Genomic DNA, 57,671 nt, shown 5'->3' with positions numbered 1-57,671 from the left:
TTTCAACGAGCTTGTCAAAATCAATTTTATATTTTGAAAAGCTCAGATACTGGTCCGCATTAACGCCTTCTATCGAAATATTTATCCGATCGATTCCCGCATTGATTATTTCGAGATTCAGTTTCGGATTGAGAAGCGAGGCATTGGTCGTCGTGTCGACCCTCTCGGCGCATTTTTTCTCTTTTGCATATTTCATCATATCGACAAACCGCGGATTCAACAAGGGCTCGCCGTCTTTATATAACCTCAGAACTTTTATGGGTTTTTCAAATTCGCAGATATCATCAACAATCTTTTTATAAAGCTCAAAATCCATTATCTTGAGCTTCCTGTTGGTTTTTTTCACAAGATCCCTGTCGCTATTAGGACAGAACCTGCACTGGAAATTACATAGATCACTGGGGTCTACAAAAATAGTGAATGGCGTTTCAATCGGTATAACAGTCTCGAGCCTCGTTCTATTTTCTAATTCAATTCGCGGTCTGATTTTTGCTTTCATATTTTTGGATTTGCTTAATATATTTTATTATTTAATTTTATTCCGCTTTCGATAATTCTTCGAAATAAGACTTTAGCCCTTCTTTCCAAGATGGCAATTCTATCCCTATCGCCTTGGCTTTCACATTTTTCAAAGCGGAAACTTTTGGCCTCATCATTGCACCGCTCGCACCTCCCCTATCCACTGGAATGACTTTTGTCTTTATACCTGCTATCCTGAAAATCTCCTTTGTAAATTCATGCCAGCTGCAAGACCCTTCATTCGCAAGGTGATATATTCCCGGCTCAGCCTTTCTGCTCAATAGCTCTAATGTTGTTTTGCTCAGATCTCCGGCATAGGTCGGACTGACTATCTGTTCCGAGCTTACTTCGATCGAATCCTTTCCCTGGGCCTCCTTCAAGATATTCAAAACAAAATTACCTCCCTTTTCCGGACTTCCGGTTTTTCCGCCATATAGACCGCACGTTCTGATCACAAAACTTCCTTCGGGATACGATCTCAGACAAGCATATTCGCCCGCCAGCTTGGACATGCCATATGTCTGCAGCGGGTGAGGGCTATCCGTTTCATTATAGGGAACTCCCTTTTTGCCGTCAAAAACATAATCCGTACTATAGGTTATAAATGCAATTTTATACTTCTTGCAAATTTTGGCAATTTCTCCCACTGCAAAGAAATTAATGGCCATTGCATCAAATGGTAGTTCTTCGCATTTCGGCACGACATGAAAAGCTGAGGTGTTTATCACCACATTGGGTTTGATCTCTTCTATTTTTTTTTCAACCTGACTCGCTTCGGTCACATCCAATTCACTCTTATCAAAAGGAAATATATCCAAATCAAAAGCATGAGCGTTTTTGACGATTGCGCCTGCCAATTGTCCGTTCTTGCCGATTAATAACACTTTTGTCATTATTTCTTCATTAATGGCCAATTTTTGTCCCTGTCCGAAAGAGTTGAATCTGCTATAGGCCAAGCTATTTTAAATAATGGATCATCCCATCGCACGCCATCGGCATGATCGGGTGCATAAAATTCCGACATGAAATATTCGATGATCGAATCGTCCTGCAGTGCTTGAAAACCGTGGGCCAATCCCTTCGGGATGAAAATCATTTTATTATTTGTCTCATTAAGCTCTTGGGCAAACCATTGCCCGAATGTCAGCGAGTCCGATCTCAGGTCCACGGCAATATCATAAACTGATCCTTTAATGCATCGAACGATCTTATCCTCAGCTTTTGGATACTTTTGGAAATGCATCCCCCTGATAGTGCCACGCTTTCTAGTAAACGACTGGCTAGCCTGAACAACTTTGAAATCAACTCCGATTTTCACGAACTCTTCTTCACAAAATATTCTGGAAAAATACCCTCTCTCGTCACACTTAAGCTCCAGATCAATAACATATAATCCGCTAATTTTTGTTTTTTGAAATATCATATAACTCTAATCTCAGGGATCGGGATAATAAATTTTCCACCTTCATCGTGATATTTTTTTAATTGCACCTGAATTTCATCCGCTATGTTCCAGCATAAAACCAATAGATAGTCGGGTTTTTTTTCAAATACTTTCTCCGGAGGATAAACCAACAGATGCGTTCCCGGAGTATATAGATTCTGCTTTGATTTTGCCTTGTCAACAATGAATTCGAGATAATTATTATTTATTCCGAAATAATTCAAAAGAATATTCCCCTTTGCCGGAGCGCTGTATGCGGCAATTGTTTTTCCTTCTGTCTTTATCTTTTTAAGCAATGCGATGAGATCCTCCTTCAGCTTTGAAGTACTAGCACTCATTTTATTATATGTTTCCAGCTTGTCATAACCGTCGTGCATTTCCAGCTTGACGAAATTTTTGACATTTTCGCTTATTTGAAAAACACCCGGATGAGAGACATATATCATGAATGATCCTCCCTGCATGGGTGTCATTTCCACATCATACACCTCGAGATCTGCCGCTTTAAAAAGATTCTGAAGCGCAATTATGGAATAATAGAAAACGTGTTCATGATATATGATGTCAAATTTGTTTTCCATCAACCCTTTCAGATATGGGGATTCAAAAATAGCAGTGCCATTTGGTTTTAATGCCACCTTAACACCCTTTACAAAATCTACTATTCCCGGAACATGCGCAAGAACATTTGCTCCAAAGATCAAATCCGCCTGAATTTTTCTGTCTTTTTTCAATTTTTTGGCAAATTCTTGACTGAAGAATTCCGGTATAGTTTCAATTCCCTTTTTGTTTGCCACCTCAGCAATGTTCTTTGCCGGATCAACGCCCAAAACTTTCACTCCTTTTTCTTTGAAACACTGAAGCTGTGAACCGTCGTTGCTTGCAATTTCCAAAACAAGACTTTTGGAACTCAAACCAAGTTTCTCGATCAGATGCCCTGCCACATTTCTGCAATGCTCCAAAAATAAATCTGACGTTGCGGAAAAATAAATATAATCCACATAAAGATCCTCCGGTGGTACATTCTTCATAAGTTGCACCAGATAACACTTGGGACAGAATCCGACACTCAGATTGTATTTCTTTTCACCGGCTATGTCTTCTTTTTTTAAAAAAGAGTTAACGAGCGGCATTTCGCCAAGCGAAAAAAATTCGCTGATTTCAGAACTGCAAACTCTGCATTTCATATATATTAAATATTATTTATTTAACGAAAATCGCAACTTATCACGCTTGACTTATTTCAATGCGATATTCTACCTGGCCAGAAACCAATATGTCTGTCTCTCATAGCCCATTATCTTTCAAGAAATAATTAAATTCCATGGAATTTACTGACTCTTCCCATGACCTTCTTCCACCAAGAATTATTTTTATACCAATCCAGGGTGATCTTCAGGCCTGTTTGCAGATCCACTTGCGGCTCCCATCCCAGCATTTTATTCGCTTTTTCAAAAGAAAGATACTGGCGGTCAATTTCCCCAGGAGTGGCCTTTCCCAAAATTATCGGCTTTGCCTTATCGTGTCCGGTAATTTTGATCACGAGTCGAGCCAGCTCCTCTATTGATATTGGCTTATTTGTACCCAAATTAAAAACCTCTCCATTGGTAATTTTCCGATTTTCTCCGGCTGATAAGATCGCCCTGACCACATCTCCCACATACAAGAAATCTCTTATATTCTTCCCGCTTCCCCTGATGACCAGCGGCTTATCATTGATCACGGCATTAACGAAATCCGGGATTACTCTCAGCATGTTCGCATCCCTTCCTCCATAGGCATTCGACCATCTCAAGATCGTAGCATTTATACCATAAGTAGTATAATACGCATAAACCAGTCTGTCTGCAGCGACCTTGGAGGCATCATAGGGTGATTTGGCCGATAGAGAGTGATCTTCTTTTATTGGCAGATGTATGGGCTCTCCATAAACCTTGTCAGTACTGACAAAGATCAAAAAGGGCTTATTGGCTGACTTTCTCATTCCCTCCAGCAGGTTGAACGTTCCCCAGAGATTGATCGACAAAGTTTCTTCGGGATTTTTAATCGAATATAAAACTTGCGTTGTGGCAGCCAGATGGCATATTATTTCACACTTGTTCACGGCTTTCGATATCAGGTTTTTATTCCGAATATCTCCATAAATAATATGTATCTTTTTCTTCAGATGTTTTATTGCATCTTCTTTGAAAGGATCGCTCTTGTTCACCAATATCGTAACATCTGAACCGTTTTCGACCAGCGATTCGGTCAGCCATGAACCGATGAAGCCGGTTGCTCCCGTAACCAAAACTTTTTTATTTTTCCAGAATTTATTCATAGCTACTTATAATTAGTGGCATAAAAAACACAGAATAGCACAGATATCCACAAGCGCATGGAACAACTTCTTGCTTCAATGGTTCTTATTCATTTTCCCACACCGCCCAGGGCCTGCCGTTTTCCCACAATCTATTGAGCAAAAGATTTTCCCTGTAAGTGTCCATACACTGCCAAAAGCCATCGTGGCGATATATCGCAAGTTCACGATCGGATGCCAAATGACGAAGCGCTTCCCCCTCAAGATTACAATTATCTTCATCCCTCAAATAATCGAAAAATTTCTTATTAAGCACAAAATATCCCCCACTAATAAACCCCGTCCCGTCACTTGAGATCAGCTGGGGCTTCTCACTGAACTTGACGACCAAATTATCTTCGGTCATCAATTCACCGTATCGCGATGGAGCAAGCGCTCCGGTCACGGTTCCCAATTTTCCGTGCGATCTATGGAATTTCAGAAGTTTTGCCATATCGACATTAGCCACGCCATCCCCATAGGTCAGCAAAAACATATCACAATCGACATAATTTTCTATCCGCTTGACTCTGGTTCCCGTCTCGGCCGTCTTCCCCGTATCAACCATAGTAATTTTCCAATCTTCAATTTCATCTTGATCATACATCTCAATTTTATTATTTTTCAATTCAATTGAAAAATCATTATGCATCGTCCTGTAGTTCAAAAAATAATCCTTGATCATTTCTCCTTTGTAGCCTAGGCACAAGATGAATTTCCTGAAACCATAATGAGAATAGATCTTCATAATATGCCACAAAACGGGACGTCCGCCGATCTCCACGAGAGGCTTGGGTTTGAATTCCGTTTCCTCCCGGAGCCTTGTCCCCTGTCCTCCGCAAAGTATGACAACGGGAATGTCCTTATTGCTGATCTCTTTATCCTTTTTTATTTTTTTTGCCATAAAATAAAATAATATTTATATAACAACTATTTATCTTGGAGCAAATCGACTGAAACTTTTACAATCACCTTCCTGACCGCATTCTCTCCCGCCAGATCGCATCCGGGCCGATGGATCTCGCCCGGGAAAAAAACGACATACATTCCCTTATGAATCAAAAGATTCATTTCGTTATTCACGGTATCATATAACGCAACATCTTTTTCCGCGCTGTATTCGTCTGTTGGCCGGCTTTTTTGGTCTTCAAAACCGAAACCCATGGCTTCTTTGCCTGAAACAATGAATTGCACATCTATATATTTTCTGTGCATTTCCGCCTTTTTACCGCTTTTTGGCTTAGTGCGATATTCATCCAGAATAACGAACATTTTCTCGCCATCAATAAGATGCTTTCCCTTTTCCATCTTTGAAAGATCCGCTCTTTTCAAATAGTCAACCGCCTTCTTGATGGCTTCGGGAATATATCTCGCGTCTGCTTTGATTTTACCAATATCTCCTATATACATGTACTATATTTACGATAAAATTCCCCCGAAAATCCACACCAATAAGTTCTTTGGCATTATAAGACATACCCGCCCCCTGTCAACGAAATAATTTTACCACATCAGAACGCATTAGACAAAGGCCTATCTTCCCTTCGAGAGTTTTCTGATCTTATCCAACGTTACTGTTTCATCTTCAGCAATATCCTTCGCTGCCGTTGAACCGATTAGTTTAAAGATTTGATTCTGTTTCAGCTTAACCTCTTCTTCCGTTCTCTTATACCACAGATCTTCCAGTTTTATTTTTTTTCCACCGGGGATATTCCTCCGCGCCACAATAGCTTTTTTCATCGGACCTATTTTCCCATATTTCAATTCGGCCTCGGACATTTTCAGGCTTCCGTCTCCGGATATTTTTTTGAACAGGTCGAGATATCCGCTGATTTTCCTGAACTGATCTTTGCCGATCGCCGATTGGAAATCTATTCTTTCCTTTCCAAATTCCGGAGTATAATGCTTCTCAAAGATCCTAACTCCCGCCATATAGGGCGCAGTTGAGATCAGTTCATTGTTCTCATTGTTGAAAGCCGTATGATCGGCATAACCTACCGGAACTTTATATTTCTTTTCAACTGTGGCTATTTTCCTGATATTTATTTCTTCATAGTTTGTAGGATAGTTCTGAAATCCATACATCAAAAGAAGCTTCTTCCTGCCGTTCTTGCGGAAAAAATCAACGGCATACTTGATCTCGTCCATCGTCGATCCGCCGATTCCCAATATTATTATGCCATTGTATCCGATGAGCTTTTTCATCATGAAATAGTCGTTCAAAGACGACATATGCAATTCTATCCCTGCAACTTTTACCCTTTTCTTCAAAATGAGGTCAATGCTTTCCACATCATCGCAAAGAGCGATCACTTCAAGCCCCTTTTTAGCTGCAAGATCGATAATTTCCAGCCATTCTTCGGCGGTGAACATCCATTTTTTGATCTTTTCCGCCAATGGATGTTTTTTCTGGAGATAGCTTTCCGCATTGAGAAGAAGGTGAAATTTTACCGCATCAAGTTTCAGTTCGGCTATCTCGTCAGTCATCCTGCAGAGATACTGAAAATCGCCCTCATGATTATAGGCGGTTTCGCCTATTACATAATAATCTCTGCTCTTGGCATCAAGAACATTTTCCAGCTTTGAATTGCTTTTATTTTTTCTTACCATAATAATATATTAATTGAGCATTATGCTGTTTCTACCAGATAGTCAATCCCCCATCAATGACAAGATTGTGGCCCGTTACATATGTTGATGCGTCTGATGCAAGATAAACAAGCCCGCCAACCATCTCATCAGCCATCGCCTTCCTGCCAAGAGGTGTTTTTTTTGCATATCTTTCAAGGAATATCTTTGAATCGTTATTATAAATGCCTCCCGGACTGATGCAATTTACCCTTATGCCATAACTGGCAAGATATGTTGCCAGATACCTCGTCAGATTTATCACCCCTCCTTTTACCACTGAATATTCCACGGGATTGGTCCATTCCGTGCCGTCATAAATGCCAAAATCCGGCCCGACCATTCCATAGATCGACCCGATATTGACGACGCTCCCGGATTTCCGCTTCTTCATGTGTTCAACGGCCAGCTGCGTCATCAAGAACACTCCGCTTAAATTCATATCAATGTTCTCGCTCCAGGACTCCAGCTTTACCTCTTCAAATTTCTTTCCGTAATCCTTGTTCCTGGGATAAGCGCAATTCACCAGGATATCGATCTTTCCGAATTTATCAACGATCTTTTGTATACCCTCTCTCACCGATCCTTCATCCGTGATATCCGTTTCCAGCGGCATCGCTTTATCCGGATAGTCTTTGTTCATTGTATTTGCCAGCTTCCCGATATTTTCTTTTGAAATGTCCGAGATCACGACATTCGCATTGTATGCGGCAAGCCCTTTGCAAAATTCGCTCCCCAAAAGACCGGCCCCTCCGGTCACAACAGCCACCTTGCCGCCAAGATCAAACATTTTTTTATAATCGATCATATGTCTTATTCTTAAACAGATAAATTTACGTTCTTTTTAATCTTCATTTGGGCGGATTTTTTCACCCGTTCATTATAAAGTTCCTCGCAATGTTCATTGATCTTGATTATTTCCTTGTTAACCATGAGCAAATTCATTATCTCCTTGAGAGGAAACACCCTGCCTTTCTCATAAAGCCTTTTGAAGACTTCTTTAAAAAATTCAAAATCTTCCGGATAATCCAAGGTCATCCTGATCTCCGGATGTTTCAGATCCGGATCATCTACTTTCAGATATTGAACATTGAAGATCCCGGTTTTTGTAAAATAATCTCCCCAGATCTCAGTATCGCTTTCATCTTTGATCGCACAAACTTTTCTGAGCGCCTCGACTTTAATACCATAAGAATACGCTCCATGCGGCAATTCCTTGCACATAATGAAATCCGCGTTGGTTTTCCGGTAAAGCTCAATGGTCTTATCGATGTATTCGGGATCCGTGAAAGGGCAATCTCCCGTCAGACTTACAATATGATCAACATTATATTGTTCCGCCGCATTGAGATATCTGTCGAGAACATCGTCTTCGCTTCCTCTGAAAGATTTGATACCGCATTTCTCGGCAACATCCGCCAGAACTTCATCATTCGGGTTGGTCGAGGTGCATAGAACGATGAGATCCGCCAGTTTTGATAATTTCAACCGATCGATCAAATGCTCGATCACCGTTTTTCCTTCAATCTCCAACAAGGCCTTCCTGGGGAGCCGCGTGGACTTCATCCTGACTGTGATAAAAATTGCTGTTGTCATATCGTTATATTTTTTTCAGATTATTTTTTCCGATCTTCTTGGCCGCAAGAGCTACTTCAAGCGCCCTCTTGCCGTCATAAATGGTCACCGCAGGTTTTGCTTTGAAGCCGATACAGCTCAGAAAATGTCTTATTTCCGACATATACATTTCATTCCTGTCATAGTTCTTGAGAATATGCTTTTGGGGTATTTTACTGCCGATCTTTGAGATCTCCAGAGTATCTGTCGCGTAATTCCACTTTATATTCCCGAGTTCCCCGACGATCTCGCATTCGCGGGCCAGGAATCTGTTCAGATAGTCCATATGGATCTGGACCGAAATCCCCGTTTTGAATTTCAAGAATATTTCGGCATAGTCTTCTGTTTCGATCTCAAGATCGCTCAGCTTGCAGACATTCGCATTTATTCCCACCGGATCCCCAAAAAGCCACAGCGCATAATCGATCTCGTGAATAAGATCAAGCACCACTCCGCCGCCCAAGTCCCTTTTCCCGCTATAAGATCTCGAATAGTTCCGTCCGGGGCGCCATTGAGGCAAAAAACTCCCCACCGAAAGCCTCGCAAAATAGATCTTGCCCAGCGTCTTTTTTCCCAGAATTTCTTTTATCTTGATAAGATGCCTGTGGAATCTGAGATTGCAGCCCACGAGTACCGCAAGCTTTTTTTTCTCGATGATCTTTATAAGATTTGCGACGCCCTTGAGATCATGAGAGATCGGCTTTTCGATCAAAAGACCGCATCCTCTTTTCGCGGCTTCGGTCGCATATTTTATATGAAGACTGGTCGGATTTGAGATCACGACGCCGTCCGGTTTTTCATCCAGAGCCTTTGCAAAATCCGAAAAAACCTTCACTCCATGCTCCTTTTCAAATTCCAGAACATTATCGCAAGAGGTGCGAAATACCGAAACTTCGCAACCCTTGATCCTTTTGAAATTTTTCAGGTGTCTCATGCCTATCGAACCGCAGCCCGTAATGAGTATTTTCATAATAATGTCTTAATATCGTAATTATATTCTAAACCTTCCCGGCTAATTATTCAAGTAGATGGCCTCCGATATTTATCACATACCGAGAAAAATTATGGTAGGGATGCCATTTGAAATAATCCCCGAAATAGCGTATGCTGAAAGTATTCTTGACTTAATGATATAAAACAGATTAAGATTTTTGTTGTTGCTGTCATTAATCAGTCTTAGCTCCGTCGCATCGATAATATGAATAAACTGGAAACAATTCAAAATATCTGCAGGGAGATCCGGGAAACCCCGAAAAAATCTTTGATCTATCGCTTTTATTATCAGATGGCGAAGATCTCAGGTCTGTTTTATATTAAATTCAAGATAAGAAATACATTAAATGTCAGACTGAAGGATACCCTCAACATCCAAACGGAAAGTCTTCTGCACTATTTCCGCGGAAGAAACAACTCGAATTTCTTCATTGATCCGAACCGGAAAGACATTCTCCGGAAATTATGGCTTGATAATTTCTCCGGCGAAAAGGAAGACCTTATTCGTCTTGCTGACAACATATGCATGCACAAGATAAGTTCTTTTGACCTGAAAGATTTCAATTGGGGCGATCCGATCAATTGGCACTTGGCGCCGAAAACCGCCAGGGATTGGCCCAAAAAACATTGGTCGGGCATAAACATCTCCGAAGATGGTTTGGGTGATATAAAATATACATGGCATCTGAACAGGCACCGGCATTTTTATGCTTTGGGCAGAGCATATTGGATCACTAACGACGAAAAATATGCCAAGGAGTTCATCTTGCAGTTTTCCGATTGGATCAAAAATAATCCGCCTGGGATCGGAGTGAACTGGACCAGTTCGCTTGAAGTCTCCATCAGGCTTGTGTCATGGATCTGGTCATATTATTTTTTCCTCAACTCCCCCGGATTCAGTGAGGACATTCTGAGATCTCTTGTGAAAAATATTCATTCGGCGGCAGATCATATCGAAAGTAATTTGAATTTTTCGCGATACTGCATTCCCAATGACCACTTCATGGGCGAAGCTTTCGCCCTCTTTCTGGCCGGCACTGTTTTCCCGGAATTCAAGCGATCAGGACGATGGCAGAAGATCGGCCTCAAGATCCTGAATGAAGAAATAGATAAACAGGCCTATGCCGATGGAGTTTATTTCATGCACTCCCCTTTTTATCAGCGCTTCGTAATGGAATTTTATGTCTTATTTTTCGAATTAGCCGATCTGAACAAAATAGAACTTCCTGCCAAAGTGAAGGAAAAGTTTGGAAAAATGCTTGTATTCCTTGCTTCCCTGGCCGATAAGAACGGCGCCGTTCCGGACTTTGGAGAGAATGACGGAAGCAAATTATACGATCTCTCGAATGCTGAGTTTGGTGATTTCAGTCCGCTCATCGAAAGTTCCGCCATGGCATGCTATGGAAAACCTGCACAAGATCAAGCGCTCAGCGAGGACGCTTTTTGGATTTTTGGAGATGAATATCTGGAGAAAAAACAAAAAGGAGATAGCTGCTCCGTTGAAAGAACGGACCGCTTTGACGAAGGGGGATATTTTATCCTCAACGGCGGAAACAGCAGGCTTTTTTTCCGGTGCGGCGCGACCAACAGCTATTCTCACGCTGACATGTTAAGTTTCGTTCTTGATATGGGCCAGAAAAAAATATTTATGGATAATGGAACGTATTTATATAATGGCGGAAAAAAATGGCGGGATTATTTCAAGGGAACCGGAGCGCACAACACCGTAATGATCGATGGTTTGGATCAGATGATAAACCGCAGAAAATTCAAATGGCTCTCGCCCAACCCGGGAAAATTGATCAAATTTGCTAAATCCGATAATGAATATTATATTGAAGGAGAACATTACGGCTATGAGCGTTTGAATGATCCTGTGATCCATAATCGCTCGATCCGATACCGTCAAGATCGCATCGTCATTACGGATAAGTTTAGAGGCTCTGGCCGGCATAAGATCGGATTCTATTTCCATCTTGCGGACTCCGGATTTGAAACTGATCCCAAGACCAAAAAACTCACTTTGAAAACGGATCGTGGCCGGATAGAAATTCAGCCCCAAGACCCGGAACTCATCGAGATCGAGATAAAGACCGGAGATGAAGCCGCTCCGGCAGGCTGGCATTCGCCCTCCTATGGCCTGAAAGTGCCATGCACAACATTAAAATACAGCGTTGAAACCGAAATGCCCTTCAAATCGATATTCAATGTTTCCATAATTCAAAAATAAACCAAATGTGCGGAATCGCAGGAATCTATAAATTCAATAAAGGATCCGTGGATCGAGGTATGATCAAAAAAATGACCGATGCTCTGGCGCATCGCGGCCCGGATGACGAAGGCTCTTATATCAAAGACCATGTCGGACTCGGACACAGGCGGCTTTCGATTATCGACATTTCCCCTCTTGGACATCAGCCCATGAGCGACGAATCAGGAAAGATCTGGATCGTTTTTAACGGCGAGATATATAATTACATCGAGCTTCGCCGGGAACTGCAAAGGGATGGCTTCAGTTTCAGATCCGACTCCGATACGGAAGTGATAATCTGCGCATACAAGAAATGGGGAGAGAAATGCTTTGAAAAATTCAACGGAATGTGGGCTCTTGCGATCTGGGACGAAACACAGAAAAAAGTTATCCTCTGCCGGGATAGATTGGGGATCAAGCCTCTCTATTATTTTCAGAATGCCGATTCTATCTCCTTCGCCTCGGAAATAAAAGCCTTGCTGGCACTCGGCATGAAGCGGCAAGCCAATGATGAGCTTATCTATGATTTCCTGAAATTCGGAATGCTTGACCACACAGATGGAACATTCTTTCTCGGAATAAACAAGGTTCCGCCAGCTCATTATGCCGTCATAACGGAAAATAACCGGCTCATTTTCAGAAGATATTGGGATTTTGAGACGAGCGAAAAAACAGAAGACAAAGAGAAAAGCAAAAGATCTTATGCAAATAATTTCCTTGAGATTTTCAGGGACGCCATAAAAATACGACTGAGAAGCGATGTCCCAGCGGGATCTTGTCTTTCGGGAGGCCTGGATTCTTCTTCGATCGTCTGCGTAATCAATGACTTGCTGAAGATCTCCGGTGTAAAACAGATCAAAGAAAAACAGAAAACTTTTTCTTCCTGTTCAAACGATCTCCGCTTTGATGAAAGAATATTCATCAATGAAGTGCTGAAAAAAACCGGAGCGGAAAGCCACTTCGTCTTTCCCGACCCCAAAGAATTTCTTATTGACTTTGAAAAATTCCTACTGCATCAGGAAGAACCGGTGAGGGGTATAAGCATGTATGCGCAATTCAAAGTATATGAAAGAGCAAGGAAGGAAAATGTCATCGTGCTTCTCGATGGCCAGGGCGCAGATGAGATTTTGGGAGGTTACAGAAAGTTCTATTTCTTTTATCTGAATCTGCTGCTTGGCAGAAAGAAATATCTGAAATTCCTGAAGGAATCCTTTCTCTTGTTTTCCTCTTCTTCGGTCATCAAAACCCTCAACCTCAGATCCGGACTCAGATATTTTTCCATCGGCAGGAAGATAATGAAAATAGAAAATTTGTTCGAGCCCGCTTTCCAAAAAAAACACGCCGACAGAAATTTGCAGATAGGAATGAACGGCGGCTTGGGACGGAGGTTCAAAGAAGACGCAACGAAATGGAGCTTGCCCGTTCTGCTGAGATATGCAGACAGAAATTCAATGGCCCACTCCACCGAGGCCCGCCTACCCTTTTTAGATTATCGCTTGGTTGAAGCGGTATCCGCCATGCCGATGGATGAAAAGATGAGAAATGGCTGGACAAAATATGTCATGCGAAACGCGATGAAAGGGATCCTGCCCGAAAAGATCCGCCTGAGAAAAGACAAGATGGGCTTCACCACTCCCGAAGAAGTGTGGCTGAAATCGTCCTTGAGGGAGGAAGTTGAAAAAACGTTTTTACATTCAAGTTTCTTGCCGAAGTACGTTTTGATCGACAGACTGAATAACAGCTGGGAAAGCTTTCTTGGAGGCAAAAGCATCTACAGTTCTGATGTATTTTTCCGATTTTTTATACTTGAACGCTGGGCAAAGATTTTTAAATTATAGAATCTATGAAAATTCTGATCATTCATCAATATTTTTTGGAGAAAGAGGGCGCGGGGGGCTCGCGATTCAATCAATTTGCGAAATATTGGAGCGAGAGCGGACATGAAGTCACGATAATCGCCGGTACGGTAGATTACGCAACCGGGCAAAAAGACAAAAAATACAGAAATAAATGGATATCAAAAGAAAGAGTCGACGGAAATATTTCCGTATTAAGATGCTATGTTTCAAACTCCTATAACAAAAATTTTATTGGCCGCTTCTGGGCTTATTTCTCCTTTGCGATCTCGTCGACTTGGGCTGCACTTTTTCGCCTGGACAGCAAACCGGATGTTGTCATAGCCACTTCCCCGCCTCTTTTTGTTGCCATTCCCGGATTTTTGATCTCGAGAATACGGCGAATACCGCTGATCTTCGAAATACGCGATCTTTGGCCGAAATTCGCGATCGATCTTGGGATTTTGAAGAACAGAACGATCATCGCTTTCGCCTTATGGCTCGAAAACTTCATCTACAAAAAGGCGGAACTGATCAATGTCCTGACACCGGCATTTAGAGAATACCTTATAAACGATAAGCGTATCTCCCCCGACAAGATCATCTATATTGCCAATGGCGCGGACCTTGACATCTTCTCTCGGGGACCAAAAGATAACTGGGTTAGAGAAAGATTCGGCTGGAAGAATAAATTTGTTGTGCTTTATGTCGGCGCGCATGGAGTCGCCAATGACCTCTGGCAGATAATCGATGTTGCGAAGGAACTGAAAGACAACAGAGCTATCATTTTTGCTCTGGTCGGAGATGGAATGGAAAAAGCTAAACTTGAGCTTTTTGCGAAAAATAACGTGCTTGCAAATATCCAATTTCTCGATCCCGTACCCAAAAAACAGATCGGAGATTATATAAACGCCGCCGACGTCTGCACTGCAACTCTCGATCCGGTCTTCACCACCACATATCCGAACAAGGTCTTTGATTATATGTCTCTGGCAAAACCCATAATTCTGCCGATAGGCGGCGCTGTCAAAAAAATGGTCGCCGACGAAGCAAACGCAGGAATATATGTACAGCCCCGGGATGCGGAAGAATTCAAGAATGCGATTTTGGATCTGTTCATGCATCGCGACAAAATGGAAATTTTGGGCAATAATGGATACAGATTCGTGAAGGAACATTTCGATCGAAAAAAACTGGCTGATAAATATTTAGATAATATAACAAAAATTAAATAATATAGTCATGATCATTCGATTGGCAAATAAGAGTGATGCTTCGCAAATAGCGCATCTTCACAGGATAGAGATCAACCAGGGATTTCTCAGTGATCTTGGAGACAAATTTCTTGCGAAACTCTATGAGGCCATGACAAGCTCTCCTTATGCATTCGTGATCGTCGCCGACGACTCAGATCGTATTATAGGTTTCATTGGCGCGTGCACTGATGTAAAAAGATTTTATAAACACTTCTTAAAAAAGTACTTTTTCCAGTGTCTGATTATTCTCGCACCAAAAATGATCAGCTTTTCTATTTTTAAGAAAATTATTGAGACACTTATATACCCCAAAAAGGAAAATAAATCACAGCTGCCCGAATCGGAGCTTTTCGCTGTTGCCGTCGAGAAGAAGTCTCAGGGACAGGGTTTGGTACAAAATATCTTCAAAGCCTTTATACTTGAAATGAGAAACCGTAACATTAATGAATTCAAGGTAGTTGTCGGAGAAAACTTGCCTAGGGCAATAGGATTTTATGAAAAAATGGGCTTTAAATTCCATTCCTTGATCCATATTCACGAAAAGAAGCCCTCGAGAATCTATATCTATACCATAAATCACGCTAATAATTAAACTGACAAAATGCTCTATTTCATCCTGCTACCCCTTGCGATTTCCGTTTTCCTGATGCCGCTTCTCAAAAGGATCAGTCTCAGATACCGCTTGTATGACGAGCCCGGGCAGGACAGGCTCAAGATCCATCCCAAACCGATTTCATATTTGGGAGGTGTTGGTATGTTTGTTTCATTCAGCTTCACGATCGCCATTAGCATCATCTTGAATGGAATAGCACTGTCCTACGGATCGGGAATCTTGCTTGCCGGGGCTATCATAATAATCCTGGGAATTATGGACGATTGGAAATGGAAGAAAGGAGAGTCCAGGCCGCTTTTGAAATTGCTGTGGCAGATGCTATCGACCCTTGCTGTTATCTTGATATTGATAAAGGTCGGAGTTCCATTTAATTTTTCGGTCAATCCGATCCTGGGCGCTATCATTGCATCTTTCTATATCGTCGGCGCCATGAACGCGATGAATATGGAAGACGGCATGGACGGCTTAGCCGGAGGGATCTCGATCATTTCACTTATTGGGTTCGTGGTCATATCCACAACAGCGCAAAACTCTGTTGTCACGCTGCTTTCCATCGTTCTCATGGGATCAATACTGGGTTTTCTGATATATAATTGGCATCCCGCAACCATTTTCATGGGTGACAATGGCAGTCATTTTCTTGGTTTTTCACTTGCCATGCTTGCCGTACTTCTAAGTTCCGATCCCCTCATCCACCCGGGCAGATTTTTCGGTCCGTTGCTTATCATCGGCTTGCCGATCATCGATACCGCCTTTGCCATCACAAGAAGAGCGATCAACAAAAAACCCATCTTTATGGGAGACCGCAGCCATTTGTATGATATTGTCCATAAACACGGATTCGGGATCCCGGCCACGGTATTGATTTGTTGCGTCACTCAGACTATAATAGTCTTAGGAGGTATATTAATCTTTAATTTATAATTTTCGATAATTCCCCCTGACACTGAAGTCAGAGCTCGAAATACCTCGAAAGATATTTTGCATTGACGCAAATATCATGGAATTTTTTAACAAACATATGGCAAAAAAAATACAATACTGCAAAAAGTGCGTCATGCCCGACACAAGACCGGGCATAAAGTTCGATACTGACGGAGTCTGTTTTCCGTGCAAGCATTACGAGAACCGCGTTAACGTCGATTGGAAAAAACGGTGGCAAGAACTTGAAAGATTGGCGGATAAATATCGCGGTTGCAACGGCGATTACTATGACTGCATAAACACAGTTAGCGCAGGGAAGGACAGCTACTTCCAAACTCATATCTTAAAGGAAAAACTGGGGCTCAATCCGCTGTTAGTTTCCGTAAATAACACCACTTGGACGGAAACCGGAAAACACAACTGGCAGAATATGCTGAAAGAATTCGGCGTCGATGCCCACCAGATAACACTGAATCCGCAAGTATGCAAAAAAATGTTTAAAATGGCGCTTGAGGAATTGGGTTCACCGACGTGGTATTTTGACAGAGCGATCTATGCTTATCCCATCCAGATCGCAGTAAAGCTGGGCATACCTCTCTTGATGTATGGAGAAAATACCAACTATGAATACGGCGGAGCATTAGGAGATAAAGAAAATTACAGCGCCCTCGGCCAGATCAACAACGATGTTGTCAAACCCATAGACTGGAGCTTTTGGTTGAAGAAAGATCCGACCCTCTCTATGAAAGATTTCAATCCGTGCATCTATCCGTCCGCAGACGACATTAAAAAAGCGGAATTGGAACCGATCTTCCTCAGCTATTTCACCCCATGGAGCGGATATAAGAATATGGAGTTTTCCAGAACTCGCGGCTTTAAAACCCTGGACGATACGGGCGAATGGAAGCGCGAGGGATATATTGACCAGTATGATCAGATAGATACGATCGGATATCTCACTCATACATGGTTCAAATTCCCGAAATTCGGCCATCAAAGAGTTACCGAAGTGGCGAGCCTTTGGATAAGAGAAGGAAGACTGACAAGAGAAGAGGCCGTAAAATTGGTGAATGATGAAGATTATAAGCTGGATAAGAAAATGCTTGCTGATTTTCTTGAAGGAGTAGGATGCAGTGAAAAAGATTTCTGGGAAATCGTTGACAAGTTCGCCAACAAGGATATCGTCGAAAAAAAAGGCGGCACATGGAGACTCAAAGAACCCTGTAGATAACATGCAACTATAAAGACTGGAATTTGCCAGACTGGCAGCGGGATCTTTTCCCGCTGCTTTATGATCATGGTCCAATAACACATCCCTTGTATTGCATACATACAAGATCTGCAATAATTGACAAAAGTGCACTATCTAACCTAAAATATCATTATATATGGACCACAAACAAATGACCAAAAAGATCAGATTAGAAAACAAATTTATCGGTATGGACTACCCTTGCTTCATTATTGCCGAGGCGGGAGTAAATCATAATGGAAACGTAAAAATTGCCAAAAAACTCATAGATGAAGCAAAAAAGGCGGGTGCCGACGCTATAAAATTTCAAACCTTCAGGACCGAAGACCTGGTTACCCGAAATACAAGGATGGCTCGATATCAGAAAAAAAACCTTGGCACCCAAGAGAACAGCCAATTTGAAATGCTTAAACGCTTGGAATTAAGCCATGAGAATTTCATGGATCTCAAAGATCACTGTAGAAAAAGAAGAACTATTTTTTTATCTACGGCTCACTCGGAAAACGAAATAGATTTCCTGGACACGATCGTAGGCGCACATAAGATCGCCTCCGGAGACCTCACAAATATTCCATTCCTCCAAAAAATAGCAAAGACCCTCAAGCCGATGATCCTGTCGACCGGAATGGGAACGATGAAGGAGATCAGGGAAGCCATAGATTCGATCAAGCAAGCGGGTAATGATAAGATCGCAGTTTTGCATTGTACCACCAATTATCCCTGCCCGCTTAATGAAGTGAATCTCAGGGCAATGCTCTCGATACAGGAAGAGACCGGCCTGATAGTCGGCTACTCCGATCACACGGAGGGAATAAACACTTCAGTTTTGGCTGCAGCAATGGGCGCGAAAATAATCGAGAAACATTTTACATTGGACAAAGGCATGCGCGGTCCCGACCATAAAGCTTCAATTGAGACGGAGGAACTCGCAAGGATGGTTATCGCGATAAGGGAAACCGAAATGATCCTTGGAAACGGTATCAAGACGCCGACAAGATCGGAGAAGGTAATAAGCGCAGCTGCGAGAAAAAGCGTTATCGCAAAAGTAAACATCCCCAAAGGAAAAATGATCACCGCGAAAATGCTTATCATAAAAAGACCCGGCACGGGCATCAGGCCCGGAAAAATTCATGAAGTTATAGGAAAAATAGCCAGAAGAAACATTATCGCCGATAATTTAATTAAATGGAATCAAATCCGATGAAATCCAGAACAAAAAAAAGAAAAATTCTTTATATATCAGGCTCTCGGGCGGATTTCGGACTTATGAAGCAGACCCTGCGCAACATAAAAGACCACCCGAAACTGACACTTGAAATAGCGGCAACCGGAATGCATCTCATGGACGAATTCGGAAGAACCGTCAGTGAGATCAGAAATGACGGATTCAAGGTCCGGGAGATCAAAGCAACCTACGACAATAATAATAAGGGATCAATGACGGATTTTATCGGAACATTTATGTTGAAAATATCAAAAACAATAGCGTCTTCCAAGCCGGATATCATTCTACTATTGGGGGACAGGGCTGAAATGCTCGGAGCGGCGATAGCGGGCGCATACCTGGCCATACCGGTAGCGCATATACACGGCGGTGACATAAGTTCAACTGCAGACGATACTGTACGCCATGCAATAACCAAGCTTTCCCATATCCATTTTCCGGCAACCAAAAGATCAGCCGAACGAATAACGGGGATGGGCGAAAGAAAAAACAGGATATTCATTACGGGCGCTCCCGGGCTTGATGACATTTTCAGCGGCAGCTATACATCGCCGATCGACATTTCCCGAAAGTACAATCTGGATCTGTCCAAACCCGTTCTCGTTGTCATTCAGCACCCTGTCACGAATGAAATTGAAATGTCCGCAAGACAGATGAGCGAAACCATGGAGAGCATAAAGGAACTGGGCCAACAAAGCATTGTCATATACCCTAATGCCGATGCGGGCAGCAGGCCCATGATAAAGGTCATCGAAAAATATAGAAAATACCAGAATATTCGGATCTTCAGGAATATTCCGCGTCAAGATTACATAGGCTTGATGAAGGTCGCGAGCGCGCTGATCGGTAACTCAAGTAGCGGAATAATTGAATCTGCGTCATTCCGTCTCCCGGCAATCAACATCGGCTCAAGGCAGAATGGAAGAGAAAGGTATCAGAATGTGACGGATGTCTTACATAATAAAAAGCAGATCACAGCTTCGATTCGAAAAGCTCTATTTGATAAAACTTTTCTACAGAAAATAAAAAGGTGCAGGAATCCTTATGGAAACGGAAAAGCCGGCATAAAGATCGCAGATGTTCTTAGCAGAATAGAAATGGACAAGGATTTTTTACAAAAATCATCTCTATAATATTTTTTGGTCTTCAAACGGACCATAGGGCAAATGGATTATCAAAGCGGAATTTCTATGATAAAATAACAATTGCATGTGATCGCAAGCGCATCCTTGCTGGATAAATATCGTTCAATCGTAAATGAATATATATGCACAAATTAATAATATACGGGGCCGGAGGCCATGGCAAAGTTATCGCGAATGCGGTGCTTAATGACACAGGAGTGGAACTGGTTGGTTTTGTCGACCAAAATATCAGTTTGACCGGGAAAACGATCTGCGGCCATAAAGTCCTTGGACTGCCGGGTATGCTTCCCGAATTTAAAAAACAAGGCATTGATCTCTGCATTATCGCTATAGGCGACAATAAGATCCGGATGGAGCTGGCAGCGCGAGTGGAACATTTAGGCTTCAAATTATATACCGCCATCCACCCCAGGGCGATCATTGCACCAAGCGCAAAGATCGGAAAAGGCACTGCAGTCCTGGCCGGAGCGCTCATCAATCCCGATGCAATAATTGGAAATAATGTCATAATCAACACGGGCGCCATCATTGAACATGATAATGTCATAAAAGATAATGTCCATATCGCGCCGGGAGCAATGCTTGCAGGCGAGGTTGAAGTCGGCAAACTGAGCTTTGTCGGCATGGGCGCAAAAGTCAAAGAATGCCAAAAAATAGGCGCGGGATGCGTTATCGGAATGGGTGCCGTAGTGATCGACGATATACCCGACAACTCTTTGGCCGTCGGAATACCAGCAAAGACCATAAAGCATCTGAGCTGATTTTTTCTATTTATATATTACTGAGATATGAACCTGAAAATTATATTGGTCAGCCCGCGACAGATAGATTGGGCAAAAAATATCGATAAAAAGTTCCTGAAAAACTATGGGACCATCGAGATCATCCCAATGAGTGAAAAAGTAAAGATCGGCCAAAATGACATTGATTTTTTCAAAGATATGGGGATCATGGCCGGACCATACCGGAATTTCGGCATTGAGCAGTCGATCCGCCAGGAGCTGTCCCCTATTCCGGTGAACATAATAAGACACTATTTGTCCAAAGCGTGCAGTAATGATGAGGTCAAAAAATATATAACTTTTTGCGGCGTTAACATGCTTGCAGCCACAGCAAACGACATGTATGAAAGTTATTATTGGGACATGCTGTTGTTCACGCAAAGACTGTCGCATTTGATCTCCCAAGAAAAGCCGCTGGAAATTCTTATTTATGGCCCAAGCTCTTCCGCCTTTTTCACCCCGGAAAGACCGGACGTTACCCTCCTGTTCGACAACGAATTCCTATACGCGCCTCTGGCAAAAGACGTCTGCAGCAGGCTCAACATAAAGTTTACCGTTATTCCCCGGCCGATTTTTTTGTTTTCACCGTTTAAAATGATGGCCAGAAACTTCCTGTTTTCTTTGGTAAAATTTTCAAAGATCCTGGGAAGGCATCTTCTGGCGAGGTTGCCGATCTACAGAAAAACAGTGATAAAATCTGACAATAAAAATATTGTGGCCGTTATAGTACGAGCCGATCCGGAATATTACGCCGTAAAACCGCTGATCACTGAAATGGCAAAAGATCCATCAATCAGAACTGTGATCTTGCAGGGCGATATGCTTCTTCAGCCGCAATCGTGGAAGACCCTGAGAAATTACGGGGAAGAATTCATATCGCTATACTCTCTGACTTCTTTTTGGGATTGTATCAAATGTTTTGCAGATAGTTTTATCCGCCAGTTGAAATTCAAATTGATCCTGAAAAAAATTGACCTTGGAGAATTCAATCCCGGCCGATCCGACAAGGAGAAATTGTGCGGCGATCTTCTTGATAAAGGTTACGTCATCAAGGAAGTATTCGGAGGATTGAGCGGTGTGTGGCCTGAAACCATGATCTTTATCAAAGAACTGGATAAGTTCATCGCCAAAACCAAGCCAAAGGCCATTATCAGTATGGGAATGATAGATCACTGGGTGGCAGTTACAAGCATGCTTTCGAACCGGTATTCGATTCCCACTGTATCGATCCAGACCACCGCCATGGAAACTCATGCTCTGCCATCGCCGATCTATGCCAACAGATTCCTTGTATATGGAGAAGATATGAGAAATGGACTGATCAAAAATGGAGCTGATCCGGAAAAGATATCAGCAACGGGCGCACCCAAATATGATAACTATGGAAAATATTCACAAGAGGCAAAGCAACAGATCCGTGCAAAAACCAGATCGAAGCTCGGCATACCCGATAGCGCAAGGATCCTTCTGGTAACCACCCAAGCGACGGATTTCACATCGAAACCATTGAATGACGAATTGATAAGTCTGGCAATCGACTTCGCCGGATCTAATCCCGATATTTACGTTATAGTCAAATTACATCCGCGCGATCCCCTTGAAGACTATGTCGCCTGGCAGGATACCATAAAAAAAGACCGAATAAATGCGCAAATTATCCAGAAAATTGATGTCATAGACCTGATGCTGATCTCCGAAACGCTTCTAAGCCGGTGTTCAACGACAATACTCGACGCTCTGACTCTTGGCGTACTGCCTATCGTACTTCTCGATTCTTATGCGCTGAGCTGGGTAGCGGAACTTGATTATATGAGAACCGATGCAACCATGAAAGTAAACACGAAAAAGGAACTATTAGACGCCTTCAATAAAGCATTCTTCGATGATCCCTTCCAAAAAGATTATATGCATAAACGCGATATTTTCATAAATGAATCAATTGGGAAAATTGACGGACACGCGGCAGAAAGAATGATCGAAGTCATTAAATCACAAATAAAAGCATGAGAACAATAGAAAAATTAATAATTCTCATCCTGATCGTATCGGCTTTTTCATCTCATATTTTGGGAAGTGTTTTAGCAATTACAAATGCGGATCTGGGCATCCAATGGCTCTTTTCCAGAGTAAATGCGATGATCGCAGGAATCCTCCTGGCACTCGCCGTCATGACGGCAATTTTACATCTGAATAAGAATCAAAAAACGCCAAGCGACGCAGGATACAATGCATCACAACTTATACGACCGCTTGAATTTAATATTCTTGATCTTCTGGTGATCTTTTTCTTCTTCGGTATCGGAAGTTTTGCATTTATTGTCGGATTTATTCGCGGCAATTCATTGTCTTATGCGATCGGCGACGCCTATATCTATCTTTCCTTCGGCCTGACATACTTCCTATCCGCTTTCTTTGTCAGTAAACAGGGTATCTTCAAAATAATTGATTTTATTGTCTATTTCATCTTTATATTCATAATGATCCCCGAAACGATCTACAAGTTCAGCCAATACTTCAGCACTTCTACTTTCGGCGCAAGCGGTTTATTTTACTATCTCCTGCCCTTCATATATTTTTTCTGCAGATACGAGTCGGAAAATTCAAAGAAGATGCTTTATAGGCTGACCGTCAGCGCGATCACGACCATCTTCACGCTTTATAGAACGCTCGCATTCGGAATGATCGCAGTTGTCGCACTGTCTCCCATATTGGGAAAGCGATTAAAAAGATCTTACTTTAAATTTATGGGGATTATTCTTTTCTTGCTGAGCATACTGCTTACGCTGCATTTCGCACAGATCCTGCCCATCATGGGACGATACGACCTTACTTATTACTACAACAGCTTATTTAATCCCGAATGGTCCGACAAAAGAGACGCCAGGGTAACTGAAACAGTAAGCGCCCTAAACACAATGAGTAATGATGATTTGAGCTATTTTTGGGGTATGGGACATGGTGCGATCGCAGACATGACCAACGATGAGGGCTATGAGGCAGTTTATCAATTTGACGATAGCGGCGGATCGCTGGAAGAAGGCAAAGTACATTCGATACATTTTACACCTGCGTCCGTGTTTTTCCGTACCGGATTGATCGGACTTGCCGGCTTTGTTTCATTTTTGGTTTTCGCGCTGATATTTCTCTATGAAAGATATTCCGGATCCGGACATGAAGAGAACAGGCTTTATTCCAAGATCGTATTGCTTATTTTTGTCGTATCGATCATATATTCATTCAGCCGCTATGGCATCATGAATGATCTTGTGCTGGCCGCTTTCCTGGGCCTTATCAGAAATCCCAATTTTACCAGCCGCAATCCATAGATACCACGAATCACTCTTTTTTTAAAAGAGTGGTTCATTAGCAACAATAATATTGTCTTAATAATGCTTATTGATAATTGCAATAATTCTTCTAGCGGTTTTACCATCCCAATATTTAGGGATTTTGTTTTTTTTAGCCCTACCCGCCAATATATTTTTAACTTCTCTCGTGATTTTACCGGAATTCCGCCCTACCAAAATGTTCGTCCCGACATCTATGGTAACCGGCCGTTCGGTATTCGTGCGGAGAGTAAGACAGGGAATCCCCAAAACCGTTGTTTCCTCCTGTATCCCTCCCGAGTCCGTCATTACGAATTTGCTATTGGCTATCAAATTCAAATTATCAAGATAACCGAGGGGTTCTGTAATTATCAGATTATTTGTTTTTATCTTTAAACCACTTCTTCGGATCTGGTCTATTGTCCTGGGATGAGCGGGAAAGATAATGGGTATTATTTGCGATATTCTTTCGAATACGCTGAAAAGTTTTTTAATTTTTTCCTCATCGTCCACATTGCTTGGCCGATGCAAAGTTAGCAATGCATATTCTCTCGGTCGTAAGCCAAATTTTTTTAATATCTGAGAATTTTGATCCTTGATCGAAGACTTATGCTTCAGCAGCGTGTCGATCATTACGTTCCCGACATAAAATATTTTCTTCCTTGAAATGCCCTCATTCAGCAGATTTTTAATTGCAGAAGGTTCCGTAACAAACAAATAGTCTGCGATCTGATCGGTTAATACCCTGTTGATCTCCTCCGGCATATTCCGGTCAAAGCTCCTGAGCCCCGCCTCGATATGACCCACTTTAATATTCATCTTGGCCGCCACCAGTGATGCGGCCAGCGTTGAGTTGACATCACCTACCACCAAGACCAGATCCGGATCCTCTTTCAGGCATACCTTCTCAAATTCGATCATTATCTTTCCCGTCTGCAAACCATGCGATCCCGATCCGATACCCAGATTATAATCAGGCTTTGGTATTTCCAGCTCCTTAAAAATAGCTCCGGACATCTTATAATCATAATGCTGTCCGGTATGAACTATTTTACAGGTAATATTACGTCGACGACCTGAGTTCCTTGAGCTATTATTGATCTCCTCTATGATTGGCGCAATTTTAATGAAATTCGGCCTTGCACCCACCACGCAAATGATCTTCATGGCGTCGTGTTTGTGTCTAGCTTTTATTTTCATATATTCTTTCTAAAGTTATTATACAAAAGCCGCATTTTATCTGCGATTCAGCGTCCTTGCGGCATATTCCGCCAATATTCCATAGCCTTCAAGTTTCAAAACCCGGCTCAATGCCAAATAAAATACAAGCGAAACAGATATTATAATGACAAATCTGAAAAAAAGCATATCGGCATCGATATCCGGAAGCAAGAACGATCTCAATGGCATGATCAGCGCGCCAACAAGCGCCGACGCCAGTGTTATTCTGAGCAATTCACGGACCATTATCCCGATGAAATCTTTTTTAAAACATCTCCTAAGCGGAGAAAATCGATATAGGGCTAATCCTATAATCGAGCTAATGGCAGTGGCCAATGCAATGCCAGCAACGCCCATGATCCTGGAAAGGATCAGGTTTCCAGTTATATTCACTGCAACACATACAAAGCCGATGATTAACGGCACTTTGGTATTTTTCAGGGAATACAACAGATACACCATAAAATAATTCGTTGCATAGGCAAACAGTCCGATCGAATAGTACGAAACGGAAAGCGCAGTCAGCCTCGTCTCTTCTGCAGTGAAAGCTCCTCGCTCGAATAGGATCTTAACTATCGGTTCCGGCATTACGATCAAGATCATGGAAACTGGGATCAACATATACCAAGAAAGCACCAGCGCTTTTTTCAGCACTGCAAGATAGCTCTCGTCATTGTTTATGGTTAAAGAAGAGAACGTAGGATAAACAGCCGTGATCAGCGGCATCGCCAAAAGATTTAATGGTATTCCGTATACCCTCTGCGCAAAATTCAATATTGCGATCGAGCCTTCTTTGAGGAATGATCCTGCCACCTTATCTGCGATCTGGTTTAATATGATAATGCTGCTGGATAACATCAGCGGCAACACCAGCCATGAGAACCTTCGGATCTCATTCCAATCTATGCTCTTATATGAAAATGATCTGAATAATTTGTCTTTGTGCCAAAGTACTCCGAAAAGAACAAAAAAGCTTGATATGGAATAAACAAGCTGGCCTATTGTCCAGCTGTTAATCCCGAAATACGGCGTGAATATTATTATCGACAACACTATTACGCCATTGCCCACAACCGCAACAGCTGCTGGAAATAAAAAGTTTTTCTGAGCGCTATAGATGCCCGTAAAAAAACCGATAAAAACCATCGCAAAACCCATGGGCACAAGATAACGCGTTATTTCTGCTGCCAGATCCAGATTGTTTCCTTCAAATCCGGGAGCTACTATCTTTACAAAAAATGGGGCAAAAACAAAAATAGCCAGAGAGATCAACAGGAACAAACCGGCAGAAAGATAGAACATCTGGTTTACAAAACTCTTCGCCGCACCCGGATCTTTTTCATTCTTTTCAACATAGAAAGGAACCAGCAAGGTGTTCAGCCCATTGGCAATAACTCCGGTCAGCATGGCAGGAATGATCATAGCGACCAAAAACGCGTCTGTCTCTCCGCTGGCACCGAAATTTTTTGCGATCAGAACTTCGCGTAAATATCCTATAACATTGCTTAATATACTGATAACTGTTATCAGGATCGTTGCCTCAGCCAGCCCCTGCTTTTTGTGTATCAGCAAATTTTTTATATGAACGACAAAAGACTTCGCCTTTGAACTAAACATAATTAATATTATTTATTTCCTTTTTTCAATATTTCCAATAAACATTTTCGTGCGTCCGTTTTTTTATTGCATTTCGCGTATCGACAACTATCTTGGATTTTTTTGCTATTTCGTCATAGTCGAATCCCGAATGATCCGTAAGGATCAACACCAGATCGTAACTCTTTAATTTTTCCGCATTATAGCTTACTGATTTCAATGTCTCATTTTTAATCTTGAATTCCTTTGCGTATGGATCAAAATATTCGACAACAGCGCCTTTTTTCACCAGATCCATGATCACATCATATGCGGCAGATTCTCTTGCGTCTTCAATATCTTTTTTATATGTCACTCCCCAAATCAATATTTTCGAACCATTAACTGATTTTTTTTGCTTATTAAGAACCGAGATCACTTTTGTTACCACGAAATGCGGCATCTGTTCATTGATCTCTCCTGCAAGTTCGATGAAACGGAGCCAGAAGTTATATTCTCTCGCTTTCCATGATAAATAGAACGGATCAAGCGGTATGCAATGCCCGCCGATCTTCGGGGACGGATAGAACGCCGTGAATCCATAGGGTTTCGTCTTGGCAGCCTCGATAACCTCCCAGATATCGATCCCCATTTTCCCGCAAAGAAGCGACAGCTCGTTTATCATTGAAATATTAATAAGCCTGAAAGTGTTTTCGAGTATCTTGGTCATTTCAGCAGCCTCCGCGGAACTGAGCGGCATGACACTTGCATCTATGAAACCCTCATAGAGCGCCTTTGCAAGCTTTGTGCACTCCTTTGTGATCCCTCCGACCACGCGCGGGATATTTTTTGACTTATATTTTTCATTTCCCGGATCGATCCTTTCGGGGCAAAATGCGAGAAAGAAATCCTTTCCGACTTTGAGACCCGTTTTCTCCAAAATAGGAAGAACAACCTCTCGGGTTGTTCCGGGATAGGTGCTGCTCTCCAGGATCACAAGCTGGCCCTTTTTCAAATGCTTTGCGATCTCTTCAGACGATGATCTTATATATGAAACATCCGGGATCTTGTTCTTGTCCAAGGGCGTTGGAACACAGATCAAAATCGCGTCCGCGTCTTTCAGTGCCGAGAAATCACTGTAAGCTTTGAAATTACCGGCTTTCATAACAGCTTTCAATTCCTTGCTCGTGATATCCGTAATATATGTTTTCCCGCTATTTACACTTTTGACTTTCTCTTTGTTCACATCTATTCCGCAGACCCTAAATCCGGCTCTTGCCAATTCAACTGCCGTTGGAAGCCCGACATACCCAAGACCGATAACCGCTACGCATGCTTTTTTTCGCTTGATCAGATCTTTCGAATTCATAAAATATAATTAACCTTTATGTAAATTTACTGATGAATTTTATCATGAAAAAACGCATTCTGCAATAAATAGTATTTTGTATATAGTATTAAGTATTAAGCTTGATACAATAACAGGTCCTCTCATTTATGACTTACATCATGCATTTCATTCAGCCATTTAGTCATTTGAGGTTGATTAGAAATTCAAAATTAGAAATTAGAATATTTTTATGTTATTAGCAATCCAACAATTTGCATTATACTACATACCAAATACTATATACGAGATACTAGATACTTTTCCCATTTCCCAGCCTCTTCAGGTCCGCATCGACCATCATTTGCACCAGCTCTTCAAATTTCACCTTTGGGAACCATCCAAGAACCTTCCGAGCCTTATCCGATTTTCCCTTAAGTTCAAAAAGTTCCGCAGGACGCTTGAACCGCGGATCCAGCTTCACATATTTCTTCCAATCATTGATCCCGACGCGCTCGAACGCGATATCCAAAAAGTCCTTTATCGAATGGGTTTCCCCGGTTGAAATGAGATAGTTGTCCGGCTTTTCCTGTTGGAGCATAAGCCACATCGCCTCGACATAGTCCCCTGCAAAACCCCAATCACGCTTGCTTTCAAGATTGCCAAGCCTGATCTCATCAGTCAGCCCCAGTTTGATCCTCGCAACTCCGTCCGTGATCTTCCTCGTCACAAATTCCTTCCCTCGGATCGGAGACTCATGATTAAAAAGGATCCCGCTGGCACAGAACATCCCATAGCTTTCCTTGAAATTAACCGTCATCCAATGAGCATAAAGCTTTGAGATAGCATAGGGGCTTCTGGGATGAAATGGCGTCTCTTCGGTCTGAATTCCGTTCTCACTGGCATTTCCAAACATTTCGCTTGTGGATGCCTGATAGAACCTGGTCATGGGCGAAAAATACCGTATAGCGTTCAAAATAAAAAGGACTCCCATTGCATTCACCTCTGTTGTAAGTTTCGCCTGATCCCACGAAGCGCCCACAAACGACTGTGCGGCAAGGTTATAGACCTCATCGGGAGCAATGTTCTTTATAACATTCAAAAGCGACGCCTCATCGGTCATATCAGCCGAAACATATTCGATCTTATCTGCAATGCCAAGATATTCGAGATTTTCGAAATTCGGATTCGTATATCGCCTGATCAGCCCATAAACCTTGTAATCCTTCTCCAATAATAGTTTTGCGAGATAACCTCCATCCTGGCCCAATATTCCCGTAATAAGCGCTGTTTTTGTCATGTATTTGATTATTTTAGCTTAATCACATAGCCTTATCATAACACAACGTATCTATTCGTAAAGACCACAAAACCGAGGCGAACCTCGGTTTCTTCTAATACAAATAATCTGCTATTTCAGCATATCATCGGGCGCGTCATAGAATATAATCTGTCCTAATAGCAACAAATAGACAAAAAATATGGCGATATATTCAGGCAATTCCACAATCGGTCCATATTTCTCTTTTAGCCCAAACACTTCTCTTATAAAGTGGATCAGTGAATATCCCGACAGAAATATAATTGCAAAAAGCGTCGTCTTCACATATGCGATAAGCTTCTTATTTTCATTTTTTGAGTGTTTCCTGAGCGTTTTTGCGATATAGACCACCATTACGAACCCCAGCATTGAATTCGTGAATGCAAAAACGTACTCAATAAACACCATTTGGCTTATAGCTTCCCCCATAGCTTTGTTATAAAATTCTTTACGTTTTTATTATATCACAAATACGATCTGAGTCCTAATAGTATAAAGTATATAGTATTTTGTATTTAGTATAGATAATTTCTAATTCTTTATTTAGAGAGCGTGACAATCCCTTAATCCAGACCATAAACATAAAATTGTGGAGTTTACACTGTGTAAACTCGGAGAATCGTCCCATCCCATAATCAACTATATAGCACATATCGAGATCTGCCCTCGGGAATAGCAAAGCCCCCAAATTAACGGAGGGGGTTTTGTGTGTGCGGCGATCGCTTTCCGCCCAAGGCGGACAACTTAGTACGATCACGCACTGCCAATTTACATTACCTTCATGAAAAAGTTTTCTAAAACTTCGTTTTAGGATATAATATAACCATGAGAAAAACAATATTCGCCAATGGCGAGCATTATCATGTATTCAATCGAGGTGTAGATAAGCGTGACATTTTTTCAGACACGCAAGATTATGATAGATTTTTATTATCTATGAAGTTGTTGAATTACACAAATGATGGACTAATGATCGAATGGCGCGACTATATAAAAAGCAATCCTACATCTAGTCTCGATGCATTCCTAAAACTTCGTTTTAGGAATGGCGCTCCGCTTATCGAAATAGTTGCTTATTGCCTTAATCCAAATCATTATCATTTCATTCTAAAGCAGGTTTCGGACAGAGGCATTGAAAAGTTTCTTCATAAAATAGGTATCAGCCATACCAAATATTATAATGACAAACACAAGAGGAGCGGATCCTTATTTCAAGGTGTTTTTAAATCCGCGCACATAGATTCCAATGAATATCTGTTATATCTTTCAGCTTACGTAAACAAAAATAATTATATTCATGGATACAGCGACGATGACAATTGGGAATATTCCAGCTTGCCAAATTATATTGGAAAAAGAAGTGACAACTTGGTCACTAAGAATATAATACTGGATCATTTTAAAAGCATCGAGGACTATGACGCTTTTTTGAATGAAAATGCAGAATATTTCAAAGACAAAAAGGAGTTGCGGAAATATACAATTGAAGAAGATTAGTCTTCCTAAAACTTCGTTTTAGGAAGGATCAAAACCCTTTATAGCGGTTTTTTTTGTTTGTCTTTGGTCTTTTCCTAAAACTTCGTTTTAGGAGATTGAGGGGTAGGCATTGGGAACGACAAAACCCCCGAATTAACGGGGGTTTTGTGTGTGCGGCGATTATTTTTAGTATAATCCCGGACTGCCGATTATTTGGGTAACTTTGAAGTATTTATCAGATCTATTTTCTCCAGTCTTTCAACTCGTTTCTCAAGAGCAACCAATTCAAAACGATATGCAACATTATCCAGCCTCATTTTTATATCTTCATGATCCCGCATATTGATATTTTCCAGGTTATCCAACTTCATTTCCACCTTCTCCAGTTCATTGTCTATCTTATCAATTCTGCTATCCATATGCTCAAATCCTTTGCCAATCATCAACGCCAATTCTTCAGTTGTTGTCCCCTTGTTACTCTTTTTTTTGTTCATTTGATTTATGATATATTTGATATATACACATAATATCAAAAGATGAGATCATCGTCAAACGGTAAATTCTCCGTTATGATACCCTGGATCATTTTAAAAGCATCGAGGACTATGACGCTTTTTTGAATGAAAATGCAGAATATTTCAAAGACAAAAAGGAGTTGCGGAAATATACAATTGAAGAAGATTAGTCTTCCTAAAACTTCGTTTTAGGAAGGATCAAAACCCTTTATAGCGGTTTTTTTTGTTTGTCTTTGGTCTTTTCCTAAAACTTCGTTTTAGGAGATTGAGGGGTAGGCATTGGGAACGACAAAACCCCCGAATTAACGGGGGTTTTGTGTGTACAGCGATTATTTTTAGTATAATCCCGGACTACCGATTTTGAGAGCTATCGGGAAACTTTAGAATCTATTAGTACTTGAATGACGGAGCGGTTGTAGTCGGTAATGTCTTTGTCAATGTCGTAACCTCTGATCCACCATCTGGAGTCCAACCAAGATCAGCGACTGCAGAGACATTCAACTGGAATGTGTTGTTTGTTGTTGAACCACTTGTGTCAGCAACAACGTACAATATTCTTGATGAGTTGGCAGCAATCGTATTGTTGCCAGTTATCGTCAATGTTGTTCCAGTTCCGCTTGTAGTATCTCCGGCCACATTGCTTCCTGTAAGGAGAGTAAGATCATCGTTCCAGTATACTGCATATCCTGCGTCTCCGAGGTCAGTTGCTGTGTAGCTTGGAGTTATGGTCAGCTTGGTGATCGTTGCATCATATTTGCCGCCATTCGTCAGCTTCAGGGCCAATACTTTCTGTGCCGTGCTTGACGAAGCAGCTAAATTAGATGGAACGACAGTTAGCTCAACATCCGCGGAAACTATAGTCTTGTATAGCGTCTTTGCGGCAGGGGTTGCAGTTCCTGTCGGAACAATCGCGACACCTGATTGAGATCCTTCGGCCGTAACATCGGTTGCGGCATTGATCTTTAAGATCGGAGCATCAGCATGTGTAACGCCACCACCAACGCCGTTAAGATCAGCTTTTGCTGTAACTGTTTTGCTTCCGTCAGCATCAACGACGATTTCACTTCCGGTTGCAAAATTGAAAGTTACTGTTCCGCTTGACACATACCCATCCGCGCCAACTTTGGCTCCATCGGCATAAAGGTTCACTTTCACAAAGTCCGCATCAGCTCCGCCAGACCTTGTCAAGGTTATAGTCTTGATCTTCACAGCTTCATACTGTGATGTGAATTTGAACTTAGCCATCTCGACATCCTTCGGATTCGTCAAAGTGTCAGTTCCACCAACGGCAATATTGGCATTAACTGGACTATCAGCGGCAACTGAATTAACCAATGTTCCGCTTGCTTGAACAGTCACACCTGCGCTTACCGCTGGGAATGTTCCGCTTGCACTTGAAACCGCAGTTGAAGACTGCAGACCTGTTCCAGTTACGTCAGTCGCGACAAAAATGCCTGCATAATATGTCGTTCCAGAACCAGCAACTATATCAGATTTGACATCAAGAGCCTGAGTCTGCGATTTCGTGACAGTCAGGTCTAAACCTGTAAAGTTCGCATAATCAGCAGTACCATCCGTGATGACAGACACAGTACTTCCAACCTGAGTCGTTGTTCCGCTCTTGAAGAGCTTAACATTCCTCAATTGAGTGTTTGCACTGCTTGCTGTAGCAAGGCCAGCCGCATCGTCAAATGAAAGTTTCAAAGTGTTGACTTTCACATCTTCGGCCGAACCTGCCGTCAAAAGAACCTTACCGATCAACGAAGCTGTTGAATTAACAACTTTGTTTGAAGCGGCCGGAGTCCCCGACATAGACGCTGTGACTGCCGGAGCGGCGATCGTCATCAGATTACCTGTCGCGCTTCCGGTTTCTGCCAAGTCAACCGTTGATGAAACACCTGTTGACGTAATATCATCAGCAATTGTTCCTGCGCCCGGAAGATCGATGTGAACTGAAGTTGCAGTTGTTCCTGTCGGAATGTCCGCATAAACATCCAATGTGATCGAAGTTCCAGCTGTGATCGTCTTATTGATGCTGAATGCACCGACGCCAGAGCTTGGGCTTGCAACGGTTGCACCAACCTGGTCAACACCGATCTTAACTTTCATGTTCGTTATGTCGCCTGTTGCCGCGACTGTTCCCGTTCCGGTTCCGTTCTTATATGCTCTCATAGTAACAGAAGAAACAGTGATATCTTCACCGGAATCCGCAGTCAAATCAAACTTAGCAATCAATTTTCCAGTGATTCCTTTTCCGATCGTTTCAGCTGCTGGAGAACCTGCGTTCTTTGCAACAGAGAGTCCGCCACTTGCAGTGATTGTAAGGGTTGATCCTGTTGTCGTACCAGTGATGCTAGCGGATGGTACATCTTTCTTAGAAGATAATCCATCAGCTTTTACATCAGTTGCGGCAGAAACATTCAAAATTACCGTTCTAGTTGCAGTTGCAGCTGATGAGATGTCAGCTTTGATGACAACATCCGTATTTCCAGAAGCAGCAACATCGAACAAACCGGGTTCATCAAATGAATTCACGGTGTTCGTTCCGAACTGGACGGTATACGATGAAGTCGATCCACTGATTGAACCTGTCGCAATTTCAACTCCATCCTTGTACATAATGAAATTGCTTACATCAGTCGGGGTCGCTGTTCCAGCACCGGTCAATTTGATCTGTGTCAGTCTTGCGCCCTCAGTTGAGCCTGTTGAGAACCTCAAAGCTGTAACAACTCTTGAGCCTGATCCCTTAACAATATTTCCTGCAGCAGGATTGTCGGTAGCATCGATAGCTGTCGTTAAGGATCCCTGTGAAATAGTATGTTGTGCTCCTTGTTCTGCGAACGCGACAGCAGCGACTACAGTTACATCGCCCTGTGAATTTGCGCCAGTTGCAGAAACATCGTCAGCTTGAGTAACTTCAAATTGAACAGTCCTTGATGTATTGATTCCTGAAGCAACATCTACATAAACATCAACTGTCTTGCTTGCAGAAGCATTCAATGAAATTACAGGTGAAAGAACTACAACTGCAGCATTGCTTGTGTTTAGTTCAGCAATTGTCGCAAGAACCTCACTGCCATATTTCACAACGATATTTGAAATATCGGCAGCACCTGCTGTTCCAACCTGTGACATCTTAAATGAATTTACTTTCAATGCTTCACTTGCATTTGCAGTAAATTTAATGGATGCAACATGCTGTTCAGTTGAACCGGAAATGATATTTGTTGCAGCCGGTGTTGCTAGAACATCAACTGTAACCTGTCCGACGGTCACGCCAGAAGTAATACTCATAGCATTGCCATTCGCAGGGAAAGATCCCGTTAGCGATGAAGCAGTAGAAGTAATATCAGAAGCCTGAGCTACGCCCAGAATGATATTAGTTGTTCCAGCCGTAGCACTAATATTTCCCTTAACTGTGATCGTTTTTGTTGAATTTGCATCAACTGCAATGTTCAATGAAGAGAACGATGCTTTATGAGTATTGGTGTTAATCGCCTGGCTTGATCCAACTTGCGTAGCACCGTCATAAAGTTTTACGGCAGACACATCGGTATCATTTGCAACACCGCTTCTGGTCACAATGATCTTAGATACAGTGTAACCGGTTGCGCCAGCCGAAAAATTGATCTTCGTGAATACTACATTCTGCGCTCCCTGAGCAACAACCGTGCTTGCCGGAGTTGAAGCAGAAACGCTCACAGTTGCTTCACCGGTAAGTCCGCCCGGAAGAACTCCGGTCGATAGGAATGTTGTCAATTGAGCCACAGTTGTAACATCTCCAACTGCAGTATAGTTTCCTGCATCTGTTGAATTAATTACATAAACTGAATCAGCGTCTGCGCCGCCTTCAGTCAAGAACTGTGTTGACGTCAAATTAACCCAGCTCTTTGAGCCTGTGTCTCCATCAGGAGCAAGTCCAAAAATCTTTTCAGCCGGATCCTGATCAACTCTGATGAGATTTGAAGTTGCGTACTGGTCTACAATAGACTGATCAACTTCCTGAACAGAATTCCAATTGAAATGCTGGTAGCTCTCGAATACCTGAGGATTCAAGATCAATCTCTTGAATTTCTTGGCACCGACAAGCTTTACTATATATACATCAAGAGATGCCAATGTCGGGGTTCCGTCTGGATTGGTGGCGTTTGAAGAGATCAAAGCACCATCAACGATTGCAGCCGAAGCCACATTCACGGAAACCGCGAACATTGAAATTCCTGATAGCCAAACGATGGTGGTCAATGCAGTTACCATCGAGATGGCTTTCTTCAATGTTTTTTTCTTTAAACTCATTTGTAATTTCCTTAAAATTTAGAATTTATGCTGAACTTGTGTTTTCCGGAGTTCAAGGACAGCCGGAATTAGCTTTTCAGCTTGCCTGCCTGTCCGGTAGGCAGGTAGCTTGTTAGCTTCTTAGTGAGATTGCTTCGTCGTCCCGAGAACACGGGACTTCTCGCAATGACATTCACGAGCTACTTAGCTTTCTTCATTCAGAGGATCAGACCTCGCGCTGGAGGATCTGACCTCTTCCGCTTCTACGTTCATAAACCGTTCCAGAGCACTTACCTCCGAGGGAAGTGCAGAGCTCTTCAGTATTCATGAGTCGTAGTCCGGAGGATCCGACCTCGTAGTCGAGGTTGAAATCCCCCTTATTCCCCCTTTATCAAGGGGGATAATTACGCATTCAGGCAGTTTTTGAACTCCAGAATAAATGCACAATTTTTCAGCAATCAATGTCTAAATTTCATTTTGGTTAAATTAAGTTTGTATAGAAATCAGATCTACTTTCTTTTCAAGACAGCTTAGCGTGATTTCCGGCTGTTGGAACGTTCCCGGAATTTCTTCCTCGAACATTCGTTTTTAGCCGGATACAATCGACCCGCTATGCTTTTTTCCTCGAACATACACTATTATGTTCAAGTTCAGTCCGATTGGATCATAGATCCCTCAAATAATCAAGGTTCAATGGCTTAATAGCTTCATGGTGAGATTGCTTCGTCGTCCCGAGAACACGGGACTTCTCGCAATGACATTCACGAGCTACTTAGCCTTCTTCTTTCAGAGGATCCGACCTCGTGGTCGAGGATCTGACCGACTTTCGCAATGATTCACTCCCCCAAAACTTAGTTTTCAGATTTACCTAAAACTAAGTTTTAGGGAAGCCTATTCAACAGGGACGGGGGTGATGACATTATTTATTTTCCCATCTCCACTTCCGACAGTATCATTCGTTTTATCTTCATTCACATCAGATTCAACACTATTCTGCGTATCATCCGTAACGTTATTCGCAGTACCGATATTTGCTGTATTCTGGTCAATATCAAACTGTTGCGCCTGTGCGACACCCTTAACCGCATCAATTATATTATTATTATTCAAATTTTCAGTTATACTGTTCATTATTGCAGATTTTTCATCGATCGGCGAAACTTCTGGTTCGGTCGATGTCGCTTGTAAAGCTGTATCCGGTGCAACATCTGAAGTACCATCCTTTTTATCCACATCCAATGTCTTATCCTCAACGTTATCAACCGGCTGAACCGCTTCGTTTGATGTTGAAGCGCTATTCTCATTGATCTGTTCAACCTTCTTCAAAATCATATCCGTCATTTCTTCATCCGAAACGACCTTTTCGTCCAATTTATCATTACTTTCGGCGAGGATCAAAAGAGAATCCATATTTGCTTTCTCAGTCGTCACAATAGCGCTTGCTATTTGATCGGTTACTTTCTCCTTAACCACAGTCGGTAATGTTTCAGTAGTTTTTGCCAAAAGTTCAGAATACTTAGTTGTTTGATCGTTCAACTGCCTTGCCACCTGTGCAACTTTTTTCTTTCCTGACTTCTGACTTATCTTTGACATCTTGTCATTTGCGCTTACAACTTTCTCTTCAAAAGTCTTCACAAGCTGCTCTACTTTCTGCTGTTGACCCGCATCCGAAGCCTTTTTGCTTATTTCCGTCAACTCTTCAAGCCTTTTTCCCGCAATTTCCATCTCAACACCAGGCTTATCCTCGTCACTCGTAACAGCCAAGACCAAGTTTTCATTTGCGATCTTAACGGCATAAAGCGGATCGCCCGGAAGACTGGTCTTTGCGGCTGTAACTGTCACAAAACTGCCAATCAACAAAATAATCGACATAGATGCCATAGAAGGCATAAATCGGTATTTTCTGCTAATAGACTCATATATATACATCAAATTGTCCATTTTTGAAGGCTTTTCAGCATAAATCGGACTCACCACATCATTAAATGGCGCTTTTGTCAATATTTCTTCCCTAACTGAAACAACCCAATTTTCATTGGGTTCGATTTCCTTCAAGCTCTTCAGTTGTGAGATTACATCACTAACGCTCATAGTTGTCAAGGTTTATATGCCAAATCGCACTACTTAGTTAACGTTCACGTAAGCTAATCCAGATATATCAAATTTCCCTGCCTGCCGGCAGGCAGGTAATTACTAATACTTAATTACTAATCAATTTTCAATTTCTAAATGACCAATATTGCTAGATTGCTTCGTCGTTAGTACTCCTCGCAATGACAGTCAGACCAATCAAACTTTACTATTTCTTGCTATTTCTGATATTTTCCTTTGTATTTAACGCCTTTTCCAGTGATTTCAGCGCTCTGTGTATCAAAACTCTTGTAGATCCTTCCGACTTTCCCGTTATTTGCGATATTTCACCGTTTGGGAGGTCTTCAACGAACTTCAGGAGCAGCACTTCTTGATATTCATCGCGGAGTTCTTTGATCACATTGATTATATACTCAACTTCCTGCTTTATGATCAATTTTTCCGATATATTCTGACGCTTGTCCGCGATCCTATCCTTCATTTCCTCGCTGATTCCGACATGATCTTCGTTTTTCTTCCGATAATAGTCGATAACCGTGTTTCTTGCGATCGTGTATAGAAGCGGTCCTATAGTTTCGTGATCTGATATTCCCTCTTTCGGTTTTTCTTGCAGTGCCCTAATGTGTTTCCAGCACTTCATGAAGGCCTCCGAGGTGATATCTTCCGCAACTTCCTTCGAGTTAGTTTTTAAATATACAAAACGGAAGATTTTGACTACATAAAAATCATACACTTCCGCAAATGCTTCTTTATCTCCCAAAACTACCCTCTTCATCAATAATTTTTCTTCCAGTCCCGTAAATGGTTTCATTAATAATAACGTAGACAAATTAAAATTGTTACACTTGTGTATCGGATAGCCGATACAACATATCAATAACGCTTTATGTCCTAAAATTCGATTCGTTTTTCAGAAAAGCCATCCGAATGTATAGATTTATTCAAAATTTCTAATTTCAAATTTCAAATTTTTAATGAATGTTTTAATTAATCAATATCTAAACAGATATTGGCTAATAAAAGCCACACATACTCATTCTATGGTCGAGTGAATACCACAAAATATCCAGCAATTATTCATCCAAATCAAAATCAGCAAATCAAACCTTTGCAATGTTGTGATTATAACACATATTGCCGGAATATGTAAAATACCCAGTCTTTAGCTGGCCTTAAGATATATAACGTATCATGAGGTAAAAAGGTCACAAATTTCCGTTTTCAAATCACTTTTCTTTCAAATAAGGAGCTTAGCTCCTTTATTGTAAATCCGTTACTCTTCAAGTTCACTGTATATTACAGTTCTATTGTCATAGTTATTCTCTTTGGCGTTCCATGCGCCTGAACATGTGATCAAATTCAGCATTCTTTTGTCTCCGGTTCCAAATATCTCCTTCATGGGAGCATTCGAATCGTCATAAGCCGCTTTTTTTATCACGTTGAACTTCAATGTGTTTCCATTCACATCAACTATCTCGATCTTATCGCCAATTTTTACGTCGTTTAGCCGCCGAAAAACACCGTTCGGATTTGTTTTTGAATCTCGATGACCGACTATAACTGCATTTCCCTCTTCTCCGGGCCTCGGTCCGAACATATACCAAGCGACTTCCTTCTCGCTTGTCGGAACTCCAACCGATCCGTCGTCATTCAGTCCGACATATTGAATGTTCGCATTGACCTTCAAACTTGCGATCTTCAGCGTTCTTGGATCCGCTATTTTTTGAGAAATGTCCGAATTGTCTATTTCCAATACGGCATCAGCTTCTATCCCAACCCCGGCTTTCATCGCCTCAGAATCAATTATCGATCCCAAAATCTCATCAGTTATCGGCAGTTTATCCACAGCGTAAACTATGTTTCTTTTTGGCAACTCGAAAAGTGTATCACCGGAAACATCTTCGCCTTGGCCGTTTTTTGAGATCTTTACGTTTTGTGCCGCAAAAACAACTACCATAATGAGCAGAACAGCCTTTTCGGCCGAATTCAGTTTCTTCTTTGTTGCAAACTCTTCGATCTTTCTAAAAGCCTGTGAAATACCGTCCGATCTTCCAATCGAATCAGCAACCTGGCTGTAGCATTCGACGATATAGAACGGAATATCCGACCGTTTGAAATATCTTATAACCTCGTCCCTGTCCGCTCCGCCCGCCATGAGCCTTGATGCAGTTTCAAATGTTTGATATCCGATCTTTTCCTTTTGAAAATTCTTTGTTCCCGCGATAATGCCAGAAAGAAGCGCTGTAGAAATTTTCGGATCCGCTTCGACAAGCTTCATCTCGGATAGGATCGCGAAAATCATCTCCGATACGGTCATCTCGCTCACACAAATGTTCAATACCCCGTAACTCTCGCTTTTAGGAGAATTATTGATATTTATCATTTCCAGTCCTTGAAACATCGCCTTGTTCTCGCTATATATTCGCCCGATAGATTTTGTCGTCGGTGCCGATACGGTAATAATGAGATCATGATCGGAACCGTTGCACGCCAATTTCAATGAATCCGTCTTTATGCTTCTATGTCCGGCGGAGATCTTCAGCCTTATGGATCCATGACGATTTTCCGCGATCACCGATCTAATGTCCTGATCCTCAAGATCGAATGAAATGCAATACTCCGAATTGCCTTCTATCTCGCGCATTATCGAATCATATTCCGCCAAATACTCATATTTTTTCGATATTCTCGATGAGCAGATCAGCCTCACATCCTTTGTCAGTTTTTTCAGAGCCAAAAAAAGCCCCAGGGAAGCTCCCAGGGCATCCGGATCGGGATTTTTGGGCATGACGATCAGCGGCTTTTTGCATGCCGTGATCTTCAAAGCTATTTTTTTTATCTGGTCAGTTTCCATAGAATATTCATCATTCATAAATACAAAGACTCGCGCTTCATTTGTTATGGAAGCCATTCTTAATTGTTTTGAATTACGAAATTCAAATTTTTGTGTCATTCCGATCCACCAATGCGCAAAGAGGAATCCCTTCAACACTCTTATTCGAGACTTATATTATTTAAGGGATTTCTCAGTCTTCGCCGGCTGGCGAATCATTTCGAAATGACAAAAGAAGCCATTTCGTAATTCACAGTAATTGATACTATGCTATACCCGCCTTGACCTGAGCACGCATCCTGCGATCACTATCCAAGCGGCAACGGATATCAATATGTTCCGATTTCCTTCCTGTTCGGCCGCAGCCGCTCCTCCGCCTGTCTTCGGCATCATCGACGGCAAAATCGTTTCTCCAACCGTGACTATCGCAGACGTCGTATCAGTTGCATATGAAGTTCCGACCCTCCCCCTTGCAGTGGCGAAATTGGTCGTCGTTTGTGTCAAAGTGGCTTCGCACGTATAATGCCATTTTTCGCTTGAATCAAGCTTTCCATCGGAATTAGTGTCGCCATCGACAAGCTTCACGTCCAAACATTTATTGTCGGTCAGGGTCACATCCGAAAGAGCTTCCTGACCGGGATTCGAGATCTCATAACTATAAACGGCTTTCCCGCCTTTCTTTGGCAAAGCTTTTGGGTTTGCAGACTTTGTAACCTTTATCGTAACGCCCGACAGGCCGATCGTCACTTTCGCCGTTGCCTGATCGGTCACCTTCTGGCTTCCGGCATACCCCGTTGCGGTCGCAGTATTCACCGTTTCCGACGTGATCGCCATTTTGCATTCATAGTTCCACACCTCCGAATTCCCGAGCCATTTGTCGCTATTTGTGTCGCCGCTCATATATTTTACATCACTGCACTTATCATCAACCATCGTAACGTCATGCAGCTGCGATGAACCCGGATTGCTCACGGCGTACCTGAAGACAACATCTCCCCCCGAAGAAGGAACTTTGTCCGGAACAGCTGTTTTTACGACTTTGATCGCTTCCGTCACCAAAACGCTGCCTCCTCCGCATCCGCTTGTGCAACCGCCCGGAGGATTCGCGACTGAAACCGTGGCCTTTGCCTCGCTGGACAGAGTTTGATCGCCGGATTTTCCCGTCGCCACCGCAGTATTCGTCGTGGTATGAGTTATGTTCATCTCGCAAGAATATGACCAGCTTTCAGAAAGATCGAGCTTGCTGTCGGAATTTGTATCCCCGCTCGCAAAATTCAAAGAAGAACACTTGTCGTCTGTCAGGATTATGTCCGTCAAAACGACATTTCCCGGGTTTGTTATCGAGTATGTATATTTCACCTGGCCGCCGGTATAAGGAAGACTTGTCTTGTCGGCAAGCTTTGACAGATGAATAGCGGGCGCCGGCGTGATCTGGGCAACAGTAACCGTTGCGGAAGCGCTTTTGGTCACCGTCGTATCGGCATATTTTCCGGTCGCAGTCGCAGTGTTGGTGGTAGTTACAGAAAGAACCATAGAACATCCATATACCCAGGATTCATCCAGATCCAATTTCAAGTCGGAATTGACGTCCCCGCCGGTATAGGCAGCCGATGAACACTTGTCATCCATAAGAGTAATATTTGAAAGAGGAACATTTCCCGCATTGGTTATATTATATGCATACGTGACATGGCCTCCGCCTACGGGAAGCGAAGACGGGTTTGCCGACTTCGTTATGCCGATCGCGGGTGCGGGCGTGACAGGTTCGACAGTTACATTTGCGGTCGCTGAAGCGGTTGCCGTGTCATCCCCGTATTTTCCGCTCACCGTCGCCGTATTCAGCGTCGTTGCGACAATATTCTTCTCGCATAAATATGTCCAAGTTTCATTTGTATCCAGTTTCAGATCCGAATCTGCATCACCTCCGACAAAATTGACAGGTGCGCATTTGTCATCGATCAAGGACACATCGGAAAGAGGCACGTCTCCAGGATTGGTCGCAGTATATGAATAAGCGACATTTCCTCCGCTTGAGGGAAGAGTCGTCGGATTCGCAGATTTTACCAGCGCGATCACGACATCCGGAGGAGGGGGCGGAAGCGGTTTCACGTTGTAGGCAATGCAATAGACCTCGCCCGGCCTTGAGGCGCCGGAACCAAGCTGAATATATTCGATATTATCTCCATTTCTGGCGTCATTATAACATCTCAGGGCACCGAAATCATACGATTCTTTCATAATCTCGCTGACCCACAAGGGACCGCCGCTTGTAAGCGAACTTTGCTGCTCGGGCTTCAGCTCCGACAAGTGTATCGCGATCTCACCATCCGCATTGGTCGGGCCGACAGTGGAAATATTTTGAGTTTGATCCAGATCCGTCGATAGCTTGAAATCCCATCCAGCCTCGGCCTTGCAGCTTGCCGGAATCTCATCCGGGAGGACCGGCTTTGAAGCATAGATCCCCGGAAAATGAGGTTCCGTCGCAGAATAGTTTATGAATTCAGTGAAATGCCCGTTCGTATCATCATATATCTCGCCATAACCATTACCCGAGAGAACCGACCATGATGGGCAGGATCTTTTTAATAAATGGATAAGAGTATCCGTTTCAGGAGGGCAGTCATTCTCCACTCCGGTCGTCACTTCATTGCTGTATATGAGATCATTAAACTCGGAATATTCCCATGCGGTTATATCCGCCCTGTTCGGGATCTCAAAATCGCCGCAAATCGCCGGCGCAGCCACCTTTCCCGTCCAAGTCACGGATCCGGACTCTCCGGGAACGAGATCGTGGGCATTCCAGATCAATGTCCGGCTGGACTCGTCATACAGATCAAGCCCGTTATATCCTGCAGATATATCATCGCTATGCGTTTCACCTATAAAATCGAGGCGCTCATTGACCGCGTCCCTGACCTTCACTCCGCCGCCGGTGCAATCAGCCGTCCCGGTATTGGAGAAATTCAAGGTGTAGGTCAAAACATCGTTTATTCCAGCGCTTGCCTTATCCACTTCTTTTGAAATATTCAAAATACACCTCGTCTCAGGACACGCATTGCTTACGGCCGTGTGCACTTCGTTGCTATAGACCACATCCTGAAAATTAGAATATTCCCATGAGGTTATATTGCCCGTATTTGCAATGTCATAATCTCCGCAATTTGCAGGCGTACTGACCTCGGCTGTCCAAGTGGCCGATCCGGATTCCCCCGGCGTCAGCGTATGCGCGTTCCAGGACAATGTTTTTGTCGAACCGTCATAGACTCCGCCCGAGCCGTATCCCCCGTCAATATTCGTACTGTGCGTTTCGCCGACATATGAAAGCTTGCCATCCACGACATCATTCACCCTCACACCGCCTCCGGTGCAATCAGCCGTTCCCGTGTTTGAAAAGTTCAGCGTATAGGTGAGAATATCTCCCGGCTTGGCATCCGCCTTATCTACTTCTTTTGAAATACTAAGGGTGCATTTTGGCGTTTCGATGGGAGCGATATAGTCAAAAGCTGCACAGATCGGATCTATGCTGTTCGGACTTGCGGTCGAAAAATATGCGGCATGCATCGCAGTCAACGCCGAAACATCATCCGAGATCTCCAGGTTTTCATTAACAAGTTCTGTTTTCCAATCATCATCATCGGCAAGATCGCTTATCGCATTCGTTGAGGCTATAAGGCTTCCGGAACCGTTTTTCAGCATAAGAAACCATCTCTCGTCATTTTGAGTCTGAGTAAGCTTATTTGAATGATCATCATACGAAACAAGCGTCACATTGTATTTTCCCGCAGGAATTGATGCACTTACGGGTCCGAGTTTCGCTTCCGGCTCCGTTTTATCCGACCTGATGTATATTCTGTGATCGGTCGTGTTCAAGTTTACGATGGTGCGCCCCTCCTGAGAAGATAGCGGACATGCCGCTTGAGTTGCGTGGCTTACTTTCGATGGGCCGAAAACATGCGCACCTGATACCAAAGACATTAGCGACACAGCCAATACAGCCGCCTGAACAGTCTTTCTTGCTTCAACCCGCCTCTTGTAATACATCATAATTTTGATTTAAATATTAATCCTCCTACAGTCGAAAATTAAAAAACCCCGCCAGAACGGCCTGATGGTCTATATTTTCAGTTGTTATTGCTATCCGCTTTTACATATAATGAGAAACTACGGTTCTTTTGGTTCATTTTATAGTCATCCTGGAATATGTCAAGGCTTTTGACTAATTTTTTATGCACCGTAGGAATTGAGCGCCAGGGAATCAATAACAAAAAAGAAGGGACGATCCCTTCTCTGCAGACGTGCCTGATCAGATTATCTTGCCTCAAAAACGTCAAGATGCATCTTTGCCGCTTTTTCCCAATTGAAAAACTTCGCCCTCTCAAAGCTTTTTTGAGAATATTCCGCTCGAAGCTTTTCATCATCAAGAAAAAGCGCTATTTTTTTCGCGATATCCGATACATCATACGGATCAAAAAATAATGCCGCATCTTTTCCGATCTCGGCAAGCGATGAATTCCGTGACACAACGCATGGCAGTCCACAGCTCATCGCCTCGATCACGGGCAGGCCGAATCCTTCATACAGCGACGGCATTGCAAATATCATCGCTCTTTCGTAAAGACAGTTGAGCTGATCCTTTATTACATTTCCGGTGAATATTATATCTTCCGAGAACGGACTGGTTTTTGCGGTTTCGAATGTCTTTTCGTGCATCCATCCCTTCGGACCGCAAATAACAAGCTTCAGGCTTGATTGCCTTGCGGACTTTATCTTGTTAAAGGCATATATCAGCGCCGAAATATTCTTTCTGGGCTGGATGGATCCGATGAAAAGAATGTATGGCCTATAGCTTTCGACCACCTTTGAGATATTTTCATCGACCGGCGAAGATTCGCGCGATTTAAAGGTGCCGTGATAGATTACGGTTATTTTATCCGCACTTGCGGCATAGTGCTTTATTATATCGTTCTTTGTCGCCATAGAAGGAACAATTATGGCATCAGCCATTCTTATCGCTCTTTTTGTGTGAAAATCAAGCAAAATCCTTTTTATTGGCGTGAAATGTTCGGGAAACAGCAGATATGCGACATCATGGACCGTTACCACGAGGCGCATATTCTTCGGTTTCACGACAAATGGTACGGCTTGTATGGGCATAAAAAGCACATCCGGAGCATCTTTTCGAAGTTCCCCCGGAAATTGCGCATATGTCCAAAACGGCATGCCGGATCCTGATTTTTTGACCACTAAACCACACTCTTTCCCCAGCTTATCCACTTCCGAGGTCTGACCTCGGTTTCCGGACTTCATATATGCATAATATGTATTCCTTGAGTCATGTTTCAGAAGAGCTTTTATGATCTCCCGCGTGTAAACTTTTACGCCGGATTCGCTCTCCTTATTCAATTCATTAGCATAAATGGCTATCTTCATAATAAATTTCTATATTTATTCAAACTCCGGATCAATTCGGCAACAGAACAATATAACAATATCGAACTCACACACCCCTAACCCTCCTCCCAAGGCGGACGGGCTCTCAAGAGGGAAACGGGGATAAAATTTCTAATTTCTAATTTCCAATGAGTGAGTTAATGAGCTAATTTTTAAACATTGGATAATTCAAGTTGAAACAGGCTTTTGGGGAGAGTATTTCGACAATAGAGAATTAACACACCCCCAACCCCCTCTCAAGAGGGGAATTGCATCAACAGGTCAATCAGATGTCCACACACCCCTGGCCCTCCTCCCAAGGCGCCTGCCGGTAGGCAGGGACGGGCTCTCAAGAGGGGAATCCTAACAATTCCGTATTTATTATACTCAATATTACACACCTCCTTCGACTTTAGACATTATGGACTTTATGGACCTTCGGCTTTACAACTACCCAGATACTATATACTAGCCTCCTCTTTCCTTTCTTGACATAATCATTATATCAACTACAATTATTACAGCAACTTACGATACATATTATGGCAATGCATTCGACAACTAAAAAATATTTCACCACCAAATGCCTCAAACGGGTTGTTGATTTTGTATAAGCCATAGAGAACTGAATAAAAGATCACGCAGCCCGCCAGGGGTTGTTTTTTTGTTATGCCGAATGATCTTTCATTCCCATTGGCAATGAAAGATCAAAAGCGGAATAAAAAAGGAGGAAGAACATTGATAAATAAATCCAAAATATACGAACTATTCGGAAAGATCAGGCAAGCATCGACCAAAGGATCAACCATGGTCATCGCCCCGAAACACGGCATTCTCAAGGCAGTTCCCTTGAGCACTGAGCAGTGCGATGCGATCGAAAAAGAATTCCTTGAAACAAAAAGGATATTGGGATCAAGCATATGCGAAATTTCAGAAATTTTCACCATCGGAAAAGCGATATTCGAGTTCGATCATCCCCGCGCAGACGAAGTGAGAGAAGCTGTGATCAGGCATTTCGAGCATCAGAACTCGATCATATTCCAGGTGAAGGACCCCGATGGATATGTTTCGCTTTATTACTACAAGCGGAACGAGATCGGCGAACCGGCCGAGATCAGGGCGAACCATAAGACGATATATTTTGAGACGGGAAGATGCTTCCATACGCAATACCTTGCCGGGATCATTCCGGTCAGTGAAGCATTGCTGAATTGAAAAAGTAACGAAACATCGTTACTTTTTTCTTATCGCAATTGGAAATCTATTGAAGATCCTGAAAATATTTCACCAGCTCCTCATTGATATCTTTCCGGTCGACGGCATATTCCAATATCGCCTTGAGATAGTTCATCGGATCCCCGGTTGTAAGCCATTTCCCGCCCTCAACCTTTTTGGCATAGAATTCTCCGCCGTTCTTTATATATGTCCTGATGGCGTCCACTATCCATAATTCATTCCCTTTTCCCAAAGCCGTTTTTCGGAGGATGTTGATGACATTCTGATCCAGGATCATTCTCCCGAAATCCGCAAGGCACGACGGAGCCTGTTCGATGCTCGGTTTTTCTATGATATCTTCGATCTGCATTGTTCCTTTCTTCAATTTCACAATGCCATAGCGGTCCACCTGATCTTTTGGAACTTCCTGCACGCCGATCATCAACGCGCCGCTCTTATCATAGTCTTCGATCATCTGTTTGGTGAATGACACTTTCGACTTCACAAGATCGTCACCCCACACATAAACAAACGGCTCATCCTCGACTATGCTTGCGGCGGAAAGGACCGGAGTGCCGTTTCCATACGGTCCTTTTTGCCTGACATAGATGAAATTCGCCATTTCCGACAGCCTGATCACTTCCTTCAATCTGTCCGTCTTTCCCGTCTTCTCAAGATTTTGCTCAAGCTCGAGATTGCGGTCAAAATGATCCTCAAGAGGCTTCTTGTCCCATTTCGTGACCAGAATTATGTCTTTGATCCCGGCCTCAACCAATTCCTCAACAACCAGCTGAATGATCGGCTTGTCGATTATCGGAAGCATCTCCTTGGGCATCGACTTCGTTGCAGGTAGCAGGCGCGTTCCGGACCCGGCCACAGCTACGATCGCTTTTTTAACTTTTTGCATGATGATTAGAATTAAGTATTAAATATATGGCATATGTTGAGCGGAAAAAATGACAATTTTATAATTATTAATTTCTAATGTTTAAATGTATTAATTTACAATTGTTTAAAAATTGATACATTGGAAATTATTTATAAATTACAAAATTAGAAATTAGAAATTTTTCAGTGCTACTCCCCGTATCTCACATTCTTCAATCCGTACTTGGTGAAATATTTGAATGCGCTGCCGATATGTATCCTCGCATATTTATTGAACATGGAATCAAATAATGACTTTTTCTTGCTAGATTGGAAATGATAGTGATACATTTTCGCGCCGGGAAAATATATGACCCTGAGCCCATTCTCCCAAAAACGCCTCGACCAGTCAACATCCTCGAAATACATAAAGAACCTCTCGTCAAAGACACCGACCTTCGCAAGGTCCGACTTTCTCACCATCATTGCGGATCCCATGAGCCAATCTACGGGCATTGGCTCGGACACATCCCCCTTCAAAAAAACATCTTTCATAAGAAATTCGTCCAGGACCTTTTTCCCGAATGACAGCCTCCCGAAAAAAGTTCTTCTGCATATTACGGTTATGGGAGTATAGAATCTGAAACATGATTGCTGGATCGTGTTGTTCACGTTGAGAAGCTTCGGCCCTACCATTCCCACATCTTTGTTCGCCTCAATATATTCCAACAGCTTCTCTATCGCCTTTTCTTCCTCGATTATCATGTCGGCGTTGATAATAAAAAGATATTCTCCCTTCGCCTTTTGGATCGCGATATTGATCGATCTTCCGAAGCCTATGTTCTCCGGAGACGGAATAAAAATTGCATTCGGAAAATAATCCTCCATCATCTCGGAGGTTTTTTCGATCGTCGCGCTGTCCGTCACGATAAGCTCCCAGTCGAATTTCGCTTCAAGCAAATTCTTTTCGATCGACTCGAGGCATATCTTGAGTATTTCCGGCGTACGATAGTGGTTTACTATAACTGATAGCTTCATATTTAAAATGAAAAACTTAAAATGAAAAGTGAAAAACTATGGAATATAATTGATTATCTATTTTTTGTTTGTCATTTTTCATTTTTATTTTTTAACTTTTAATTTGCATAAACCATCTCTCCATCTCCGCCGCTCCGGACCTTTTTCCCTTCATCACCATTTTACGCTTTTTTATGAATTTCGGAACGTCCCTATAAAGATCTTTCAGAACCCGGAGAGTAAATCTTTCAAAGATGGCCATATAGGCCCATGCTCCGATCTCTTTTATTATAAAGTCAGGAAAATGCTTCGTAAATAGCAGGCCCGGCATATCACACTTTATCTGCATCAGCCTTTGATGCTTGAACGAAAGGAATTTCGCTCTCGCGTTGATCTTTCTTCTTTCTCTTATGATGCTGATATAGTTCGTCGCCATGCTGTCGCCGGAACCCCGTCCATGATAGGCCACGGCTCTTGGATCATAAACAGCCTTCCAGCCATAGAGCCTGAGCCTCCAGGAAAGGTCCACATCTTCCTTGTACATGAAGAAATCTTCGTCGAAGAATTCATAACCGCTCAGCTTGTAGCTTGCCTGCCTGTCTCTGCCTTGCCGGCAGGCAGGCGGTAGGCAGGTAGCTTGTAGCTTATTATTCGATTCTGGATTTTCGACTTTATGGACTTTGGACATTATGGACTTTGGACTTAAGATTGTCATCTTCACATCTTCTAAGGCCTTCATTCTATAGACTGGGACCGCGCCATCAACGCCGAATATCTCTTTCTTTTCTTCAAATTGTCCTTGGTCGGCTTCGCCCTGTCCGATGCAAACGATCCGGCGGTTCTTCAGCATCATGAGCCCTGTCGTATCTATGACATTTAGGCTTTTATCGCTCTTGCTCTTGTATAATTCATTCTTATCAAAATCGTATCTCAACAATTTACCCTGCACCGCTCCGACCCGGTCATCCGAAAACGATCCGAGCGCGTTCAAAAGATAATCGGGACTCAAAATGGCATCCGAGTTGAGAGGCAAAATGAATTCCCCTTTCGCCTGCCTGATCGCTTCGTTGTGCGGCCTGCCAAATCCGAAATTTCCGTCGTTCTTTATGTATCGTATTTCATTCACCGCATTAATATGCAAATACTTTTCAGCGATCTTCTTCCTCTCTTCCTTCCAGCCAATCAGTCTGTTTCCGATCTCCTCCCGCGTCCCATCCGTCGAATTGTTGTCCGTGATGATGATATCCAGATTCGGATAATCCAAAGACACGGCGGATTCTATCGCCTTAAAAATGAACTTATGGTCATTGAAATTTATGATGCTGATCGTTATGATCGGATATTCTTTCATTTTCCGGACCTTACAAATGGCGTATTTTTCTATGCTTATTATACAACACTAATCTCAGACTAGCGAAATTTATTTTCGGTGTCAATCACCGCGCGTCCCTTTGACAATATATAACGAATCGGTTTATATTATAGCAAAGGTGAAACATATGGAAACGAAAGAAGAAAAGAAATGCTTCAAGTGCCAAGAGGATCTGGAGGAAACCGGGATCATGTTCCAAGACGGATCAAAAGAATATCACTGCAGAGAATGCAATATCTCTCAGCCATAGAAAACAAATGCGGTTCATCCGCATTTTTTTTGATAAATACCGCCATAGCTGATAGAATAATAATATTAAATATCAAATTATGAATAAACGAACGCTTATCTTTGCATTCATCGCGATTTCCGCGGTCACGACCTATGTCTATCTTTTTGACGTTGAGTTTCTCAGGAATGTCGATACGGTAAATCACTTCATCGGCGGAGTCCTGCTTGCGGCACTGATGCCGAAAGGATTCAGAATAAAGAAACCCCTACATGCCTTCCTTGCGGCAACTTTCGTTTTTGTCGGATGGGAATTCCTTGAAATATACCTGACATCCGGCGGAATATATCCGAAATTGTTCGAGGAGACTGTTTCAAACAGGGTCCAGGACGTGGTCTTGGACTATTTGGGATATGCAATATTCTTCATAAAGCCGGAAAAGCATCGGCCATGACCGAATAATGCGGGGCTATCGCTTAAAGTATTTTCCAATCAAGATATGAGCCCGAAACAAGATCCATAAACTGACTTCATTGAACCTTATTTGGAGCTCATGTGGATGGACCCCCTCAGTCTTGACAAAAGTTTTAGATGTGCTATACTATCTTAAAGATTATATAAGGAAAGTTTGATAAGTGGCTTTTATCCAGTATATATTTCTGAGCTTCTAAAGCAAGAAAGGTGGAAATATATACTGGATAAATATTAAGAAAGCGTGGTGTATTAGAAACAGTACACCGATCGCAAGAGATCTATATCGCATAGAAAAAAGTGGTTTGCCACTATATGCGAAGAGATTGCGCCGATCAAACGCTAACATGCCCAAAAACAAACAAACAATTATAAATATTATATAAATTGCCTTATATAATCCCTCTCAAAGCATCGATTCACTAGAATCGGTTTTTTGATACATTTTTTAGCTATACATTGTCTTTCCGTCAGTCTTTTAGTCTTTTCGGGTGTCTTTTCGGGTGTCTTTTCAGGTGTGTCCCTTGACTTTAGCCCAAAAATCCGCTATGCTGTAATGTCAAGTCAAAGTTAATACTGGCTTGAATTGCAGGTAACCCCGCAACAAATTTGCACTTTTAAAACCAAGCAATTTACCGGCTCTAAAAGTTTATTGTTCAAACAGTAAATTTCCAGTGCTGGTAAATTGAGATTTGCCAATTAATTGAATTGGGAAATCGAAAAATTCCGGCTACAAAAAATACAGGAGAGAAATATGAATAAATTAAGTCCGGAAATGGACATGGATGAATTGTATAGTATTGCAACAGCAGTACTATAAAATAAGATTAGAGAAGATCTTGAAAAAAACAAAAGGTTTTGGCTGAAACTTAAGATTTCTGGCCAAATAAACAGGGAATTAAGGAATCTGGAAATCGCCACAGGGATTCCGCCACAAAAGATGAGAAATTTTGGAGCGATAGTTCTTGCAAAAGACGCGCCGGAGATATTCGGCGCACCAGAAAGGCAAATGACGGAAATGGAAATGGGAGATATCTCTTATACCATACTAATGTCGCATGCCAGGCAGAAAGGATTTCGGGTTCTCTCTGAAAATCAGGAACGCAGGCAACTTGGCAACATTGCTGCAGCCACAGGGATAAAAATTGAAAGATTAAAATTGTTCGGAAATATATTCCTAAAAGCAGCAATAGACTGCATATACAATATTCCGATCAAGTCTTCATGCGTTGACTGTATCGAATCTTTGTTGAAAAAATGCAAAGAATCCGGAAACAAGTAGAGAAACGAATTAGAAAGAAGGCAAGGTTTGAATCGTGAAAACGATTTCCTAAAAGGGTAATTGAACTTCTCCGTAAATTTTGCGGACTAAGTCAGAACAAGAACCTGCTCCTCCCTTCTTCTTAGGTAATCAAGGAGAGATGAATGAAATGAAAATAATGGATAGAGAATTGATTATGCAATTAGTCGGCGGTGTCCTGCTTGGAGGTTTTATTGGATACATGATAGATATGCCAATACCACCGACTCTTGGGTCTATCATGGCAATGTTTCTTGGCTCCACAATAGGAGTTGCGATCACAAGATACTGGCAAAAGAGAAAAGCAAAAAAAGTTAAGTAAAGTTTAGGCGGTGTGATAATATCAAACCGCTTCTTTTTTTATTCTACAAAAAACAATATGCTTGCCGTAACTGGCTAGTAGCCGGTTTCCGATGTTTTGATATAGCAAAAAGCCTTGTGATTCATAAAAACAAGGGGAAACGGGCTGCAAACCTCGTTCCCGCATTAGAGGCGTCGGACGCGCCAGCCATCGCAAATTTCAAACCGATAGATTGACATATCGCTCTTTTCATACATAATATGATCATAATAAAACAGGAGGGAATTGATTGAACGAAAAAGTTTTAAGTAAAGATAGGGCCATAAACACACACATTTTGGCCGCTCTCGCCATCTTGGTGGCAATAACTCTCGCGACAGCGTTCGGCTCATATAAATATCTGGAAAACAGCCGCATTGAAGAGAATCTTGTAGCGCCCCTAACCGCCATCATTGCAGTTGCGGCATTCTTGGTCGCTCATAGGTTGCTGGTGGCAAACGTTCTGGCAAAGCGCCTGACAAAAAAACTCGAAGAGATCGAAAAACATAATATCACTGCAAACAATTAAATTGCGGTGTTTTTTTATAATCATTTCGCTTCTCTCTTGTTTCGGATCATTTAGGATCAATATTATTCTGCATAAGATAAGCGCAACCTACAGAACAAGATCCTTACTTCGATCAGGATAATATTTTTTCATTTTTTGTTTTTTAAATGTAATTTTTATCTTTGATATTTTAATTTTAAATTACCGAGGATATTTACAAATTAATTGTTAAAAAACAAGCTTCGTGATCGAGCTCGTTTTTTAAAATCATATTTCTCTACCACCCAATAACCGAATTTTCTCCGATGATCAATTTGTTTCCCGAAGGAAGATTGTCCGAACCGGAAACGATCGATGCGCTCTTGCCGATCACGCTGTTCACGATCTTCTTTTCCGTATAGATGTTCACGCTTTCCATCACGAGTGAATGTTCGATCTCTGTGCCGTTCAATTCCGTTTTGCTCCCGATCGACGTGTATGGTCCGACATATGAATCTTTTATGAAACACCCTTCGCCGACCACGATCGGACCGCGAAGCAGAGTCTTTCCCACTATACGGGTTCCCTTTCCGATCTTCACATTGCCCTCGATCTTGGCGCTTCCGATCACTTCGCCCTGATTGTCCGGTCCCTGTCCGTCAAAAACGCAATTCTCAAGGACAAACTTGTTCCCTTCGAGAAGATCGTCCGGCTTTCCGCGGTCTTTCCACCACTTATCGGTTATCTCATAACCGAGATTGAGATCCGAATTTATATAATAATTGTGTATATCCGAAATTTCATATTGCCCCCTGTCGCTCGGCTTGATGCTTTCCAGCGCGCCAAACGCGTTGCTGTCGTATATATAGACTCCGCAGACGGCATATTCGCTCTTCGGGTGCATCGGCCTCTCTTCGACCCTGACGATCTTTCCGTTCTTGATCTCAGGAACCCCGAACCTCTGCGGATACTCGGTCCGCGAAAGAAGCAGCATGGCATTCATCTTTTCATCCAGGAATTTTGCAACAAGGCTCGATATATCATGCTTGATGATGTTGTCGCCGAGATAAAGCACGAAAGGACTCTCGCCTATGTAATTCTTAGCCGACTTGATCGCGCTTCCGAGCCCCGTCAGCTCCTCCTGGATTATATATTCTATCTTTATACCCCACCTCGAACCGTCTCCGACCACCTGCCTCAGCTGCTTGTCCTGCGGGCCGACTACTATGCCGATCTCGCGGAAGCCTGAAGCTATAAGATTCTCAATCGGATAAAATATCATCGGACGGCCTCCCAGGGGTATCAAGTGCTTGTTTATGGTGTGAGAGAACGGCCTTTGCTGATTGTTTTTCGCCGCTGTTATGATCGCTTTCATCTGTTGCATATTATTCATAGTGTTTTCACTGTTGTTTTCCATATTGTTGTTTTGTTTTATTACCGATTCGAAATTTGTCGTTGCAGTATCAGGAGGGCCCTGTATCTTCAGCTGCTTATGGTCCAATATTATTTCCTTCACTTTTTCGAAAACCTCGATAGCTCCCGGAACCTCTTCTATTTTTGTCCTGTTGTAATCTTCGGGATCATAGTCCATCGATCCCGTGCCCGCCACAACCGTTTCAACGTCCGTCAGCGGCCAAAAAACGTGATAGATCCCCGGCTCAATCGATATCTGAGCTGCGCTGTTCTTATCGATCGTAAATTCCGGAATACCCAGATCTATTCCGAGCTTGTCATATCCGAGCACGACCGCATACCCATTCTCGTAAGTCGGAGAATTCTTTTTGAGATCATAAAAATACCAAAGTGCCGTTCCGCTCAATGTAAAGAAGTTTTCCTTCAGCTTATAATGGAAATGCCCTCCCCTCGGCACGAATTTCTTCGTGGCAATGGAAGCATGGATATGCTTTATTCCGTCGGCATAAAGCGGATTATCCGCTCCTCCCGGAGCCATGTCGCAATAGCTTCCCCTGCTGTCGGAAACGACTTTATTCAGATATATATTGAGTCCCTTTATGGAAGTGCTGACCCTTTCGATGCTCATAAAATTCAGTCATTAGTCTTTAAAGTCTAAAAGTCATAAAGTAATTGCGCAATTAAAGTCTATAAAATCCCACAAATCGTGCTCATGATCTTAGGGATCTTTATTTGAAGCATTATAATTTTTTAATAAAGCCGGACAATAATTTTGATATTTCCACCGATAAACCATAAAATCCGGTGAATTCATCTTTTGATATATAGTTTAACTCTTGGGCCAAATGTAGCATAGACCTGACTTCTCCGCAAGAACCTTTCGCAATATATAAAAAATACTTGAATTCCTTATCACCCCTTCGCTCAAATCCTTCGGCAATATTATTCATCACAGAAACGCATGATCTCTGTATCTGATCTCTAAAACCATAATCTCGATTATCTTTGAATTTTTTATAGACCGCCAAAGTCAGCTCTTTTCCTTTCTGCCACGCTATTATTTCTTCAAATTTCTCTATCTTCATAAACTATACGGCCTTATGACTCTAAACTTTGAACTATGAAAGCTTTTGACGTTATGGACTTTAGGGACTTTCGACTTGTCTTTTATATATAATTTGTGAATTCCTGGTCTTTATCCTTTATCTTTTCGACCCAGTCGATATTGTGCTGATACCACTGTATGGTCTTCGGCATCGCATCCTCGAAAGAGTGCGAAGCCTTCCATCCCAGCTCATTTTTCAATTTTCCTGCGCTTATCGAATATCTCCTGTCATTTCCCGGACGGTCCGGAACATGATTTATGAGAGCGTACGGTTTTCCGACAAGATCCAGAATAAGCCTTGCAATATCGATCGTCGGCCGTTCACTGTCGGCGCTTATGTTGTACACTCCTCCCGCAACTCCTTTGTGGAGAATGATATCTATCGCTTCGCAATGATCACGCACATAGATCCAGTCCCTAACATGAAGGCCGTCCCCATGGACCGGAAGCGACTGATTGTTCATCGCGCGGAATATGAAATATGGGATCAATTTTTCAGGATGCTGGAAAGGCCCGTAGTTATTCGAACAGTGGGTGACGATCACCGGAACTTTATAGGTGTTGAAATAGGCCCTGCACATAAGGTCCCCGCCGGCCTTTGCCGCCGCATAGGGAACATTCGGCAGGAACGGAGAATCCTCGACAAACTGCCTGTCTTCATCAAGTGCGACGGTTCCATAGACCTCATCAGTCGAAACCTGCACATATTTCGGTATCTTGAAATTCTTCACGAGTTCCAAAAGCGTATGCGTCCCGACAACGTTCGAATGGATGAAATCCGCCGCTTTTCCATGGACCGACCGGCCGACCGCGGTTTCCGCGGCAAAATTGACAATGGCATCCAGCCCGGTCTTCGCGATCTCTTCAAGCTTTTCATAATCGGCAATGTCGCCCTTTATGAAAGTATAGTTCGGATTCTTGCTTGCCTCCCTCAAATTCTCGATATTCGCGGCATATGTCAGAACATCATAGTTTATCACCTCATAGCTGGGATATTTTTCAAGGATGTGGTAGATGAAATTACTCCCGATGAATCCCGCTCCGCCCCCGACCAATATCCTCTTTTTCTTCACAAGACCCCGCTTTACGAACACATTTTCGATCTCATTCCTGTCGATCCCGAGGATCAGTGATATTTCATCGAGTGATATCTTTTTCTCGCGAAAAAGCCGGGATAGCAGTTCTATCTTCTTTGAAAGCGCATCGGAAAGATTCTTTTTGAGGTCCTCGTCCTGCGCAGAAAAATCGTTTCGATTTTGACCGCCGTGATTTTGCATGTTTATAAATAAAATTCAAAAATCATTTGCTATTTCAATATAATGTCAAATTTTGATGTTGTCAAATAGTATCGGCGCGAAAAATGCGTATAAAAAAAACCACTCATGAATTCAAACTTTGTTTACAGTTGACTTCATAAATGGCTGTTGTTCTTATTTAATCCTTCAAAGAGTCGTTGTCCTCCATCATCATCATCATTTCCTCTATTCTTTCATACAGATAGACATTTCGGCTCACTATCTCTTCGACAAACTCCTCGCTCAGCAGATGGGCGACAGGTTCAAGTATCTGATAGGTGGCCAGATGATTGTATATCAGATGCGATACAATGCTTTCTTCCTTCAGCTTCAGGGCCATTATCTCCGGCG

48 protein-coding genes (1 of these 48 running past the window's edge) are annotated in these 57,671 nt (G+C 42.4%); 18 read left to right on the top strand and 30 right to left on the bottom strand.

Going from position 1 to position 57,671, the window contains the following annotated elements; translation table 11 throughout:
* From WC788_04030 to WC788_03980, 11 genes are all read right to left on the bottom strand, one after another.
* On the bottom strand, window positions 1-499 hold the 5' portion of the coding sequence (locus WC788_04030) for a radical SAM/SPASM domain-containing protein (GenBank protein ID MFA6096768.1). The gene continues 530 nt to the left of window position 1, outside the view; only the first 499 of its 1,029 coding nucleotides appear in the window; it begins with the start codon at window positions 497-499; its stop codon lies beyond the left edge, outside the window.
* Window positions 500-536: 37 nt separating this feature from the next.
* A complete protein-coding gene (gene rfbD, locus WC788_04025; protein MFA6096767.1) occupies window positions 537-1,412 on the bottom strand; it encodes a dTDP-4-dehydrorhamnose reductase in 876 nt (291 codons plus the stop codon).
* Window positions 1,412-1,942 (bottom strand): dTDP-4-dehydrorhamnose 3,5-epimerase, encoded by a 531-nt coding sequence (rfbC, locus tag WC788_04020; protein ID MFA6096766.1) that lies wholly within the window; start codon window positions 1,940-1,942, stop codon window positions 1,412-1,414. The genes rfbD and rfbC overlap by 1 nt, the downstream gene beginning before the upstream one ends.
* Complete coding sequence (locus tag WC788_04015) at window positions 1,939-3,150, bottom strand: class I SAM-dependent methyltransferase (protein ID MFA6096765.1); 1,212 nt, start codon at window positions 3,148-3,150, stop codon at window positions 1,939-1,941. The genes rfbC and WC788_04015 overlap by 4 nt, the downstream gene beginning before the upstream one ends.
* Before the next feature lie 128 nt (window positions 3,151-3,278).
* Window positions 3,279-4,283, bottom strand: a complete 1,005-nt coding sequence (locus WC788_04010) for an SDR family NAD(P)-dependent oxidoreductase (GenBank protein ID MFA6096764.1) — start codon at window positions 4,281-4,283, stop codon at window positions 3,279-3,281.
* A gap of 85 nt (window positions 4,284-4,368) precedes the next feature.
* Window positions 4,369-5,160 (bottom strand): glucose-1-phosphate cytidylyltransferase, encoded by a 792-nt coding sequence (gene rfbF / locus WC788_04005; protein ID MFA6096763.1) that lies wholly within the window; start codon window positions 5,158-5,160, stop codon window positions 4,369-4,371.
* A gap of 71 nt (window positions 5,161-5,231) precedes the next feature.
* Entirely contained in the window at window positions 5,232-5,711 is a 480-nt protein-coding gene (locus tag WC788_04000) for a YhcH/YjgK/YiaL family protein (protein MFA6096762.1), read from the bottom strand.
* Window positions 5,712-5,834: 123 nt separating this feature from the next.
* On the bottom strand, window positions 5,835-6,911 hold the full coding sequence (locus WC788_03995) for an N-acetylneuraminate synthase family protein (GenBank protein ID MFA6096761.1): 1,077 nt from the start codon (window positions 6,909-6,911) through the stop codon (window positions 5,835-5,837).
* A 31-nt stretch (window positions 6,912-6,942) separates the two neighbouring features.
* Window positions 6,943-7,737, bottom strand: coding sequence for an oxidoreductase (locus WC788_03990; protein ID MFA6096760.1), 795 nt, complete (start codon window positions 7,735-7,737; stop codon window positions 6,943-6,945).
* 11 nt (window positions 7,738-7,748) lie between these two features.
* Window positions 7,749-8,525, bottom strand: a complete 777-nt coding sequence (locus tag WC788_03985; protein MFA6096759.1) for a glycosyltransferase family protein — start codon at window positions 8,523-8,525, stop codon at window positions 7,749-7,751.
* Window positions 8,526-8,529: 4 nt separating this feature from the next.
* On the bottom strand, window positions 8,530-9,513 hold the full coding sequence (locus tag WC788_03980; GenBank protein MFA6096758.1) for a Gfo/Idh/MocA family oxidoreductase: 984 nt from the start codon (window positions 9,511-9,513) through the stop codon (window positions 8,530-8,532).
* Between the two features lie 228 nt (window positions 9,514-9,741).
* Here WC788_03980 and WC788_03975 point away from each other — a divergent pair, with 228 nt between their 5' ends.
* The 11 genes from WC788_03975 (at window position 9,742) to WC788_03925 (ending at window position 24,145) form a co-directional block, all read left to right on the top strand.
* Window positions 9,742-11,766, top strand: coding sequence for an alginate lyase family protein (locus tag WC788_03975; protein MFA6096757.1), 2,025 nt, complete (start codon window positions 9,742-9,744; stop codon window positions 11,764-11,766).
* A gap of 5 nt (window positions 11,767-11,771) precedes the next feature.
* Complete coding sequence (asnB, locus tag WC788_03970) at window positions 11,772-13,625, top strand: asparagine synthase (glutamine-hydrolyzing) (protein MFA6096756.1); 1,854 nt, start codon at window positions 11,772-11,774, stop codon at window positions 13,623-13,625.
* A gap of 5 nt (window positions 13,626-13,630) precedes the next feature.
* The gene (locus tag WC788_03965; GenBank protein MFA6096755.1) at window positions 13,631-14,857 is read left to right on the top strand and encodes a glycosyltransferase family 4 protein; all 1,227 of its coding nucleotides are present in this window, start codon (window positions 13,631-13,633) and stop codon (window positions 14,855-14,857) included.
* A gap of 7 nt (window positions 14,858-14,864) precedes the next feature.
* A complete protein-coding gene (locus tag WC788_03960; protein ID MFA6096754.1) occupies window positions 14,865-15,470 on the top strand; it encodes a GNAT family N-acetyltransferase in 606 nt (201 codons plus the stop codon).
* Window positions 15,471-15,479: 9 nt separating this feature from the next.
* Window positions 15,480-16,415, top strand: coding sequence for an MraY family glycosyltransferase (locus WC788_03955; protein ID MFA6096753.1), 936 nt, complete (start codon window positions 15,480-15,482; stop codon window positions 16,413-16,415).
* Window positions 16,416-16,512: 97 nt separating this feature from the next.
* Window positions 16,513-17,646: an N-acetyl sugar amidotransferase gene (locus WC788_03950; GenBank protein ID MFA6096752.1), complete on the top strand. Its 1,134-nt coding sequence runs from the start codon at window positions 16,513-16,515 to the stop codon at window positions 17,644-17,646.
* Between the two features lie 157 nt (window positions 17,647-17,803).
* The gene (gene neuB / locus WC788_03945) at window positions 17,804-18,871 is read left to right on the top strand and encodes an N-acetylneuraminate synthase (GenBank protein MFA6096751.1); all 1,068 of its coding nucleotides are present in this window, start codon (window positions 17,804-17,806) and stop codon (window positions 18,869-18,871) included.
* A complete protein-coding gene (neuC, locus tag WC788_03940; protein ID MFA6096750.1) occupies window positions 18,853-20,025 on the top strand; it encodes a UDP-N-acetylglucosamine 2-epimerase in 1,173 nt (390 codons plus the stop codon). The genes neuB and neuC overlap by 19 nt, the downstream gene beginning before the upstream one ends.
* Window positions 20,026-20,159: 134 nt before the next feature.
* A complete protein-coding gene (locus tag WC788_03935; protein MFA6096749.1) occupies window positions 20,160-20,798 on the top strand; it encodes an acetyltransferase in 639 nt (212 codons plus the stop codon).
* A gap of 27 nt (window positions 20,799-20,825) precedes the next feature.
* A complete protein-coding gene (locus WC788_03930; GenBank protein MFA6096748.1) occupies window positions 20,826-22,826 on the top strand; it encodes a hypothetical protein in 2,001 nt (666 codons plus the stop codon).
* Complete coding sequence (locus WC788_03925; protein ID MFA6096747.1) at window positions 22,823-24,145, top strand: hypothetical protein; 1,323 nt, start codon at window positions 22,823-22,825, stop codon at window positions 24,143-24,145. The genes WC788_03930 and WC788_03925 overlap by 4 nt, the downstream gene beginning before the upstream one ends.
* A gap of 57 nt (window positions 24,146-24,202) precedes the next feature.
* Here WC788_03925 and wecB read toward each other — a convergent pair whose 3' ends face one another.
* The 5 genes from wecB to WC788_03900 all read right to left on the bottom strand — a co-directional run bounded on the left by wecB (window position 24,203) and on the right by WC788_03900 (window position 30,018).
* Window positions 24,203-25,345: a UDP-N-acetylglucosamine 2-epimerase (non-hydrolyzing) gene (gene wecB, locus WC788_03920; protein MFA6096746.1), complete on the bottom strand. Its 1,143-nt coding sequence runs from the start codon at window positions 25,343-25,345 to the stop codon at window positions 24,203-24,205.
* Window positions 25,346-25,381: 36 nt separating this feature from the next.
* Window positions 25,382-26,938: a murein biosynthesis integral membrane protein MurJ gene (gene murJ, locus WC788_03915; GenBank protein MFA6096745.1), complete on the bottom strand. Its 1,557-nt coding sequence runs from the start codon at window positions 26,936-26,938 to the stop codon at window positions 25,382-25,384.
* A 70-nt stretch (window positions 26,939-27,008) separates the two neighbouring features.
* Window positions 27,009-28,310 (bottom strand): nucleotide sugar dehydrogenase, encoded by a 1,302-nt coding sequence (locus WC788_03910; protein MFA6096744.1) that lies wholly within the window; start codon window positions 28,308-28,310, stop codon window positions 27,009-27,011.
* A gap of 271 nt (window positions 28,311-28,581) precedes the next feature.
* Window positions 28,582-29,568 (bottom strand): GDP-mannose 4,6-dehydratase, encoded by a 987-nt coding sequence (locus WC788_03905; protein MFA6096743.1) that lies wholly within the window; start codon window positions 29,566-29,568, stop codon window positions 28,582-28,584.
* A gap of 111 nt (window positions 29,569-29,679) precedes the next feature.
* On the bottom strand, window positions 29,680-30,018 hold the full coding sequence (locus WC788_03900) for a hypothetical protein (protein MFA6096742.1): 339 nt from the start codon (window positions 30,016-30,018) through the stop codon (window positions 29,680-29,682).
* 396 nt (window positions 30,019-30,414) lie between these two features.
* On the opposite strand from WC788_03900, the gene WC788_03895 reads away from it, so the two are divergent.
* Window positions 30,415-31,086 (top strand): transposase, encoded by a 672-nt coding sequence (locus tag WC788_03895; protein ID MFA6096741.1) that lies wholly within the window; start codon window positions 30,415-30,417, stop codon window positions 31,084-31,086.
* 188 nt (window positions 31,087-31,274) lie between these two features.
* Here the strand turns inward: WC788_03895 and WC788_03890 are convergent, their stop codons facing one another.
* The 7 genes from WC788_03890 to WC788_03860 all read right to left on the bottom strand — a co-directional run bounded on the left by WC788_03890 (window position 31,275) and on the right by WC788_03860 (window position 46,209).
* The gene (locus WC788_03890) at window positions 31,275-31,559 is read right to left on the bottom strand and encodes a hypothetical protein (protein ID MFA6096740.1); all 285 of its coding nucleotides are present in this window, start codon (window positions 31,557-31,559) and stop codon (window positions 31,275-31,277) included.
* A gap of 411 nt (window positions 31,560-31,970) precedes the next feature.
* A complete protein-coding gene (locus tag WC788_03885) occupies window positions 31,971-35,876 on the bottom strand; it encodes a hypothetical protein (protein ID MFA6096739.1) in 3,906 nt (1,301 codons plus the stop codon).
* 870 nt (window positions 35,877-36,746) lie between these two features.
* On the bottom strand, window positions 36,747-37,946 hold the full coding sequence (locus WC788_03880; GenBank protein MFA6096738.1) for a DUF5667 domain-containing protein: 1,200 nt from the start codon (window positions 37,944-37,946) through the stop codon (window positions 36,747-36,749).
* 208 nt (window positions 37,947-38,154) lie between these two features.
* Window positions 38,155-38,757, bottom strand: a complete 603-nt coding sequence (locus WC788_03875) for an RNA polymerase sigma factor (protein MFA6096737.1) — start codon at window positions 38,755-38,757, stop codon at window positions 38,155-38,157.
* 462 nt (window positions 38,758-39,219) lie between these two features.
* Complete coding sequence (locus WC788_03870; GenBank protein ID MFA6096736.1) at window positions 39,220-40,899, bottom strand: sortase; 1,680 nt, start codon at window positions 40,897-40,899, stop codon at window positions 39,220-39,222.
* A gap of 150 nt (window positions 40,900-41,049) precedes the next feature.
* Entirely contained in the window at window positions 41,050-44,823 is a 3,774-nt protein-coding gene (locus tag WC788_03865; GenBank protein MFA6096735.1) for a hypothetical protein, read from the bottom strand.
* Window positions 44,824-45,087: 264 nt separating this feature from the next.
* Window positions 45,088-46,209, bottom strand: a complete 1,122-nt coding sequence (locus WC788_03860) for a glycosyltransferase family 1 protein (GenBank protein ID MFA6096734.1) — start codon at window positions 46,207-46,209, stop codon at window positions 45,088-45,090.
* 738 nt (window positions 46,210-46,947) lie between these two features.
* Here WC788_03860 and WC788_03855 point away from each other — a divergent pair.
* Entirely contained in the window at window positions 46,948-47,424 is a 477-nt protein-coding gene (locus tag WC788_03855) for a hypothetical protein (protein ID MFA6096733.1), read from the top strand.
* 46 nt (window positions 47,425-47,470) lie between these two features.
* On the opposite strand, the gene WC788_03850 is transcribed toward WC788_03855, so the two are convergent.
* From WC788_03850 to WC788_03840, 3 genes are all read right to left on the bottom strand, one after another.
* On the bottom strand, window positions 47,471-48,331 hold the full coding sequence (locus tag WC788_03850; protein ID MFA6096732.1) for a UTP--glucose-1-phosphate uridylyltransferase: 861 nt from the start codon (window positions 48,329-48,331) through the stop codon (window positions 47,471-47,473).
* A 170-nt stretch (window positions 48,332-48,501) separates the two neighbouring features.
* Window positions 48,502-49,329 (bottom strand): glycosyltransferase family 2 protein, encoded by an 828-nt coding sequence (locus WC788_03845; protein ID MFA6096731.1) that lies wholly within the window; start codon window positions 49,327-49,329, stop codon window positions 48,502-48,504.
* Between the two features lie 91 nt (window positions 49,330-49,420).
* Complete coding sequence (locus WC788_03840) at window positions 49,421-50,659, bottom strand: glycosyltransferase family 2 protein (GenBank protein MFA6096730.1); 1,239 nt, start codon at window positions 50,657-50,659, stop codon at window positions 49,421-49,423.
* 148 nt (window positions 50,660-50,807) lie between these two features.
* On the opposite strand from WC788_03840, the gene WC788_03835 reads away from it, so the two are divergent.
* From WC788_03835 to WC788_03815, 5 genes are all read left to right on the top strand, one after another.
* A complete protein-coding gene (locus WC788_03835) occupies window positions 50,808-50,930 on the top strand; it encodes a hypothetical protein (GenBank protein MFA6096729.1) in 123 nt (40 codons plus the stop codon).
* 79 nt (window positions 50,931-51,009) lie between these two features.
* A complete protein-coding gene (locus WC788_03830) occupies window positions 51,010-51,363 on the top strand; it encodes a hypothetical protein (GenBank protein ID MFA6096728.1) in 354 nt (117 codons plus the stop codon).
* A gap of 957 nt (window positions 51,364-52,320) precedes the next feature.
* Window positions 52,321-52,662 (top strand): hypothetical protein, encoded by a 342-nt coding sequence (locus tag WC788_03825; protein ID MFA6096727.1) that lies wholly within the window; start codon window positions 52,321-52,323, stop codon window positions 52,660-52,662.
* Between the two features lie 148 nt (window positions 52,663-52,810).
* Window positions 52,811-53,002 (top strand): hypothetical protein, encoded by a 192-nt coding sequence (locus WC788_03820; protein ID MFA6096726.1) that lies wholly within the window; start codon window positions 52,811-52,813, stop codon window positions 53,000-53,002.
* Window positions 53,003-53,270: 268 nt separating this feature from the next.
* Window positions 53,271-53,549, top strand: a complete 279-nt coding sequence (locus WC788_03815) for a hypothetical protein (GenBank protein ID MFA6096725.1) — start codon at window positions 53,271-53,273, stop codon at window positions 53,547-53,549.
* A gap of 256 nt (window positions 53,550-53,805) precedes the next feature.
* Here WC788_03815 and WC788_03810 read toward each other — a convergent pair whose 3' ends face one another.
* From WC788_03810 to WC788_03795, 4 genes are all read right to left on the bottom strand, one after another.
* Window positions 53,806-55,548, bottom strand: coding sequence for a glucose-1-phosphate thymidylyltransferase (locus WC788_03810; protein MFA6096724.1), 1,743 nt, complete (start codon window positions 55,546-55,548; stop codon window positions 53,806-53,808).
* Between the two features lie 112 nt (window positions 55,549-55,660).
* Entirely contained in the window at window positions 55,661-56,005 is a 345-nt protein-coding gene (locus tag WC788_03805; protein ID MFA6096723.1) for a four helix bundle protein, read from the bottom strand.
* Window positions 56,006-56,087: 82 nt separating this feature from the next.
* Window positions 56,088-57,302 (bottom strand): dTDP-glucose 4,6-dehydratase, encoded by a 1,215-nt coding sequence (rfbB, locus tag WC788_03800; protein MFA6096722.1) that lies wholly within the window; start codon window positions 57,300-57,302, stop codon window positions 56,088-56,090.
* 157 nt (window positions 57,303-57,459) lie between these two features.
* Window positions 57,460-57,671: hypothetical protein (locus WC788_03795; GenBank protein ID MFA6096721.1), on the bottom strand; the 212-nt coding region annotated here is incomplete at its 5' end.

The sequence above is a fragment of the Candidatus Paceibacterota bacterium genome, assembly GCA_041661265.1.
GTDB lineage: Bacteria > Patescibacteriota > Minisyncoccia > JAHIHE01 > JAGLIN01 > JBAZUT01.
Note: the sequence above shows the minus strand (reverse complement) of the source record. Positions and strands in the feature narration are given on the sequence as shown.

Bases quoted from the DNA above. Each gene is read 5' to 3' on its own strand.
- rfbD (MFA6096767.1), bottom strand. From the start codon at position 1,412: ATGACAAAAGTGTTATTAATCGGCAAGAACGGACAATTGGCAGGCGCA.
- rfbC (MFA6096766.1), bottom strand. From the start codon at position 1,942: ATGATATTTCAAAAAACAAAAATTAGCGGATTATATGTTATTGATCTG.
- WC788_04015 (MFA6096765.1), bottom strand. From the start codon at position 3,150: ATGAAATGCAGAGTTTGCAGTTCTGAAATCAGCGAATTTTTTTCGCTT.
- WC788_04010 (MFA6096764.1), bottom strand. From the start codon at position 4,283: ATGAATAAATTCTGGAAAAATAAAAAAGTTTTGGTTACGGGAGCAACC.
- WC788_04000 (MFA6096762.1), bottom strand. From the start codon at position 5,711: ATGTATATAGGAGATATTGGTAAAATCAAAGCAGACGCGAGATATATT.
- WC788_03995 (MFA6096761.1), bottom strand. From the start codon at position 6,911: ATGGTAAGAAAAAATAAAAGCAATTCAAAGCTGGAAAATGTTCTTGAT.
- WC788_03990 (MFA6096760.1), bottom strand. From the start codon at position 7,737: ATGATCGATTATAAAAAAATGTTTGATCTTGGCGGCAAGGTGGCTGTT.
- WC788_03985 (MFA6096759.1), bottom strand. From the start codon at position 8,525: ATGACAACAGCAATTTTTATCACAGTCAGGATGAAGTCCACGCGGCTC.
- WC788_03980 (MFA6096758.1), bottom strand. From the start codon at position 9,513: ATGAAAATACTCATTACGGGCTGCGGTTCGATAGGCATGAGACACCTG.
- WC788_03975 (MFA6096757.1), top strand. From the start codon at position 9,742: ATGAATAAACTGGAAACAATTCAAAATATCTGCAGGGAGATCCGGGAA.
- asnB (MFA6096756.1), top strand. From the start codon at position 11,772: ATGTGCGGAATCGCAGGAATCTATAAATTCAATAAAGGATCCGTGGAT.
- WC788_03965 (MFA6096755.1), top strand. From the start codon at position 13,631: ATGAAAATTCTGATCATTCATCAATATTTTTTGGAGAAAGAGGGCGCG.
- WC788_03960 (MFA6096754.1), top strand. From the start codon at position 14,865: ATGATCATTCGATTGGCAAATAAGAGTGATGCTTCGCAAATAGCGCAT.
- WC788_03955 (MFA6096753.1), top strand. From the start codon at position 15,480: ATGCTCTATTTCATCCTGCTACCCCTTGCGATTTCCGTTTTCCTGATG.
- WC788_03950 (MFA6096752.1), top strand. From the start codon at position 16,513: ATGGCAAAAAAAATACAATACTGCAAAAAGTGCGTCATGCCCGACACA.
- neuB (MFA6096751.1), top strand. From the start codon at position 17,804: ATGGACCACAAACAAATGACCAAAAAGATCAGATTAGAAAACAAATTT.
- neuC (MFA6096750.1), top strand. From the start codon at position 18,853: ATGGAATCAAATCCGATGAAATCCAGAACAAAAAAAAGAAAAATTCTT.
- WC788_03935 (MFA6096749.1), top strand. From the start codon at position 20,160: ATGCACAAATTAATAATATACGGGGCCGGAGGCCATGGCAAAGTTATC.
- WC788_03930 (MFA6096748.1), top strand. From the start codon at position 20,826: ATGAACCTGAAAATTATATTGGTCAGCCCGCGACAGATAGATTGGGCA.
- WC788_03925 (MFA6096747.1), top strand. From the start codon at position 22,823: ATGAGAACAATAGAAAAATTAATAATTCTCATCCTGATCGTATCGGCT.
- wecB (MFA6096746.1), bottom strand. From the start codon at position 25,345: ATGAAAATAAAAGCTAGACACAAACACGACGCCATGAAGATCATTTGC.
- WC788_03910 (MFA6096744.1), bottom strand. From the start codon at position 28,310: ATGAATTCGAAAGATCTGATCAAGCGAAAAAAAGCATGCGTAGCGGTT.
- WC788_03905 (MFA6096743.1), bottom strand. From the start codon at position 29,568: ATGACAAAAACAGCGCTTATTACGGGAATATTGGGCCAGGATGGAGGT.
- WC788_03900 (MFA6096742.1), bottom strand. From the start codon at position 30,018: ATGGGGGAAGCTATAAGCCAAATGGTGTTTATTGAGTACGTTTTTGCA.
- WC788_03895 (MFA6096741.1), top strand. From the start codon at position 30,415: ATGAGAAAAACAATATTCGCCAATGGCGAGCATTATCATGTATTCAAT.
- WC788_03890 (MFA6096740.1), bottom strand. From the start codon at position 31,559: ATGAACAAAAAAAAGAGTAACAAGGGGACAACAACTGAAGAATTGGCG.
- WC788_03885 (MFA6096739.1), bottom strand. From the start codon at position 35,876: ATGAGTTTAAAGAAAAAAACATTGAAGAAAGCCATCTCGATGGTAACT.
- WC788_03880 (MFA6096738.1), bottom strand. From the start codon at position 37,946: ATGAGCGTTAGTGATGTAATCTCACAACTGAAGAGCTTGAAGGAAATC.
- WC788_03875 (MFA6096737.1), bottom strand. From the start codon at position 38,757: ATGAAACCATTTACGGGACTGGAAGAAAAATTATTGATGAAGAGGGTA.
- WC788_03870 (MFA6096736.1), bottom strand. From the start codon at position 40,899: ATGACACAAAAATTTGAATTTCGTAATTCAAAACAATTAAGAATGGCT.
- WC788_03865 (MFA6096735.1), bottom strand. From the start codon at position 44,823: ATGATGTATTACAAGAGGCGGGTTGAAGCAAGAAAGACTGTTCAGGCG.
- WC788_03860 (MFA6096734.1), bottom strand. From the start codon at position 46,209: ATGAAGATAGCCATTTATGCTAATGAATTGAATAAGGAGAGCGAATCC.
- WC788_03850 (MFA6096732.1), bottom strand. From the start codon at position 48,331: ATGCAAAAAGTTAAAAAAGCGATCGTAGCTGTGGCCGGGTCCGGAACG.
- WC788_03845 (MFA6096731.1), bottom strand. From the start codon at position 49,329: ATGAAGCTATCAGTTATAGTAAACCACTATCGTACGCCGGAAATACTC.
- WC788_03840 (MFA6096730.1), bottom strand. From the start codon at position 50,659: ATGAAAGAATATCCGATCATAACGATCAGCATCATAAATTTCAATGAC.
- WC788_03835 (MFA6096729.1), top strand. From the start codon at position 50,808: ATGGAAACGAAAGAAGAAAAGAAATGCTTCAAGTGCCAAGAGGATCTG.
- WC788_03830 (MFA6096728.1), top strand. From the start codon at position 51,010: ATGAATAAACGAACGCTTATCTTTGCATTCATCGCGATTTCCGCGGTC.
- WC788_03825 (MFA6096727.1), top strand. From the start codon at position 52,321: ATGAGAAATTTTGGAGCGATAGTTCTTGCAAAAGACGCGCCGGAGATA.
- WC788_03820 (MFA6096726.1), top strand. From the start codon at position 52,811: ATGAAAATAATGGATAGAGAATTGATTATGCAATTAGTCGGCGGTGTC.
- WC788_03810 (MFA6096724.1), bottom strand. From the start codon at position 55,548: ATGAGCATCGAAAGGGTCAGCACTTCCATAAAGGGACTCAATATATAT.
- WC788_03805 (MFA6096723.1), bottom strand. From the start codon at position 56,005: ATGAAGATAGAGAAATTTGAAGAAATAATAGCGTGGCAGAAAGGAAAA.
- rfbB (MFA6096722.1), bottom strand. From the start codon at position 57,302: ATGCAAAATCACGGCGGTCAAAATCGAAACGATTTTTCTGCGCAGGAC.